Source organism: Streptacidiphilus jiangxiensis (assembly GCF_900109465.1).
GTDB classification, from domain to species: domain Bacteria; phylum Actinomycetota; class Actinomycetes; order Streptomycetales; family Streptomycetaceae; genus Streptacidiphilus; species Streptacidiphilus jiangxiensis.
In genome coordinates, this window is the sequence record NZ_FOAZ01000001.1 from 447,926 (window position 1) to 504,954 (window position 57,029).

Annotated in this window: 47 protein-coding genes, 2 tRNA genes and 2 pseudogenes; 30 read left to right on the forward strand and 21 right to left on the reverse strand. The window is 72.9% G+C overall.

Translation table 11 applies throughout. The features are described from left to right. The coding region (locus tag BMY61_RS02000; RefSeq protein ID WP_075003714.1) for a DEAD/DEAH box helicase at positions 1-1,794 on the reverse strand (1,794 nt) is incomplete at its 3' end. Between the two features lie 563 nt (positions 1,795-2,357). Here BMY61_RS02000 and BMY61_RS02010 point away from each other — a divergent pair. Continuing rightward, a complete protein-coding gene (locus BMY61_RS02010; protein ID WP_042442331.1) occupies positions 2,358-3,101 on the forward strand; it encodes a ferritin-like fold-containing protein in 744 nt (247 codons plus the stop codon). A gap of 32 nt (positions 3,102-3,133) precedes the next feature. On the opposite strand, the gene BMY61_RS44680 is transcribed toward BMY61_RS02010, so the two are convergent. The 4 genes from BMY61_RS44680 to BMY61_RS02030 all read right to left on the reverse strand — a co-directional run bounded on the left by BMY61_RS44680 (position 3,134) and on the right by BMY61_RS02030 (position 4,975). Beyond that, positions 3,134-3,406 carry a hypothetical protein gene (locus BMY61_RS44680; RefSeq protein ID WP_042442333.1) on the reverse strand — a complete coding sequence of 91 codons (273 nt, stop codon included), beginning with the start codon at positions 3,404-3,406 and terminating at the stop codon, positions 3,134-3,136. 216 nt (positions 3,407-3,622) lie between these two features. Continuing rightward, positions 3,623-3,847, reverse strand: coding sequence for a DUF3107 domain-containing protein (locus tag BMY61_RS02020; RefSeq protein WP_042442335.1), 225 nt, complete (start codon positions 3,845-3,847; stop codon positions 3,623-3,625). 125 nt (positions 3,848-3,972) lie between these two features. Further along, a complete protein-coding gene (locus BMY61_RS02025) occupies positions 3,973-4,614 on the reverse strand; it encodes a TetR/AcrR family transcriptional regulator (RefSeq protein WP_042442337.1) in 642 nt (213 codons plus the stop codon). Positions 4,615-4,759: 145 nt separating this feature from the next. Then, the gene (locus tag BMY61_RS02030) at positions 4,760-4,975 is read right to left on the reverse strand and encodes a hypothetical protein (protein WP_042442338.1); all 216 of its coding nucleotides are present in this window, start codon (positions 4,973-4,975) and stop codon (positions 4,760-4,762) included. Between the two features lie 99 nt (positions 4,976-5,074). Between BMY61_RS02030 and BMY61_RS02035 the strand changes: the two genes are divergently transcribed. The 6 genes and pseudogenes from BMY61_RS02035 (at position 5,075) to moeZ (ending at position 11,418) form a co-directional block, all read left to right on the forward strand. After that, on the forward strand, positions 5,075-6,019 hold the full coding sequence (locus BMY61_RS02035; RefSeq protein ID WP_042442340.1) for an alpha/beta fold hydrolase: 945 nt from the start codon (positions 5,075-5,077) through the stop codon (positions 6,017-6,019). A gap of 387 nt (positions 6,020-6,406) precedes the next feature. Continuing rightward, positions 6,407-7,900 (forward strand): DUF3492 domain-containing protein, encoded by a 1,494-nt coding sequence (locus BMY61_RS02040; RefSeq protein WP_042442342.1) that lies wholly within the window; start codon positions 6,407-6,409, stop codon positions 7,898-7,900. A gap of 161 nt (positions 7,901-8,061) precedes the next feature. Then, on the forward strand, positions 8,062-9,087 hold the full coding sequence (locus tag BMY61_RS02045; RefSeq protein WP_042442344.1) for a hypothetical protein: 1,026 nt from the start codon (positions 8,062-8,064) through the stop codon (positions 9,085-9,087). Between the two features lie 89 nt (positions 9,088-9,176). Continuing rightward, positions 9,177-9,998, forward strand: a pseudogene (locus tag BMY61_RS02050) (SDR family oxidoreductase); the annotation flags it as partial. After that, positions 9,978-10,088: pseudogene (locus BMY61_RS48715) on the forward strand (reductase); the annotation flags it as partial. The pseudogenes BMY61_RS02050 and BMY61_RS48715, both read left to right, overlap by 21 nt. Positions 10,089-10,239: 151 nt before the next feature. Further along, entirely contained in the window at positions 10,240-11,418 is a 1,179-nt protein-coding gene (gene moeZ, locus BMY61_RS02055) for an adenylyltransferase/sulfurtransferase MoeZ (protein ID WP_042442345.1), read from the forward strand. 1,035 nt (positions 11,419-12,453) lie between these two features. Here the strand turns inward: moeZ and BMY61_RS02060 are convergent. Continuing rightward, positions 12,454-15,399 carry a lysylphosphatidylglycerol synthase transmembrane domain-containing protein gene (locus tag BMY61_RS02060; protein ID WP_052438295.1) on the reverse strand — a complete coding sequence of 982 codons (2,946 nt, stop codon included), beginning with the start codon at positions 15,397-15,399 and terminating at the stop codon, positions 12,454-12,456. A gap of 291 nt (positions 15,400-15,690) precedes the next feature. Between BMY61_RS02060 and BMY61_RS02065 the strand changes: the two genes are divergently transcribed. The 5 genes from BMY61_RS02065 to BMY61_RS02090 all read left to right on the forward strand — a co-directional run bounded on the left by BMY61_RS02065 (position 15,691) and on the right by BMY61_RS02090 (position 25,628). Beyond that, positions 15,691-16,035: an MGMT family protein gene (locus BMY61_RS02065; protein ID WP_236655834.1), complete on the forward strand. Its 345-nt coding sequence runs from the start codon at positions 15,691-15,693 to the stop codon at positions 16,033-16,035. A gap of 207 nt (positions 16,036-16,242) precedes the next feature. Beyond that, a complete protein-coding gene (locus tag BMY61_RS02070) occupies positions 16,243-19,878 on the forward strand; it encodes an ATP-dependent helicase (RefSeq protein WP_042442349.1) in 3,636 nt (1,211 codons plus the stop codon). A 110-nt stretch (positions 19,879-19,988) separates the two neighbouring features. Next, positions 19,989-20,738 carry a hypothetical protein gene (locus BMY61_RS02075; RefSeq protein WP_143094121.1) on the forward strand — a complete coding sequence of 250 codons (750 nt, stop codon included), beginning with the start codon at positions 19,989-19,991 and terminating at the stop codon, positions 20,736-20,738. A gap of 25 nt (positions 20,739-20,763) precedes the next feature. Continuing rightward, entirely contained in the window at positions 20,764-24,213 is a 3,450-nt protein-coding gene (locus BMY61_RS47010; RefSeq protein ID WP_042442352.1) for an ATP-dependent helicase, read from the forward strand. Between the two features lie 248 nt (positions 24,214-24,461). Beyond that, positions 24,462-25,628: a PP2C family protein-serine/threonine phosphatase gene (locus BMY61_RS02090; RefSeq protein ID WP_052438296.1), complete on the forward strand. Its 1,167-nt coding sequence runs from the start codon at positions 24,462-24,464 to the stop codon at positions 25,626-25,628. 57 nt (positions 25,629-25,685) lie between these two features. On the opposite strand, the gene BMY61_RS02095 is transcribed toward BMY61_RS02090, so the two are convergent. After that, complete coding sequence (locus BMY61_RS02095; protein WP_075003716.1) at positions 25,686-26,714, reverse strand: endonuclease/exonuclease/phosphatase family protein; 1,029 nt, start codon at positions 26,712-26,714, stop codon at positions 25,686-25,688. 63 nt (positions 26,715-26,777) lie between these two features. Here BMY61_RS02095 and BMY61_RS02100 point away from each other — a divergent pair, with 63 nt between their 5' ends. The 3 genes from BMY61_RS02100 (at position 26,778) to nudC (ending at position 30,051) form a co-directional block, all read left to right on the forward strand. Next, positions 26,778-27,434, forward strand: coding sequence for a PadR family transcriptional regulator (locus tag BMY61_RS02100; RefSeq protein WP_042442355.1), 657 nt, complete (start codon positions 26,778-26,780; stop codon positions 27,432-27,434). A 200-nt stretch (positions 27,435-27,634) separates the two neighbouring features. After that, positions 27,635-29,089: a dipeptidase gene (locus BMY61_RS02105; protein WP_042442357.1), complete on the forward strand. Its 1,455-nt coding sequence runs from the start codon at positions 27,635-27,637 to the stop codon at positions 29,087-29,089. Positions 29,090-29,106: 17 nt separating this feature from the next. Continuing rightward, positions 29,107-30,051 carry an NAD(+) diphosphatase gene (gene nudC, locus BMY61_RS02110; protein WP_042442525.1) on the forward strand — a complete coding sequence of 315 codons (945 nt, stop codon included), beginning with the start codon at positions 29,107-29,109 and terminating at the stop codon, positions 30,049-30,051. 158 nt (positions 30,052-30,209) lie between these two features. Here the strand turns inward: nudC and BMY61_RS02115 are convergent, their stop codons facing one another. Beyond that, entirely contained in the window at positions 30,210-30,683 is a 474-nt protein-coding gene (locus tag BMY61_RS02115) for an ATP-binding protein (protein ID WP_042442359.1), read from the reverse strand. Positions 30,684-30,810: 127 nt separating this feature from the next. Here BMY61_RS02115 and BMY61_RS02120 point away from each other — a divergent pair, with 127 nt between their 5' ends. Continuing rightward, the gene (locus BMY61_RS02120) at positions 30,811-31,626 is read left to right on the forward strand and encodes a GntR family transcriptional regulator (RefSeq protein WP_075003717.1); all 816 of its coding nucleotides are present in this window, start codon (positions 30,811-30,813) and stop codon (positions 31,624-31,626) included. Between the two features lie 58 nt (positions 31,627-31,684). Here BMY61_RS02120 and BMY61_RS02125 read toward each other — a convergent pair whose 3' ends face one another. Further along, a complete protein-coding gene (locus BMY61_RS02125) occupies positions 31,685-31,936 on the reverse strand; it encodes a mycoredoxin (RefSeq protein ID WP_042442363.1) in 252 nt (83 codons plus the stop codon). 188 nt (positions 31,937-32,124) lie between these two features. Between BMY61_RS02125 and BMY61_RS02130 the strand changes: the two genes are divergently transcribed. The 4 genes from BMY61_RS02130 (at position 32,125) to BMY61_RS02145 (ending at position 35,901) form a co-directional block, all read left to right on the forward strand. After that, the gene (locus tag BMY61_RS02130; RefSeq protein ID WP_177240372.1) at positions 32,125-34,470 is read left to right on the forward strand and encodes an ATP-dependent DNA helicase UvrD2; all 2,346 of its coding nucleotides are present in this window, start codon (positions 32,125-32,127) and stop codon (positions 34,468-34,470) included. A 202-nt stretch (positions 34,471-34,672) separates the two neighbouring features. Further along, positions 34,673-35,095 (forward strand): hypothetical protein, encoded by a 423-nt coding sequence (locus BMY61_RS02135; protein ID WP_042442364.1) that lies wholly within the window; start codon positions 34,673-34,675, stop codon positions 35,093-35,095. Positions 35,096-35,233: 138 nt separating this feature from the next. After that, the gene (locus BMY61_RS02140; RefSeq protein ID WP_342342505.1) at positions 35,234-35,584 is read left to right on the forward strand and encodes a WhiB family transcriptional regulator; all 351 of its coding nucleotides are present in this window, start codon (positions 35,234-35,236) and stop codon (positions 35,582-35,584) included. Between the two features lie 89 nt (positions 35,585-35,673). Next, positions 35,674-35,901 carry a hypothetical protein gene (locus BMY61_RS02145; RefSeq protein WP_143094122.1) on the forward strand — a complete coding sequence of 76 codons (228 nt, stop codon included), beginning with the start codon at positions 35,674-35,676 and terminating at the stop codon, positions 35,899-35,901. A 145-nt stretch (positions 35,902-36,046) separates the two neighbouring features. Here the strand turns inward: BMY61_RS02145 and BMY61_RS02150 are convergent, their stop codons facing one another. Then, positions 36,047-37,390, reverse strand: a complete 1,344-nt coding sequence (locus BMY61_RS02150; protein WP_042442366.1) for an ABC1 kinase family protein — start codon at positions 37,388-37,390, stop codon at positions 36,047-36,049. 86 nt (positions 37,391-37,476) lie between these two features. Next, complete coding sequence (locus tag BMY61_RS02155) at positions 37,477-38,529, reverse strand: ThiF family adenylyltransferase (RefSeq protein ID WP_042442367.1); 1,053 nt, start codon at positions 38,527-38,529, stop codon at positions 37,477-37,479. Between the two features lie 249 nt (positions 38,530-38,778). Here BMY61_RS02155 and BMY61_RS02160 point away from each other — a divergent pair, with 249 nt between their 5' ends. After that, a complete protein-coding gene (locus BMY61_RS02160; protein ID WP_075003719.1) occupies positions 38,779-39,366 on the forward strand; it encodes a M48 metallopeptidase family protein in 588 nt (195 codons plus the stop codon). A 104-nt stretch (positions 39,367-39,470) separates the two neighbouring features. On the opposite strand, the gene BMY61_RS02165 is transcribed toward BMY61_RS02160, so the two are convergent. Continuing rightward, the gene (locus tag BMY61_RS02165; RefSeq protein ID WP_244904191.1) at positions 39,471-40,055 is read right to left on the reverse strand and encodes an NUDIX hydrolase; all 585 of its coding nucleotides are present in this window, start codon (positions 40,053-40,055) and stop codon (positions 39,471-39,473) included. Then, positions 40,052-41,668 (reverse strand): zinc-dependent metalloprotease, encoded by a 1,617-nt coding sequence (locus BMY61_RS02170; protein ID WP_042442369.1) that lies wholly within the window; start codon positions 41,666-41,668, stop codon positions 40,052-40,054. The genes BMY61_RS02165 and BMY61_RS02170 overlap by 4 nt, the downstream gene beginning before the upstream one ends. Positions 41,669-41,880: 212 nt before the next feature. Between BMY61_RS02170 and BMY61_RS02175 the strand changes: the two genes are divergently transcribed. The 4 genes from BMY61_RS02175 (at position 41,881) to BMY61_RS02190 (ending at position 44,993) form a co-directional block, all read left to right on the forward strand. After that, positions 41,881-42,960 (forward strand): NAD-dependent epimerase/dehydratase family protein, encoded by a 1,080-nt coding sequence (locus BMY61_RS02175; protein WP_425314658.1) that lies wholly within the window; start codon positions 41,881-41,883, stop codon positions 42,958-42,960. Between the two features lie 179 nt (positions 42,961-43,139). Continuing rightward, entirely contained in the window at positions 43,140-43,583 is a 444-nt protein-coding gene (locus BMY61_RS02180) for a molybdenum cofactor biosynthesis protein MoaE (RefSeq protein WP_236655836.1), read from the forward strand. Positions 43,584-43,691: 108 nt separating this feature from the next. After that, positions 43,692-43,859 (forward strand): hypothetical protein, encoded by a 168-nt coding sequence (locus BMY61_RS45820; RefSeq protein ID WP_169791830.1) that lies wholly within the window; start codon positions 43,692-43,694, stop codon positions 43,857-43,859. A 42-nt stretch (positions 43,860-43,901) separates the two neighbouring features. Further along, positions 43,902-44,993: a YlbL family protein gene (locus BMY61_RS02190; RefSeq protein ID WP_042442376.1), complete on the forward strand. Its 1,092-nt coding sequence runs from the start codon at positions 43,902-43,904 to the stop codon at positions 44,991-44,993. A gap of 154 nt (positions 44,994-45,147) precedes the next feature. On the opposite strand, the gene BMY61_RS02195 is transcribed toward BMY61_RS02190, so the two are convergent. Beyond that, positions 45,148-45,687, reverse strand: a complete 540-nt coding sequence (locus BMY61_RS02195) for a PPA1309 family protein (RefSeq protein ID WP_042442378.1) — start codon at positions 45,685-45,687, stop codon at positions 45,148-45,150. Positions 45,688-45,829: 142 nt separating this feature from the next. Here BMY61_RS02195 and BMY61_RS02200 point away from each other — a divergent pair, with 142 nt between their 5' ends. The 4 genes from BMY61_RS02200 (at position 45,830) to BMY61_RS02215 (ending at position 49,299) form a co-directional block, all read left to right on the forward strand. Continuing rightward, entirely contained in the window at positions 45,830-46,693 is an 864-nt protein-coding gene (locus BMY61_RS02200; RefSeq protein WP_152629224.1) for a UPF0182 family protein, read from the forward strand. A 40-nt stretch (positions 46,694-46,733) separates the two neighbouring features. Continuing rightward, positions 46,734-46,807: transfer RNA gene (locus BMY61_RS02205), tRNA-Met, on the forward strand. Between the two features lie 144 nt (positions 46,808-46,951). Next, positions 46,952-47,025, forward strand: a tRNA-Met gene (locus BMY61_RS02210). 366 nt (positions 47,026-47,391) lie between these two features. Then, positions 47,392-49,299 carry a tetratricopeptide repeat protein gene (locus BMY61_RS02215; protein WP_236655837.1) on the forward strand — a complete coding sequence of 636 codons (1,908 nt, stop codon included), beginning with the start codon at positions 47,392-47,394 and terminating at the stop codon, positions 49,297-49,299. Positions 49,300-49,323: 24 nt separating this feature from the next. Here BMY61_RS02215 and BMY61_RS02220 read toward each other — a convergent pair whose 3' ends face one another. From BMY61_RS02220 to hisN, 3 genes are all read right to left on the reverse strand, one after another. Continuing rightward, on the reverse strand, positions 49,324-49,740 hold the full coding sequence (locus BMY61_RS02220; protein ID WP_042442381.1) for a Fur family transcriptional regulator: 417 nt from the start codon (positions 49,738-49,740) through the stop codon (positions 49,324-49,326). A gap of 153 nt (positions 49,741-49,893) precedes the next feature. Then, positions 49,894-50,559, reverse strand: coding sequence for a DedA family protein (locus BMY61_RS02225; RefSeq protein ID WP_042442383.1), 666 nt, complete (start codon positions 50,557-50,559; stop codon positions 49,894-49,896). Between the two features lie 96 nt (positions 50,560-50,655). Then, entirely contained in the window at positions 50,656-51,450 is a 795-nt protein-coding gene (gene hisN / locus BMY61_RS02230) for a histidinol-phosphatase (protein WP_042442386.1), read from the reverse strand. Between the two features lie 190 nt (positions 51,451-51,640). Between hisN and BMY61_RS02235 the strand changes: the two genes are divergently transcribed. Beyond that, positions 51,641-53,197, forward strand: coding sequence for a right-handed parallel beta-helix repeat-containing protein (locus BMY61_RS02235; RefSeq protein WP_143094123.1), 1,557 nt, complete (start codon positions 51,641-51,643; stop codon positions 53,195-53,197). A 26-nt stretch (positions 53,198-53,223) separates the two neighbouring features. On the opposite strand, the gene BMY61_RS02240 is transcribed toward BMY61_RS02235, so the two are convergent. The 4 genes from BMY61_RS02240 to BMY61_RS02255 form a co-directional block, all read right to left on the reverse strand. Further along, positions 53,224-53,547, reverse strand: coding sequence for a DMT family transporter (locus tag BMY61_RS02240; protein ID WP_042442542.1), 324 nt, complete (start codon positions 53,545-53,547; stop codon positions 53,224-53,226). A gap of 94 nt (positions 53,548-53,641) precedes the next feature. Further along, complete coding sequence (gene rsgA, locus BMY61_RS02245) at positions 53,642-54,673, reverse strand: ribosome small subunit-dependent GTPase A (RefSeq protein ID WP_042442390.1); 1,032 nt, start codon at positions 54,671-54,673, stop codon at positions 53,642-53,644. 10 nt (positions 54,674-54,683) lie between these two features. Further along, the gene (gene aroA, locus BMY61_RS02250) at positions 54,684-56,039 is read right to left on the reverse strand and encodes a 3-phosphoshikimate 1-carboxyvinyltransferase (protein WP_042442394.1); all 1,356 of its coding nucleotides are present in this window, start codon (positions 56,037-56,039) and stop codon (positions 54,684-54,686) included. An 81-nt stretch (positions 56,040-56,120) separates the two neighbouring features. After that, positions 56,121-56,831, reverse strand: a complete 711-nt coding sequence (locus tag BMY61_RS02255) for a M50 family metallopeptidase (RefSeq protein WP_042442396.1) — start codon at positions 56,829-56,831, stop codon at positions 56,121-56,123. Positions 56,832-57,029 lie beyond the last annotated feature (198 nt).

Sequence of the window (57,029 nt, forward strand, 5' to 3'; positions counted from 1 at the left end):
GGCCGGGGCCGGGGTCTCGGTGACGGCCTTCTTGGTGGCGCGGGTGCGCTTGCGCGGGGCCGGCGCCTCCTCGGCGACCGGAGCCTCGATGACCGCGGCAACCTCGACGACCTCGGCCTCGACCGGGGCGGGGGCCTCGGCGACGGCCTTCTTGGTCGCGCGGGTGCGACGGCGCGGGGCCAAGGCCTCCTCGGCAACCGGTGCCTCGACCACCGGAGCGACCGGAGCCTCGGCCACCGGCGCGGCAGCCTCGACCACCGGGGTCTCGACGACCGCGGCGGCCTCGCTCGCGCCCAGCGCCTGCGCCTGCTCCCCGCCGCCGTTGCGCGAACGGCGACGGCGACGGCGGCCCGGGGCCTCCGACGAGTCGGTGGTGACCGCGGCCGTGGTGTCCTCAGACGGAGTCGCCGTGGTCGACTCGACCGTGACGCCCTCCGCGTCCTGCCCACTGCGCGTGCGACGACGCTTGCCGCGCTCGCGACGCGCCGCGGGACGCTCGCTGTCGTGCGCGCCGTCGCGGTCCCGGCCGCCGCGCTCCTCGCCGCGCCCGCCGCGGTCATCACCGCGACTGGCGGGCTTCGTGCCACGGCGACGGCCGCCGCCGGGCTCGCCCAGGTCCTCGATCTCCTCCGCGTCCAGACCGGCGCGGGTGCGCTCGGTACGCGGCAGGACACCCTTGGTCCCGGCCGGGATGTGCAGCTGCTCGTAAAGGTGCGCGGAGGACGAGTACGTCTCCTCCGGGTCGTTGAACTTCAGGTCCAGCGCCTTGTTGATCAGCTGCCAGCGCGGGATGTCGTCCCAGTCGACCAGGGTGACGGCGGTGCCCGACGCGCCCGCGCGGCCGGTCCGGCCGATGCGGTGCAGGTAGGTCTTCTCGTCCTCGGGGCACTGGTAGTTGATGACGTGGGTGACGCCCTCGACATCGATGCCGCGCGCGGCGACGTCGGTGCAGACGAGGATGTCGACCTTGCCGTTGCGGAACGCGCGCAGCGCCTGCTCGCGCGCGCCCTGGCCCAGGTCGCCGTGGACGGCGCCGGCCGCGAAGCCGCGCTTGGTCAGCTGCTCGGCGACATCGGCGGTGGTCCGCTTGGTCCGGCAGAAGATCATCGCCAGGTTGCGGCCCTCGGCCTGCAGGATCCGCGAGACCATCTCGACCTTGTCGAGCGAGTGCGCGCGGTAGATGTGCTGCGAGATGTTCGCGACCGTGGCGCCCTGGTCATCCGGCGCGGTGGCGCGGATGTGCGTCGGGCGGTTCATGTAGCGGCGGGCCAGGCTGATGACCGCGCCCGGCATGGTCGCCGAGAACAGCATGGTCTGGCGCTGCGCGGGCAGCAGGTCGATGATCCGCTCGACGTCGGGCAGGAAGCCCAGGTCGAGCATCTCGTCCGCCTCGTCGAGCACGAGCGTGCGCACGGCGGAGAGGTCGAGCTTCTTCTGGCGGGCCAGGTCCAGCAGGCGGCCGGGGGTGCCGACGATGACGTCGACGCCGCGCTCCAGCGCCTCGATCTGGGTCTCGTAGCCGCGACCGCCGTAGATCGAGAGGACCCGGACGTTGCGGACCTTGCCGGCGACCAGCAGGTCGTTGGTGACCTGGGTGCACAGCTCGCGCGTCGGGACGACGACCAGCGCCTGCGGCGCGGTCGGCAGCTCGGCGGCGGTGAGGCGGCCGGCGTCCACGTCGGCGGCGACGCGGACGGAGTCGATGATGGGGAGCCCGAAGCCCAGGGTCTTGCCAGTGCCTGTCTTGGCCTGGCCGATGACGTCGTGGCCGGTCATGGCGACCGGGAGGGTCATCTCCTGGATCGGGAACGGAGTGATGATGCCGACGGCCTCGAGGGCCTCTGCGGTCTCGGGAAGGATCCCGAGTTCACGGAACGTAGTCAGGGCGGTGCCTCTTCCGGATGTGGTGCGGCCGATCGCGGGGACGGCCGGGCACCCGCCGTGGGACGGGCGCACGGACCGCTACCGGTTGCCTCGCGGCGGCTCACGCGCCGGCGCGTCGTGGAAACGTCCGCGGACGTGTTCGTCCGGGACGCGTCCGCGGGGAGCGGACTCGACGGGGTGCGGTGAGCGGCACTGCATGGAGAGGCCCGGCGCGGGACCGCGATGGCGCGGTCTGCGGCGGCCCTCGCTCGGCCACTGCGGGGTCGGTCGGAGCCGATCGTGCAACCGACCGGGCATCCGCGTGCGTGAGGCGCGGTGCTCATTCACGTCCATCCAGGTCGTGAAACACATCGGGCCTCGCTACCAGCATACCGTCAAGTCGAAGATCGAACATGTGACGCGGACGACATCGGGCCCGTTCCCGACCACTTATCGGCGCCTGGCGTCCTCCGAAGGCCACTAAGGTGCGGCGTATGGAGACCCCTGAAGCACCGAAGCAGGACGAGACGGACACCGACGCGTACCCGTCGATCGGGGACTGGGCGCAGTGCTCGGCGGATCCGCAGTACCGCGCGGCCGTGGTCGACCTGCTCGGAGCCCTGGCCTACGGCGAGCTCAGCGCCTTCGAGCGACTGGCCGAGGACGCGAAGCTGGCCCCGACCCTCGACGACAAGGCGGCGCTCGCAGGCATGGCCGCGGCCGAGTTCGGTCACTACCGCGTGCTGAGCGACCGCCTCGCCGGGATCGGCGAGAACCCCGCCGAGGCCATGCAGCCCTTCGCCGAGGCCCTGGAGTCCTTCCACCGCATGACCGCCCCGGCGGACTGGGAGGAAGGCCTGGTCAAGGCGTACGTCGGCGACTCCATCGCGGCCGACTTCTACCGCGAGGTGGCGGTCCGGCTCGACGACGACACCCGCGAGCTGGTCCTCGGCGTCATGGCGGACACCGGCCACGCCGAGTTCGCCGTCGGCAAGGTCCGTGAGGCCATCGCCGCCGACCCGCGCATCGGTGGGCGGCTGGCGCTGTGGGGACGCCGGCTCATGGGTGAGGCGCTCAGTCAGGCCCAGCGGGTCGTCGCGGAGCGCGACGCCCTGTCCAACCTGCTGATCGGTGGCACCGAGGTGCGCGGGTTCGACCTGGTCGAGGTCGGCAAGATGTTCAACCGGATCACCGAGGCGCACACCCGCCGCATGGCGGCGCTGGGCCTGGCCTCCTGATCAGCGTCTGCGCAGCAGTCGCGGAGCGGCGGTCAGGCGTGCCGGGGACGGTGGCCTGACCGCTGGTCCGGGCGGGCCAGCAGCGACACCATCGCCGCGGAGCCGAGCAGGGCGCAGACGACCGTCTCGACCGGGTGGCCGCCGCCGAAGGCGGCGTGGGCGATCCCGCCGAGCAGCAACGCCGAACAGAGGCCGGTCAGCACGGTCACCAGGCGCGGGGCCGGGAACAGGTCGCTCAGCAGCAGCGACGCGCCCAGCCCGACGGCCAGGCCGACGATGGCGAAAGCGATCAGCTCGACGGTCATGGTCACGGCCTCCCCGGCGGTCGGTCTGTCCGTTTGCTGTGGATTGCGGTCGAGAGAGCCCTACCCACAAGCGGCACGGGACATACCGGAACACGCGGAACGCCCCGCATTCCCCCACGAGCGGGGGAAAACGGGGCGTTCCACGTTTCGGCTGTTGAGCTGGTGAGGCTCAGCAGCGTGCCTCGGAGCGCAGCTCGGAGCACACCTCAGCGCACCTCAGAGCGTGCCGAAGCCGACCTTGGCACGCGTCGGCTCGCCGATCTCCACATAGGCCAGGCGGTCGGCCGGGACCAGGATCTTGCGGCCGTGCTCGTCCGTCAGCTTCAGCAGCTTGCCGCCGTCCACCGCAGCGGCGACAGCGCTCTCGACCTCGTCGGCAGTCTGCGCGCTCTCGAGAACGATCTCCCGAGCCGCGTTCTGCACGCCGATCTTGACCTCCACGGCTTTCGTCCCTCCGGGCCCATCACAGGCATTCGTCGTTCACACGGGGCCGATGCGACCACATGCCGTACGGCCCCACCATACGGCTCAAGTGCCGCGAAGCGGGCCCGGTCCGGGCACCGTGATCAGTGCGCGGCGTCCCCGCCGTGCAGCGGGAACCCCTTCAGGCCACGCCAGGAAAGGCTGGAGACCATGCGGACCGCCTCGTCCTGCGGGATGGTCGCGCCCTGGGAGAGCCAGAAACGGGCGGTGATCTGGCACAGCCCGCAGACGCCGACCGCCAGCAGCATGGACTCCTCCTCGGGGAGGTCGGTGTCCTCGGCGATCACTCGGCTGACCAGGGTGGCCGTGTCCCGCGTGACGCGCTCGACGCGCTCGCGGACGGCCTCCTCGTTGGTCAGGTCCGACTCGAAGACCAGGCGGAAGGCGCCGGACTCCGAGGAGACGTACTCGAAGTAGGCCTCGGTGGTCGCCAGCACGCGGCTCTTGTTGTCGTTGGTCGACTCCAGCGCGGCGCTGATCGCGTCGACCAGGGCCTCGCAGTGCTTGTCCAGCAGCGCGAGATACAGCTCGAGCTTGCCCGGGAAGTGCTGGTAGAGCACCGGCTTGCTGACGCCGGCACGCTCGGCGATGTCGTCCATCGCGGCCGCGTGGTAGCCCTGCGCGACGAAGACCTCCTGGGCGGCGCCCAGCAGCTGGTTCCGGCGGGCACTGCGCGGCAGGCGAGTGCCCCGGGGGCGCTCCGCCGTGTCCTGGATTGCCGTCACGGTGCTCCTCACTCAGCGACTGGACCCACAGGGCGCCGTCCGGGCGACACCTGCGGCCCATCCTACTTTCGGGTAATGGCCGATGGCGCAGGTCCGGACCCGAAAGTTCTGACCTCGGCTTGTGAGGATTCCACAAGCACCCCCGTCACCGGTACTCGTCTTCGTCGATTCGGACCTCGACCTTCTGCTCCACGGTGTCCGCCTCCGGCGATTCCAGGGAGAGCTCCTCCTGGGTGAGGCTCTTCAACTCCTCGCCGCCTGCCGGGCCTGCGCCCTCGTCGACGTCCGGCTCGACCTCGGGGCGTTCGTCGGCTTCCGCGACGTCCAGGGAGTCGAGTGCGGCGTCGTTGACCTGGGACATGGTGGCCTCCCTGGAGTGGTGCGGGGTGAGGAAGCGGAGTGAGGAAGGGGTGCGAGCCTGGCGCTGCCGTCACGGCACCGCACTCTTAGCATCGTCCCCATGAGTGGACTGCGCGAGACATTCGAGGTCGAGACCACCACCGGCCCAGGCGGCCTGCGCGAGGTGCGGGTGCCGGGCAGCAGGCTGTTCGCGGAGGCGCAGCCACCGCGCCGCGCCGGCCTGCCGGCCGCGCTCTTCGTCCACGGCCTCGGCGGGTCCACCCGCAACTGGGAACTGCTGATGGCCGAGCTCGCCGACACGGTCGACGGCCAGGCCGTCGACCTCCCCGGTTTCGGGCAGTCCCCGCCGCCGGACGACGCGGACCTCTCCCTCGACGCGCACGTGCGCGCCGTCGTCGACCACCTCGACCGCGGCGGCCGCGGCCCGGTCCACCTCTTCGGGAACTCGCTCGGCGGCGCCGTCACCACCCGCATCGCGGCGCTCCGCCCCGACCTGGTCCGCAGCCTCACCCTGATCTCACCGGCCCTGCCCGAACTGCCCCCGCAGACCATGGCCTGGCCCACCGGCCTGCTCGCCCTCCCCGGTGCGGCCGGCGTGATCCGTCGCGCCTCCCGCGGTACCACGTTCGAGTCCCAGACCCAGTCGCTTCTCGAGCTCTGCTACGGCGATCCCGGGCGCATCCCGCCGGAGCGGCGGGCGGTCATGGTGGCGGAGTACCGTCGCCGCGCGGAGTTGCCGTACTCCCTCGACGTCCTGTCCCGCAGCGCCCGTGGCATCATCCGCGCCTACACGGAGCGCGGTGCCCACTCGCTGTGGCGCCAGGCGGAGCGCGTCACGGCCCCGACGCTCCTCGTGTACGGCCTGAAGGACCGTCTCGTGGGCTACCGCATGGCGCGCCGGGCGTCCCAGGCCTTCGCCGACTCCCGCCTGTTGGTCCTGCCGGAGGCGGGGCACGTGGCGATGATGGAGTTCCCGGAACTGGTCGCCGCGCGGGTCGAGGACTTCCTCGCGGAGGTGGCCGCCAAGGGCGCGGAGCCCTGCTGAGGTGCGGCCTCCCTCAGCCTTCGGCCGGGAGGTGCCCCTGCGCGGGTGCGACCGGCTCCTGAGGAGCGGATGGCTCTCGACGCGCGGGGCCGTCCACCCGGGGTGGGTTCCCCGCGCGGTCCTTCGTGCCCCTGAGGTGGTGCAACCGGAGCGAGTGCAACAGAAGGGGCTTCACTCCTTCGGGTGGTAGGGGGCCGGATGGCCGACTGGGTGTCGGTGGTGGGACGTAGTTTCGTGCCGTCGGCCGAACACGCGTCCCCGCGCAAGGGGTGACCGCGGTCGGCGTGTGCGTGGTGGGGGAGTCCGCGGCCGTGAGGCCGCTGCGCGGCCGTGCGTGCCCGTGTCGTCCTCCGCCTCATTCGTCGTCATCTTCCGGACGGAGGTCCCATGCGCATCGCACTGGTCACCGAGAGTGTTGCCTCCGTCGCGTGGAGCGACCGACTGGTCGCCTCCCTGCCCGAGCACGAGTTCGTGCGAGTCTCGCCCGGCGCCGCCGAGCGGCCGCGATCCGCGCCGCCCGTCGCGGCCCGTAGACGCCGTGCCCTCGCGGCCTACGGCGATCTGGTGCGGGCACTGGTCGACCCGCGCGCCGCGGCCGGTTTCGGGTCGGCGCTGAACGCCCTCACGGACGAGGCGCGCGGCGGAGGCCTGCCCGCCCTGCTCCGGTCCGGCGCCGCCGTCCGCGCGCTGGAGTCCGCCTGGTTCGGCTCCGCGGCGGCCGCCGTCGCCGCGGGGCCGGGGGATGCCGGTGTGCCCCTGGTGCAGGACGCGCTCGTCGCGACCGACCTGCTGGAACGCGCACTGCGACCGCTCTCCCTGCCCTGGTTCGGCTCGCGCGGGTCGCTCGCCGGGACGGACGTCTGCCATGTCGTCGACGGGCCGTCCGCCGTGCTCGCGGGCCTGGTCGCCAAGCGGCGCCTGGGCCTGCCGCTGCTGCTCACCGAGCACAACCTGCACCTGCGCGAGCGCTACCGCGGCTACCGCGCCTCCCGCTACCGCTGGCCGGTGCGGTCCCTGCTGCTGGCCTTCCACCGGCTGCTGGCCCAGGAGAGCTACGCCCAGGCAGGCGTGATCACCCCCGGCAGCGCCTTCGACCAGCGCTGGCAGGAGTACTGCGGGGCGCCGCGCGAGCGGATCCGGGTGGTCTACGAGGCCACCCCGCTGGCCGAGGAGCCGCCGGTCGGCGCGGAGCCGGACCGGCCGACGCTGGCCTGGATCGGGCCGATAGAGCCGGCCGGGGGCCTGGAGGCGATGCTCAGGGCCTTCGCCCTGGTGCGCGAGGAGCTGCCGGCCGCGGTGCTCCGGGTCCACGGCGAGGCCCCGGCCGGGGCGGCCGCGTACGAGGAGCACTGTCGTGCCCTCGCCCGGCGCCTCTTCGGCGAGCCGGCCGACGCGTACGCCGCCTCCGCGGACACGGCCTCCCCTGGCGCCGTCTCCTTCGACGGGCACCCACTCCGACTGCGCTCGGTCTACGAGCACGCCTCGGTGCTGGTCTTCTCCGGCACCGCCGGGGTCAGGCCGCAGCTGCTGGCCCAGGCCCAGCTCAGCGGCCGCCCCGTGGTCGCTGCCGACGCGGGCGCGGCCCGGGAGGTGCTGGGGCGGACGGGGCTGCTCGTCCCCGTCGGCGAGCCCGCACCGCTCGCCGCGGCCTGTGCGGCCCTGCTGCGCGACGAGGAGCGCCGCGAGCGCCTTGGGCACGCGGGTCGGCTTCGCGCCCAGGAGCTGTACGCCGTCGAGCCCGCCGTCGACGCCTTCCGCACGCTCTACCTGGAGCTGGCGGCCGAGCTTCCCGCGCCCGCGCCGGAACGCACGGATCAGCCCTTTGCCCGCCCGGCGGAGTACTGGGTCGGCGCCTTCCCGAAGGGGGTGCCGGCTCGATGACGCCTCGTCATGCCTCGCGCGGCGGTCCCGCCCCCCGCCACGGCGGTGGGTCCGGTTGGTCCGGTGGCGCGGGTTGGTCCGGCGGATCGGGGCAGCACGCTGCCGCCCGGTCCGTTCCCGGCCCCGGTCGGCACGCGGGCCCGTCCCGTCCGAGCCGTTCCGTGCCGCCCTCCCGTCCGCACGCCGCCGCCGATCCGGTGCAGGCCCTGCTGGAGCGCCACCAGGAGCTGTACGCCGACGCGGTCGACCCACTGGACATCGCCGCCGTGTTGGAGCGTTCGGGCATCGGCCCGGAGACGGCCGGCCGCTTCCGGCACGCCGACGTCTTCTCGCTGGCCGAGGAGCTCCACGCCCGGGTGCCACGTCGGGCGGCCGCGCCGCCGCCCGACGCGGGGGCCTGGCGGCGGCGGGCCCGGCCCGCCCTGGCGGCGGGAGCGGTGTTCGTCGCGGTCGGCCTGCTGCTCTGGAGCCTGCGCACGCTGGGGCTGCCGGTTCCGCCGGCGGCCCAGGTGGCGGCCTTCGCGGCGGCTGCCGCCGGCACGCTCGGGCGGGGGCTGCGGCTGTCGGAGCGGGCGTCGTTGGCGCTGGGCGTCGGCGCCCTGCTGGGCCTCGCCCAGGACGTCGGGCCGGCTCAGCTGGCGCTGGCAGCCGGCGTCGGTGTGGCCGAGTGGTCGGCCCGCTGGTTCCGCCATCTCGGCTGGGGGCACATCCGCGCCCGCTCGTACCGTGAGTTCCGCTCCCGGATGCGGCCCGTGCTGCCCTCGGTGGCGCTGGGGTACCTGACCGTCCTCGCGGGCCTCACGGCTGTGGCGCTCGCCCTGCAGCCCGGCGGTCGTGGTGGCCCCGGCGGCCAAGGCGGGGTGGCGCTGCTCTGGGCGAGCTCCGGGGTGGTCTGGGTCGTCCAGCTCAGTGCCGGCGCGGCTGTGCTGGTCGCGCTGTTGCTGCGGCACGGGGAGCGTGTCCCGTCCGCCCTCGCCGTCCTCGCCGCCTCGTGCGCCTGCGTCGCCCTGGCACGGACCGCGGCGGCCTCCGGCGCCGGTGGTTGGGGGGCGACCCACTCCGGCCTCGTGATCTGGGCCTGCGCCCTGACGGCCGGCGTGGGCCTGCCGTACGCCTGGGCCTCCTCGCTGAACCCCGCCACCCACCGCCCCCCGGCGGAGGCGGAGGAGGCGTCGCCGGGGCCGTGACCCGGAGCGGCGCCGCCATCACCCTCGGGCGTCCCGGCGCCACCACCCACCGAGCAACGAACCGCACTTACGTAGGGAAGGACCACCTGATGAGGGTGCTGCTGCTGGGCGCCGACGGTTTCATCGGCCGTCGCGTCGCCGATCGACTCTTCGCCGACCCGGAGCTCCAGGTCACCGTGCTCGGCCGGCGTGATTCGGCGGACATCCGCTTCGACCTCGCCGCCGGCAGCCCCGGGGCGCTGGCGCGCTTCCTCGACGCGGTGATGCCCCGGGTGGTGGTCAACTGCGCCGGTGCCACCTACGGCAGCCCGCGTGACCTGGTTCGGGCCAACACCCAGGCCGTCGCCACCGTCTGCGAGGCGATCCGGCGCAGCCACGACCCGGCCCGGCTGGTCCACGTCGGCTCGGCCGCCGAGTACGGGCCGGTGCCGATCGGCACGGCCACCGCCGAGACGGCGGAGCCGCGTCCGCTCGGGCCCTACGGGGTGACCAAGCTGGCGGGCACGGAGCTCGCGCTCTCGTCCGGGCTGGACGCCGTCGTGCTGCGTATCTTCGACGTGGTCGGCCCCGGCGTACCGGCGGGCTCGCTCTTCGGGCGCCTCTCGGAGGGCCTGCGGCGGGCGCTGGAACGGGGGGAGTCTCACGTCCGTACCGCTGATCTGTCCGCATTCCGAGACTTCGTCGACGTGCGGGACGTGGCGCGGGCCGTCCAGTCGGCCGCCGTCTCCGCGGCCACGGGCGTGATCAACATCGGTGGTGGTGCCGGGGTCCGGATGCGCGACGCCGCGGGGTTGCTGGTCCGGGCCTCCGGTTTCGAGGGTCGGCTGATGGAGGAGTCCCGCAGCCCGATCTCCGGTGCGGACGCGGCCGACCGGCCCATGGAGGTGCTGTGGCGGCAGGCGGACATCCGTACCGCCCGCGAGCGCCTCGGCTGGCGGCCCCGGGTGCCCCTGGAGGAGTCGCTGGCCGACATCTGGATGGAGACGGCCTGCCGCGTCTGAGTCCTGCCCGGGGCCGGCTGCGGGCAGGGCGGCCTGTCTCACCGTCGTCTCATCGGATGTCTCGCACATTGGACCAGGGGCTTCGGAATAGCCTCGCGCGTGGCACTGTTGGCCAGGGAAACACATCGCCTGACCACCACCGGAGTCCCCCGTGTCGCTGCCACCCCTGGTCGAGCCCGCTGCCGAGCTCACCGTGGACGAGGTCCGCAGGTACTCCCGCCACCTGATCATCCCGGATGTCGGGATGGACGGGCAGAAGCGGTTGAAGAACGCAAAGGTGCTCTGTGTGGGCGCCGGTGGCTTGGGCTCGCCCGCACTGATGTACCTGGCCGCGGCCGGTGTCGGCACCCTCGGCATCGTCGAGTTCGACACCGTCGACGAGTCGAACCTGCAGCGTCAGATCATCCACGGCCAGTCCGACATCGGTCGCTCCAAGGCCGAGTCCGCGCGCGACTCGGTCAAGGAGATCAACCCCTACGTCAACGTGATCCTGCACGAGACGCGCCTCGACGTCGACAACGTCAAGGAGATCTTCGCCCAGTACGACCTGATCGTCGACGGCACGGACAACTTCGCCACCCGCTACCTGGTCAACGACGCGGCCGTGCTGCTCGGCAAGCCGTACGTGTGGGGTTCGATCTACCGCTTCGACGGCCAGGCCTCGGTCTTCTGGGCCGAGCACGGCCCCTGCTACCGCTGCCTCTACCCGGAGGCCCCGCCGCCGGGCATGGTCCCCTCCTGCGCCGAGGGCGGCGTGCTGGGTGTGCTGTGCGCGTCCATCGGCTCGATCCAGGTCACCGAGGCGATCAAGCTGCTGGCCGGCGTCGGCGAGCCGCTGGTCGGCCGTCTGATGATCTACGACGCCCTGGAGATGCAGTACCGCCAGGTCAAGGTCCGCAAGGACCCGAACTGCGCGCTCTGCGGCGAGAACCCGACGGTCACCGACCTGATCGACTACGAGGCCTTCTGCGGCGTCGTCTCCGAGGAGGCCCAGGCGGCCGCCGCGGGTAACACGATCACGCCGAAGCAGCTCAAGGAGTGGCAGGACAACGACGAGGACATCTTCCTCATCGACGTCCGTGAGCCGGGCGAGTACGAGATCGTCAGCATCCCGGGTGCCACGCTGATCCCGAAGAACGAGTTCCTGCTCGGCAACGCGCTCGAGAAGATGCCGCAGGACAAGAAGATCGTCCTGCACTGCAAGACCGGTGTCCGCTCCGCCGAGGTTCTGGCGGTCCTGCACTCCGCCGGCTTCGCCGACGCGGTCCACGTCGGCGGCGGCGTCATCGGCTGGGTCAACCAGATCGAGCCGGAGAAGCCCGTCTACTAAACGGCCGGCCTCCCGGCCAGCGAGCGAATCGCCGACCACGTCCCTGACCTGCGGGGGAGTGGTCGGCGATTGTCATTGGTGTGTGCCTTTGATTTCCGTCGCACGGCCCCAAGACGGCCCGGTAGCCTGGCGTTGCCCTGCGTCGGTCGAGGACTGCGGCCCCACAGCCTCGGCCCGTTGTGGAGGGGGCCAGCCGGGTTCGAGCCGGGCCAGGATGGGGTGTCATGCCGTGTCAGGAGAGCACGGCTTCAGGAGGCTCCGTGTAGGTAACCTAGGCCGACCTGGGCTTCGGTGGCCTGCGCAAATCGCTGCCCTTTGACCGTGGCTCCCCCGTGTTCCCCGTGCGATCCCATCCGGTCTGGCGCGATTGTGGCGCGGCCCTCAAAGTCCTCTACCCCGTGATCCAGCAACCGATCAAACGGGCGTCCCTACCAGGGGAGTCCGCGCAGTCCTCCCGCCAGGCCAGTGATGAGCCAGATCATGAAAGCTGCCACGACCACGACGCACGTGGCCACCATGATGGTCCCAGTGACGGCATGACGTGACGGTCGATGCACGGGTGTCTCCTAGCGGCCAGTGACGCCGGGGCGAGATTCGGTGGGCGGGTTGGCCACGGCCACACCCTGCCGGGACTGACGCGGCATGCGCATGAGTACGCGTACTCAGTCCGCCTGGCCTCGCTCGTCGAGGACGATCGAGACAGTGTCGCCGCCGCCGCCAGCCGGCCACCGGCAGGTCGGGCCTGAGTGGGGTGGTCCCGTCCGCTCCAGCCTGGAAAGACCGCAGCTCGATCAGCTGATCGTGTTGCGATCCAGGGGCTGGAGCGGCTTTGCAGTCGGCTCGGCAACCTACATGTCACCACTCTTGACCTGCTACGAAGCCCGACGGAGGCACGCACCTGACCCACTCGGTCCGTAGCTGGTCCGGATCTTGCAGGGGCACCACTGCGCAGGGGTGAAACGCGCCCGCACGTTGGCGGCTGCACCCTGTTGCGTCAGGGGCAGCCGTCCTCGTTGGTGTCCGGCCGTCGCCCGGCTACAGCGCGCCGCGCCGCTGGAGGAAGCTGAAGCAGCCCCAGCCCGGCAGCACCGGCAGCCAGAAGGTCAGCAGGCGGAACATCAGCACCGCCGGGCCCGCGATCGCGCCCGGTACGCCCGCCGCCGAACTCAGCAGCAGGATCAGCGCCGCGTCGATCGTGCCGATGCCGCCCGGCACCGGCACCGCCGAGCCGGCCGCGTTGCCCGCCAGATAGACCACGGCGATCGCCGCGAACCCGGCCGAGCCGCCGAAGGCCAGCACACAGGTGTAGAGGCAGGCGATGAAGGCCAGCGACACCAGGATGATCCCGCCGAAACCCGTGGCCAGCTTGGACGGAGTGCGCAGCAGGTCCAGCATCCGCGGGATGACGCCGATGAAGAGCGTCCGCAGCTGCTGGAAGACCCAGCGCCGCAGCGGCGGGATCGCCGTCACGATCAGCACCACGACCGCCGCGACCAGCAGCACGGTGATCACCGTGCGCGCCGACGGCACGTCCGAGCTGTTGGCCGTCCCGGCGATGAAGCCGAAGCCGAGCAGCAGCAGGATGTGCATCGCCAGGCCGACCAGTTGCGAGGCACCCACGCTGGCGACGGCCTGGCCGGGCCGGACCCCGCAGCGCTGCAGGAACCGGGCGTTCAGGGCGACGCCACCGACCGCGGCCGGGGCGACCAGCTTCACGAAGGAGCCGGCCACCTGTGCGGCGAAGGTCCGCCAGAAGGGCAGCTGCTCGGGCACGAAGCCCGCCAGGCTCATCGCCGCGCCCACGTAACTGGCCACGGAGGCACCCACGGCGATCATGATCCAGCCCCACTGCGCGTGGGCGAGCTTGGTCAGCGGGTTGTTGGTGAGCTGGCCTACGAGCAGGTACGCCGCGAACGCGCCCGCGACGAGGCTGATCAGGGTCTTCGGCTTGAGCCGCTCCAGCTTGGCGGGCTCGACCGGGGCCTGCGGCACCAGCTCCAGGATCTGTTCGCGGATCAGCGAGAGCAGGTCCGTCGGGTCGGGGTGGGCCTCCAGGGCCTCCTCGACCTTCACCCCGGTGGCGATCTTCGCGTCGCGCTCCGCCTGCACCTCCGCCTTGGCCGCCCGGTGGTAGGCCTTCAGGTCCTGGCGCGTCGACCGGCTCAGACCCACCGGCTGCAGCATCGGCAGCGAGGCCGCGGTGCGCGAGGTGCCCAGCACCTTCGTCGCGGAGGCCACCGCGCGTTCCGGGCCGACCCGCAGCGCGAGGGTGGTGAGCAGCTGGGCGACGTCCATGCGCAGCGCCAGGTCGCCCGCGGCGATGTCGCCGCCCGCGAGGTTGACCAGGCAGGTGTCACCGTCCTCGGTGACCAGCAGGGCGCTGGAGGTGAGCTGCCGGTGTGCGATGCGACGGTCGTGCAGGACACGGACGGAGGTCCAGGCGTCGATGAGGACCTTGTCGCCCCACTTCTCGTCGGCCAGCTCCTCGTCCGCCAGGTCCGCGAAGCCGCGTCCCTCGATCCGCTCGTAGACGAGGATCACCGCGTCGGGGCCGAGCTCGGAGGTGGCGATCAGGAGCGGGGAGCGGGCACCGGCGGCGTTCGCGGCGTAGGCGATCAGCGCCTCCTGCTCCAGCGCCTGGCGCAGGGACTGCGGGCTGGAACGGGTGGCCACGGCGCGCAGCCGCAGCCGTCGCCAGAGCCGGTAGAAGAAGCCGGAGGCCTGGTGCTCCCGGTCGATCACGTGGACGTCCAGCGGCGGACCGACCTGCTGCACGACGAGGTAGCGGCGGGTGCCCTCGGGGCCGTCCGGCGAGCGGTGCGCGGTGATCGGGTCGAAGCCGACCTTCCGCAGCCCGGCGAGCAGGTGCTCACCGGTCGGGCGCACGTTGGGGCTGCCGACGGCGTAGAGGGTGCCGTAGGCGACGGTGAGGCCCAGCAGGATCGTGATCGCGATCGAGAGCGGTGTCGTGTTGCCGCCGACCAGCTCGGAGAGGCTGTCCAGCAGCACGACCACCCACAGGGCGATGCGCCAGCGTGGGCGGCTCGCCATCCCGACGGCGGTCATGTAGGCGATGACCGGCGTGAGATAGCCGTGCACGGGGTCCGACGCCGTGCCGTTGTGGGTGACCACCAGCGCACCGTAGACGGGCGCCGGGGCGGCCTTGAGCACCCACAGGTCCACGCCGAGCGAGATGCCGTGGGCCAGCACCGCGGCAAGCACGCCGTCGGCCACCCGCAGTCCGTCGCGTTTGATCAGGCGTTCGACCGCGAAGGCGACCGGCACGATCAGGACCGCGGCGGTGGAGAAGAAGCTGGTCAGCGTGACCAGGAAGCTCGGCAGCCGGTTGGCGCCGGAGTTGATGTCGGTGGTCAGCCCGTTCGTCGTCGACTGCGCGATGCCGGCGAGCACCAGGACGGCGGCGATGCCGAGCAGGCCGAGCAGGAAGCGCAGCAGGTCCGAGGGACGGTGGGCGCGGGCGGGCAGCAGCGGCTCGTTGACCGCGACGCTCTGCTGGTCCGGGCCCGGTCCGTCGAACCCCTCGCCCTGGTGTCCGAGGTCGGCGGTGGTGGTCCGGGTGTCGCCGTTGGCGTCCGTCGCGGCGTCGTGGGTGACCGACTCCTCCTGCGGTGCCGCGAGCGGCCCGGTCGGGCCGTCGCCTGCGTCCGTGGTGGCTTCCTGGGCCGTTCCCTCAGCCTGCTCCTGGGCCTGCTTCGTGGCCTGCTCCTCGGCCGGTTCGGAGCGGGTCGCGGCGGTGGCCGGTACGGAGGTGGCGCCGATCGGAGCGGGGGAGGTGCCGTCCACGGCGGTTGAGGTGCCGCCGTCCACGGCGGAGGAGGAACGCTTCACCAGGTCGACCGGCCGACGGGAGTTCGCCGTGGGCGTCCCCGCCTCGGCCTCGGTCCCGGCCTCGGTCCCGGGCGCCGCGCTCGGCGGCTGCTCGGCGGGCTCCGGGGCCGCGCTCGGCCCGGAAACGGGCATGCTCCGGGGCGCGTCGGCAGAGTCCGCCGCGCTCGTGGCCCTCGGTCCGGTCATCGCTCCCCGTGTGCCTTCTGTCCGTCCGCCCGCCGTCGTCCCCTCATCAGGGCCCCTTCAGGTCATTCAAGGGTGGCATGGTCGGATCGTGCGCGCGGCGGTGAGGTGTCCCCGTGCCGACCCTCGGCGGATGCTACATTCCCCCGGCTGGGTGAGCGAGGAGGTTGCTCGGCACGGTCCCCCCTGGGAGTGGCGCTTCCGCACGCGTTGTCGTAGGCGTGCGACAGAATGCCGGATGTGAACGAAGGGGCGGCTGAGTCGGAGCTCCCGCCGTACGCCGAGCGTGTTCTCGACGTCGCGGAGGGCATTCCGGCTGGACGGGTGATGACCTACGGCGATGTCGCCGAGTACCTGGGTGAGGGCGGCCCGCGTCAGGTCGGGCGGGTGATGGCCCTGTACGGCGGCGCCGTGCCCTGGTGGCGGGTGATCCGCGCGGACGGGCGGCTGCTGCCGGGCCACGAGCTGCGCGCACTGGAGCAGTACCGGGTCGAGGGAACGCCGCTGCGTGACGTGACCGGGCAGCACATGCCCCGGGTCGACCTGCGCCGCGCCCGCTGGGACGGCCGCCCGCACGGATCGTGAGGCGATCCTGCGGTGATCGCGAGGCGATCGTGAGGCGGACGGTGAAGTGAATGAGGCGGACGGTGAGGCGTGGCGAATCCCACGGATCCGCTGATTCGGGAGACAGAGGCGGGGCTGTCGGGGCAGGATCGTAGGCTCGCTATCGGACGGAGTGCGTGAGACGCACCCCGTCCCCGTGTGCCGCCTGCTTCGTTCTTGGATCCGCCGATGACCACCTCCCTGCCCGCCGGCGCCTACCGCCTGGTGCGTGAGCCGGTCGCGCCTGCGGTTCCGCCTGCGCTGGACAGCCATCAGCAGGCGGTGGTGGACCACCGCGGCGGTCCGCTGCTGGTCCTGGCCGGGCCCGGCACGGGCAAGACCACGACGCTGGTGGAGGCGGTCGCCGCGCGGATCGCCGAGGGCGTGCCGCCGGAGGAGATCCTCGTTCTCACCTTCAGCCGCAAGGCCGCCGTGGAGCTACGGGACCGGATCACGGCCAGGGTCGGCGCCTTCGGCGGGCTGGGCGGGCCAGGCGCGGGCACGGCTGCCGCACCGCAGGCGACGACGTTCCACTCCTTCTGTTACGCGCTGCTGCGCGCCCACCAGGAGCCCGACCTCTACGCGGAGCCGCTGCGCCTGCTCTCGGGCCCGGAGCAGGACGTTCTCGTGCGCGAGCTGCTGACCGGTGGCGCGGAGGACGCCCGCGCGGGTCTCGCGGCCGGCCCGGGCTGGCCCGCCGAGCTGCGGGCGGCGCTCACCACCCGCGGCTTCGCCGACGAGGTCCGCGCGGTGCTCGCCCGCGCCCGTGAGCTCGGCCTCGGGGAGATGCAGCTGGCCCGCTTCGCCGAGCGGGTCGGCCGCCCGGACTGGGCGGCGGCGGCCCACTTCCTGGCCGAGTACCTCGACGTCCTCGACGGCCAGGACCTGCTCGACTACGCCGAGCTGGTGCACCGCGCGGTGCTGCTGGCCGAGCGGCCGGAGGTCGGCGAGCAGCTGCGTCGCACCTTCACCGTCGTCTTCGTCGACGAGTACCAGGACACCGACCCGTCCCAGACCCGCCTGCTGCGCGCGCTGGCCGGCAGCGGCCGCGAGCTCGTCGCCGTCGGCGACCCGGACCAGTCGATCTACGCCTTCCGGGGCGCGGACGTCAACGGCATCCTCGACTTCCCTCACGACTTCCCGCAGGCGGACGGCCGTCCGGCCCCGATCCGGGTGCTCCGCGTCTCGCGCCGGGCCGGGCGTCGACTGCTGGCCTCCAGCCGCGTCCTCGCCGGACGCCTCCCGGCCGGCCGTCTGCCGGCGGCGGCGCTGGCGGCCCACCGCGACCTGGTTCCCGCGCGCGAGGGCGGCTCCGTCGAGGTGCTGACCTTCCCGACGCCCGGCGCGGAGCTGGACAACATCGCGGACCTGCTCCGCCGTGCGCACCTTGAGCAGCAGGTCCCCTGGTCCGAGATGGCCGTCCTGGTCCGCGCCGGCGCCCGCTCCCTCCCGGGCCTGCGCCGCGTCCTCACCTCGGCGGGCGTTCCGGTCGAGATCGACGGCGACGACCTGCCGCTCCATGCCGAACCAGCGGTCGCCCCGCTCCTGGTGGCTCTCCGCCTCTGCGCCCTCTCCGCCACCCGCGCCCGCCGCCTCTCCGCGGGCGCGGCCGATGCCATTCCGTCCCAGCCCGGCCCGGGGGACGACGCGGCGGCCGTGTCCGGCGCGGAGACGGACACGGCGCCCGCCGTCTCGTGGGGCGACCAGGTGGACGATGTCGAGGCGCCTGCGGCCGGGGCCCCGGGCACGGTCGAGGGCCCCGACGACGCCGCCCGGCCCGTGAGCGCCGTGGCGAGTGGCGCGGTGGGCGACATCGTGGGCGACGTGGCGAGCGCCGAGCACGTCGGTGACCTGCGGTTCCGGTCCGCCGTGCTCGATCCGGAGGACCCGTTGACCGTCGAGGTGGCGGAGCAGCTGCTGACCGGCCCGCTGGCCGCGCTGGACGGCGCGGACCTGCGGCAGCTCGGGCGGGCCCTGCGGGAGGGGGAGCGAAGCGCGCTGCGGGAGGTGCCGGCGGAGGAGCGGCGCGCCGTGCGGCCCGCCGGGGAGCTGATCCGGGAGGCCCTCGCCGAGCCCGAGCGGCTCGTGCTGCTCGCCGGGCCCGCGGCCCGCCGCGCCCGGGAGCTGGGCCTGCTGCTGCGCAAGGTGCGGGACCTGCTGCTCGGAGGCGCCACCGCGGAGGATGCGCTGTGGGCGCTGTGGGAGTCGAGCAGCCCGTGGCGCGAGCGCCTGGAGCGTGCCGCCCTGCGCGGCGGCGCCGCCGGCCGGAACGCCGACCGGGACCTGGACGCGCTCTGCGCGCTCTTCGAGGCCGCCGCCCGCGCCGAACTGCGGGCCGGCGGTCCCCGAGGTGCGCTGAACTTCCTCGCCGAACTGGAGCAGCAGGACATCGCCGCCGACACCCTCTCCGGACGCGCCGTCCGGACGGACGCCGTCCGTCTGATGACGGCGCACCGCTCCAAGGGGTTGGAATGGCGGCTGGTCGTGGTCGCCGGGGTGCAGGAGGGTCTCTGGCCCGACCTGCGGCGTCGTGGCTCCCTGCTGGAGGCCGACCGGATCGGCCGCGAGGGCCTCGCCGAGCCGATGCCGCAGAGCGCGCTGCTCGCGGAGGAGCGGCGCCTTTTCTACGTCGCCTGCACCCGGGCGAAGGAGCGCCTCGTGGTCACCGCGGTGCAGGCCGCGGCCGAGGACGGCGACGAGCCGTCCCGCTTCCTGCGCGAGCTCTACCGCGAGCGCCCGGACGGGACGCGCGAGCCCGAGGTCCGCGTGGAGGACGTGACGCACCGACCGCGCCGTGCGCTGTCCGTCGCCGCGCTGGTCGCGGAGCTGCGGGCGACCAGCGTCGACCCCGCCGCCTCGCCGCAGCTGCGCGAGGCGGCGGCCGAGCGGTTGGCCCGCCTGGCCGAGCTGACGGACGAGGACGGCCTGCCGCTGGTCCCGGCGGCCGACCCGCACCGCTGGTGGGGGATGGCCGATCTGACGGAGAACGAGGTGCCGGTGCGTGACCCGGCCGGTCCGGTCGAGCTGTCGGGCAGCGCGCTGGAGTCCGTGAACGCCTGCTCGCTGCAGTGGTTCCTGGGGCGGGAGGTGCGCGCCCAGGAGGTGTCGAGCGGGGCGCAGGGTTTCGGCAACGTGGTCCACGTGCTGGCCGAGGAGGTCGGTTCCGGGCGCACCCCGGCCGATCTGGACGTGCTGATGGCCCGGCTGGACCGGGTGTGGGACGCGGTGGCCTTCGACGCGCCGTGGAAGTCGGAGCAGGAGAAGGGAGAGGCGCGGGCTGCTCTGGAACGCTTCCTGACCTGGCACTCCGCCGAGCGCGGGCGCGTGCCCGTCGCCGTCGAGCAGCCCTTCGACGTCGAGCTCAAGGCCGGCCCCTACGCGGTGCGGATCCGCGGCACCATGGACCGCGTCGAGCGCGAGAACGCCACCGGCGCGGCCTACGTCGTGGACTTCAAGACTGGCCGGAACACTCCCACCAGGGCCCAGGTCGAGGAGCATCCGCAGCTCGGCGTCTACCAGCTCGCCGTCCGCGAGGGCGCAGTGGACGAGGCCTTCGACGGGGTGCACCCGGAGCCGGGCGGCGCGGAGCTGGTGCAGCTGCGGCAGCCGGCCTCGCGGACGGCGGACGAGGTGCCCAAGGTGCAGCACCAGGCCGGTCTGGAGGAGCACCCGTCGGGCGGGGAGTGGATCGAGGGCCTGCTCGCGGAGGCGGCGGACCGGGTGCTGCGGGAGCGCTTCCTACCGACCACGGGCGACCAGTGCGGTCACTGCTCCTTCCACGGCAGCTGCTCGGCGCGTCCGGAGGGACGTCAGGTGGTGGAGTAGCGAGCGCGGGGCGGTGGGCGTGGAGCAGTGAGCACGGCGAGCGTTGCGTGTGCCAACATGTGCGCTTTCTCATTGCTCGCCCACAGCTCGATCCAAGGGAATTCCCGCAGATGAACAGATGTCAGCGCATATCGGGCGCTCTCGTGCTCGCCGCGGCGTTCGCGCTCTCCGCCACCGCCTGCTCGCCCTTCGGCGGCTCGTCCTCGCCGAGCTCCGCCGGGACGCCCAGCACCTCTCCGAGCCCGACGGCCCTCAGCGCGGACGCACTTGCCAACCAGGCCGTGGCGGACCTGGGACAGGCGTCGGCCTACCGGATGAAGGGCCGGATCGACCAGGCCGGCAAGATCATCGGCGTCGACCTCTCCGTGGTGACGGGCAAGGGCTGCGTGGGATCCATCAGCCAGGCCGGAAAGGGGACGATCCGGCTGGTCCTGCTCGGCCAGAAGCTGTGGATCAGGCCGAACGTGTCCTTCTGGGAGTCCGTCGGCGCCCCCTCGAGCACGGCCCGGGCGTTGGCGGCCAAGTACGTCGCCACCAGCGCCACCAGCGCGAAGTTCGGCGCCTTCGGCAAGCTCTGCGACGCGCAGGCGCTCACCAAGGGCTTCGGCACCGCCACCGGCCTGGCCCGCGGCGCGACGACGACCGTCGACGGCGTCTCCGCGGTGACCCTCAAGGAGGCCGACGGCGTGCTGGACTACGTCACCGAGTCCGGCCGACCGGAGCTGGTCCGCCTGCTCAAGCCGGCCAAGGGCAGCGCCAAGGTCGCCAGCCAGATCGACTTCCTCGACTTCGGCAAGCCGGCCACGATCACCGCGCCGCCTGCGTCGCAGACCATCCCGGGGGCGAAGCTCGGGGCCTGACAGACCCCCGCGCTAGCGTTGGGGTATGCCCGGCCGTCTGACCAGTCCCGAGGAGCTCAGGGAGCTCCTCGGGATCCCGTTCACCGCGGAGCAGCTGCGCGCGATCACCGCGCCGCTCGCCCCCGCGGTCATCGTCGCGGGCGCGGGCTCGGGCAAGACCACGGTGATGGCCGCGCGCGTGGTCTGGCTCGTCGGCACCGGCCAGGTCCGGCCGGAGCAGGTGCTCGGGCTGACGTTCACCAACAAGGCCGCCGCCGAGCTCGCCGAACGCGTGCGCAAGGCGCTGCTGCACGCCGGCGTCGTCGAGACCGAGCGTGTCGAGCCGTCCGCGCAGGCGGGGGGTGACGAGTTCGGCGAGCCGGAGATCTCCACCTACCACGCCTTCGCGGGTCGGCTGCTGACCGACCACGGCCTGCGCATCGGCCTGGAGCCCGACGTCCGGCTGCTCGCCGACGCCACCCGCTTCCAGCTCGCCGCACGGGTGCTGCGCCAGGCGCCGGGCCCCTACCCGGGGCTCAAGGACGGCGTGTCCTCGCTCATCGCCAAGCTGGTCAAGCTGGACGGCGAGCTGGCCGAGCACCTGGTTCCGCCGGAGCGCCTGATCACGCACGACACCGAACTGTTGGCCTCGCTGGCAGGCGTCAAGCTCGGCAACGAGTCATTGCGGGCGGTCCCTGTGGCGGCCGAGGCACGCCGGGAGCTGGCCGAGCTCGTCGTCCGCTACCGCGCCCGCAAGCGCGAGGCCCAGCTGATGGACTTCGGCGACCAGATCGCGGCGTGCGCGCGCCTCGCGCTGACCCGCCCCGAGGTCGGCGGGCTGCTGCGCGAGCAGTTCGCCGTCGTGCTGCTGGACGAGTACCAGGACACCTCCGTCGCCCAGCGCCTGATGCTCGCGAGCCTCTTCGGCGACGGCACCGGCCACCCGGTCACCGCCGTCGGCGACCCCTGCCAGGCCATCTACGGCTGGCGGGGCGCCTCCGTCGCCAACCTGGACGAGTTCCCGCACCACTTCCGCGAAGCGGACAGTGATCGCAGTCGCGAAGCGGATCGTGATCGCAGCCGCGAGGCGGACAGAGATCGCAGCCGCGAGGCGGATCCGACGTACCGCCGCGAAGCGGACGCCGCGCGCAGCCTCGGCGCGGAGCCGCCGGTCGCCGCCCACGACGTCGGGGTCGCCGACGCAGACGCCCGCGCCGACGACGCCGCGCCGCGCGGTGTGCAGGGCGCTCCTGCCGCGCGGTACTCGCTCAGCGAGAACCGCCGGTCCGGCGGGCGGCTGCTCGCCTTCGCCAACGACCTCGCCGCGCCGCTGCGCGCCATGCACGAGGGCGTCGCCGCGTTGCGGCCCGCGCCGGGGGAGGAGCAGGCGGGCGGGTTGCGCTGCGCGTTGCTGGAGACGCACGAGGCCGAGGTGGCCTGGGTCGCGGACAGCATCGCCCACCTGGTCCGCACGGGCACCGCGCCCGGCCGGATCGCCGTGCTCTGCCGTGCCGGCCGCGAGCTCTTCCCGGACGTGCACGCCGCGCTGGTCGCGCGGGACGTGCCGGTCGAGGTGGTCGGCCTGTCGGGGCTGCTTCACCTGCCGGAGATCGCGGATCTCGTCGCCACCTGCGAGGTGCTGCAGGATCCGACGGCCAACGCCGCCCTGGTCCGGCTGCTGAGCGGCCCGCGCTGGCGGATCGGGCCGCGCGACCTCGCCCTGCTCGGCCGCCGGGCCCGGGACCTGGTCCGCGTCGCCGGGGACGACGGACGCCAGGACAAGCTGGAGCAGGCCGTTGCCGAGGCCGATCCGACGGAGATCGTGTCGCTGGCGGACGCCCTGGAGTCCTTCCTCTATCCCGGGCAGGCCGGCGAGCCGGAGCTGCCGTTCTCTGCGGATGCCGCCGCCCGCTTCCAGCGGCTGGCCGTCGAGATACGCGAGCTGCGCCGTGCCCTCGCCGAGCCGCTGATGGACGTGCTGCACCGGGTGCTCACGGTCACGGGCCTGGAGGTGGAGCTCGCCGCCTCGCCGCACGCCCTCGCCGCGCGCCGTCGGGAGACCCTGTCGGCCTTCCTCGACGTTGCCGCAGGCTTTGCGGACCTGGACGGCGATCCGTCGCTGGGGGCGTTCCTGGCGTTCCTGCGTACGGCCCAGGAGTACGACCGCGGGCTCGACAACAACCTGCCCAGCGGCGAGGACACGGTGAAGGTGCTCACCGCGCACAAGTCCAAGGGCCTGGAGTGGGACGTCGTCTTCGTCCCGGGCCTGGTCAAGGGCGCCTTCCCCAGCGGAACAGGGCGTGAGCGGTGGACCTCGCGCCCCGAGGTGCTTCCGCACACCCTGCGCGGAGACGCGGCCTCGCTGCCCGCCGATCCGGCGTGGACCTCGGCGGGCCTCAAGGAGTTCGAGGCCGAGATGAAGACACACGCCGCCACCGAGGAGCTGCGCCTCGGCTACGTGGCCTTCACCCGTCCCCGCGCCCTGCTCTACGCCTCCGGCCACTGGTGGGGGCCGTCGCAGAAGCGCCCGCGCGGGCCGTCCCCGTTCCTGGACGCGCTGCGGATCTTCGGCGAGGAGCAGCCCGGCAGCGGTGTGGAGATCGAGCACTGGGCCGAGCCACCGGCCGAGGACGCGCAGAACCCGGCGCTGGATCAGACCGTCGAGCACGCCTGGCCGCTGCCCTTGGACGCGGCCGCCCAGGCCGCGCGCCGCGCCGCCGGCACGCGCGTGCTGGCCGGTTCCCGCGGCGAGGCCTCCCCGGAGCCGGAGCCGGAGGCGGCGGAGGAGCGCAGGCTGGTCGCCTCCTGGGACCGTGACCTGGAGCTCCTCTCCGCCGAGCTGCGCCGCTCCCGCTCCCGGGTGCGGGAGGTGGCGTTGCCGGCGTCGCTCTCCGCCTCGCAGCTGCTGCGCGTCGCGGCGGATCCGGACGGTTTCGCGCGCGAGCTGGCCCGGCCGGTGCCGCGTCCGCCGCAGCCCGCCGCCCGCCGCGGCACCCGGTTCCACGCGTGGGTCGAGTCCCGGCTCGCGGTCGAGCCGCTGCTGTTGCTCGGCGAGGAGGAGCTGCCGGGCCTCGACGACTCGGGCATCGAGGACGAACGGGACCTGGCCCGGCTCAAGGAGGCATTCCTCCGAACGGAGTACGCCGCGCGCACCCCGTACCGGATCGAGGAGCCGTTCCAACTGGTCCTCGGCGGCCGCGTGGTCCGTGGCCGGATCGACGCGGTCTACCGCACGCCGCAGGGCTTCGAGGTGGTCGACTGGAAGACCAACCATCGGGAGACGGCCGACCCGCTGCAGCTCGCCGTCTACCGTCTGGCCTGGGCGGAACGCGAGGGTCTGGATCCGGCCCTGGTGTCCGCCGCGTTTCTGTATGTTCGTAGCGGAACGGTCGTGAGACCGCAGGCGCTGCCGGGCCGGGAGGGGCTGGAGGCGCTGCTCGACGCGGTTGCTCCGAACGGGGAACGCATCGGTGAAGCAGCCACGGAGGCTTTGTGAAAGGACTGTGCAGCCTGTCCAATTCGCGCCTAATGTGGGGACGCTAACCAGTCAACTTCGATCCGACGTCGAACGAAAGACGTTGGACCAAAACCGGCCGCGGTCGGGGCCGCAGTTGGGACGCGCCCGCTCGCACACACCGCCCACGTTCATGCACCCTCGTTGCACCTCGATGCACAGTGCCCGCAGGAGAGACGACGTTGACTGCCGCCGGAAGGTTCCGCCAGCTCAGCCACAGGGGCAGGGGGGTGCTCCTGCTGCCCTTCCTCGGCGTGGCCCTGGTCTTCGTACTCGACCGGGCCAGCAACAACCCCGACGTCACCTTCGAACCGGCGCTCTCGGCCGGGCCCGCGCTCGCCGCCGTCGTCAGCAACAGCCTGTGGTTCCCGCTCCTGGTCGGCGGGGTCACCATCGGTGAGGCCTTCGGCATCGCCGCCGAGGACCGGACCATGTCCGCCTCGGTGCACACCGCCAGCGTCCTCGCCATCGTGCTGATCACGGCGATCGGTGCGGCCAGTGTCATCCTGCGCAACCGGCAGGAGCGCGCCCTGGCCGACGCCCGCCTGGTCTCCGAGGTCGCCCAGCGCATCCTGCTGCGTTCCATCCCGGAGCGCATCGGTCCGGTCCGCGCCGCCGTCCACTACGCGGCCGCCGCCGCCCACGCCCGCATCGGGGGCGACCTCTACGAGGTGGTGCAGACCCGTTACGGGGTCCGCGCCGTCATCGGGGACGTACGCGGCAAGGGCCTCGCGGCGGTGGAGACGGCCGCCGCGATCCTCGGCGCGTTCCGGGAGGCCGCGCACCAGGAGCAGTCCCTGGACAAGGTCGCCACCTGGCTCGCCGACAGCCTCGGCCGCGCCCTGCACGAGAACGACGGCGAGCACGAGGGCAGCGACGAGGAGTTCGTGACGCTGGTGCTGGTGGGCGTCGGCCCCGACGCCGTGGTCGAGATCGTCAACTGCGGCCACCCTGCTCCGCTGCTGCTGCGGCGCGGCACCCCGGTCCGCTTCCTGGACCCGCCGTCCAACGTCCCGCCGCTCGGGGTCCTGGAGCCGGAGGACGTCCGTCCCCCGATCCTGCGCCTGCCGCTCCAGGAGGACGACCGCCTGCTGCTGTACACCGACGGCGTGATCGAGGCTCGCAACAGCTGGGGTGTCTTCTACCCCCTGGCCGAGCGGGTGCCGGACTGCGCGACGGCCGAGACGCCTGCCCTCGTGCTGGACCGCCTCCACGAGGACGTCCGGCGCCACGTCGGACACCAGCTGGGCGACGACGCGGCGATGCTGCTCCTGCAGTACGCCCCGCTCCCCGCGAGCGCGGCGCCGGCCCCGCACCGCTCCGTCGTCCACCCCCGCGTCTCGACCACCCAGGCCGACCAGCTGCCCCTGCTCGATCGCGGCGACCCGCGCGAGTAGCGGCGCCGCACCGCGCCGCACTGCACCGCGCTACCCAGCGTGGTGCCGCGCCGCGCGTCAGCGTGGGAGGGCGATCTCGACGAGGAGCGGTCGGTGGTCGGAGACGCCCGACGTCGGCGTCTCGACCCGCTGGACGGCGGTGCGGGGCACGCCGACCGCGAGCACGTGGTCGAACTGCACGGTAGGGCGGTGCGCCGGGTAGGTGGGGGTGCGGGCCAGGTCGTGCCAGCCCTGGAGGCGTCCGCGCGGCGACGCGGCGCGCCGAGGGCGGCGTGCCCGCGGTCGCAGCGGGAGCCGGCCGCTGTCCATGACGGAGGCGCCGCCGAGCACCGTGCGCGGCACGGGGCCGATCAGGTTGAAGTCGCCCAGCAGCAGGTAGGGCATCGGCAGGTCGGCGATCCACCGACGCATGCCGGCGAGCTGGCCCATGTTCCAGCCCGGCACGAACGACAGATGGGCTGCGACAACGGTGAACGGACCGGCAGGCCCGTCCAGCACCGCCGCCAGCGCAGCCCGCGGTTCGTCCGGGACGGGTGTGAGGCCGCGGCGACCGGCCACCCGCAGCGGCAGCCCGAAGGGCGCCGCCGGGAACCGTCGGGCCCGCCAGTGCAGCACCGGGAGCCGGGTCAGCAGCGCTGTCCCGTAGGCGGGCTGGTCGGCGTCGCGGCCGGCGTCGTCGGGGCCGTAGACGCGCAGCGCGGTGGCGTCCGGTGCGTGAACCCAGCCCGCGACGGGGGCCGGTCGCCCGACGACGGCCGCAGCGAAGCGGTAGTCCCGGGCGCCGAGGGCCTTGGCTCCGACGGCGGCCTGGTCGACGAGGCCTGAGCGCTCCTGGAAGCGGTCGACCTCCTGGAGGGCGAGGACGTCCGCGTCCAGCGCGGCGATCGCGTCGGCGAGCGGTCCTGTCGCGTCCGCTGCGGGACGGGGACCGCCTTCGCCGGGGCGGCCTTCCTCTGGGCGGCCTTCCTCCGGGTGGCCCTCCTCGGGGTGGCGTTCGTCGGGGCGGGTGATCGGCATCGGACGGCCGGCGCGGTCCATCGGCTGGCCGTGCAGGAGGTTGAAGGTCGCGACGCGCAGCTGGCTCACGGTGTCGAACCTACGCCAGCGGACCCTTGCCGCAAGCATGCATACCCGGTATACATACCGAGTATGTCGATCCGCCACGGCCTGCTCGCCCTCCTCGACGAGGGCCCGCGCTACGGCTACCAACTGCGTGTCGAGTTCGAGGCCCGCACCGGTGCCACCTGGCCGCTCAACGTCGGGCAGGTGTACACGACGCTCGGTCGCCTGGAGCGGGACGGTCTGGTCGAGCCCTCCGGCGAGGACGCCGAGGGTCACGTCTTCTACGCGATCACCGACGACGGGCGGGGGGAGCTGCGCTCCTGGTTCGACACGCCCGTACGCCGGGACAACCCGCCCCGTGACGAGCTGGCGATCAAGCTCGCCATGGCGGTGACCGTCCCCGGCGTGGACGTCGCCTCGATGGTGCAGGCCCAGCGAGGCCACACGATGCGCGCGCTCCAGGACTACACGCGGCTCAAGGCACGGGCGCTCGGCGCGGTGACAGACGCGGAAGGGAACGAGCAGGCGCACGGGCGGGACCTCGCCTGGCTGCTGGTGCTCGACCAGCTGATCTTCCAGGCCGAGGCCGAGGTGCGCTGGCTGGACCACTGCGAGACACGCCTGTTGCGCGCCGCCTCCCAGCGACCCGCCGCCGGTTCGGTGGACGTCGGAGCCGGCGGAGTTGCTGTTGACCGAGTGTCCACGGGCAAGGGCGAGAGGTGTGTTCACAACGGGGGCGGGTGACGCGGCGGTCCTGCGACTGCGCGCCGTGTCACGCGTTCACGCTCAGGGCGCGATCGACGTCCATGCGCTGCGTGAGGTCGGCCTGATCCCCTGACCGGAGGCCCCCGGGAGGATCGACCCGGCCGGACGGGGTGTTCAGCGGGTGCGATGTGATCAAACGCGGTTGCCGGGCAGGCGCGGCTTCGAACTAGAGTCGTGCCATGAGCTCCGAAGCCCCGGACAGCGTCGTCCGTGCCTACATCGACCAGCACCGCTCCGCCTTCCTCGACGATCTCGCCGAATGGCTGCGCATCCCGTCCGTCTCCGCCGATCCGGCCCGCGCCGGCGAGGTGCGCCGCTCCGCGGAGTGGCTGGCCGCAAAGCTCCGCGAGACGGGCTTCCCGGTGGCGGAGGTGTGGGAGACCGAGAACGGCGGCCTCCCTGCCGTCTTCGCGGAGTGGCCCTCGGGAGACGCGGCCGCGCCGACGGTCCTCGTCTACGGCCACCACGACGTGCAGCCGGCGGCCCGCGAGGACGGCTGGGCGACCGAGCCCTTCGAGCCGACGGTCGTCGACGGTCGCCTCTTTGCACGGGGCGCGGCCGACGACAAGGGCCAGGTCTTCTTCCACACCCTCGGCGTGCGCGCCCACCTCGCCGCGACCGGCCGTACTGCCCCCGCCGTCAACCTCAAGCTGCTGATCGAGGGCGAGGAGGAGTCGGGGTCGGCGAACTTCGTCGATCTGGTGCGCCGCCAGGAGCAGCGGCTCGCCGCCGACATCGTGATCGTCTCCGACACCGGCATGTGGGCCGAGACCACGCCGACCGTCTGCACGGGCATGCGCGGCGTCGCGGACGCCGAGATCAACTTCTACGGCCCGGACACCGACATCCACTCCGGCTCCTTCGGCGGCGCCGTGCCGAACCCGGCCGACGAGGCGGCACGCCTCATCGCGGCCCTGCACGACGCCGACCGGCGGGTGGCGATCCCCGGCTTCTACGACGGGGTGCTGGAGCTGACCGAGCGGGAGCGGGAGCTGTTCGCCGCGTTGCCCTTCGACGAGGAGGCGTGGCTCAAGGTCGCCAAGTCCCGGGGCACCCAGGGCGAGGCGGGCTTCACCACCCTGGAGCGGGTCTGGGCCCGTCCCACGGCGGAGGTCAACGGCATCTGGGGCGGTTACACCGGCCCCGGCGGCAAGACCATCGTGCCCGCCTCGGCGCACGTGAAGCTCTCCTTCCGGCTGGTGGCCGGCCAGGACGCGGACAAGGTGCAGCAGTCGCTGGCCGACTGGGTCGCCCAGCAGGTGACCCCGGGCATCCGGTACGAGGTCGAGTTCCGCGGTGCGACGCGGCCGTGCCTGACGCCGCTCGACCACCCGGCGCTGCAGTCGCTGGTCCGGTCGATGGGCCGGGCGTTCGAGCAGCGGATCCTCTTCACCCGCGAAGGCGGCTCCGGTCCTGCTGCGGACCTGCAGGACGTGCTCGGTGCGCCGGTGCTCTTCCTGGGCATCTCGGTGCCCTCGGACGGCTGGCACTCCATCAACGAGAAGGTCGAGCTCGACCTGCTGGTGAAGGGCGTGGAGACCGCGGCCTACCTGTGGTCCGACCTCGCCGCCACCTGGGCCGGAGGGCCGGTCAGGCCCGCCGCCGGGTCCGCTGCCGCGGCAGCGGACAACTGATCAAGGGGGAGGGAACCGTGACGGTTCAGGAGCACTTCGACCGTACGTTGCCGCTTGCGCGCGCCGGTGTCGACCGCGCCGCGGAGCGCCGCTTGGACGAGCCGTGGCTCGCCGCGGCCTGGAGCCACCCGAGCACCAGGGTGCTGGCGGTCGCCGAGGGCAAGGCCTTCGTGGCGGACACCGAGGCCGGCACCGAGCTGGTGCTGCTCAGCGCCTTCGATGCGCCCGCGGAGGGCGAACGGATCTTCCTCGGCTGCGACGAGGACGCCACGGCGTACTTCGCGGTCCTCTGTGCCCAGCTGCCGGGCCGCCTGGACGGCCCGGAGCGCCCGGCCGGCCTGCGGGAGGTCGGCGGCCTGCTCGGAGCCCGCGACGCCGGCCTGCTGGTGCACGCCACGGCCCTGGAGAACTGGCACAGCGCGAACCGCTTCTGCCCCGGCTGCGGCCACGAGACGGCCGTCGCTGCGGCCGGCCACGTGCGCCGCTGCACCTCCTGTGCCCGGGAGCACTACCCCCGCACCGACGGCGCCGTGATCATGCTCGTCACCGACGAGCAGGACCGGGCGCTCCTCGGCCGCCAGGCGCTGTGGCCGGAGGGCCGCTATTCGACCCTGGCCGGCTTCGTCGAGCCGGGGGAGTCGCTGGAGCAGGCGGTGGCCCGAGAGGTCTCCGAGGAGACGGGCGTCCGCGTCGACCTGGACTCGGTCCGCTACGTGGCCTCGCAGCCCTGGCCCTTCCCGGCCAGCCTGATGCTCGGCTTCACGGCCAGGATCGATTCTCGTCCGGGCGCGGCCGACATCCGTGTGGACGGCGAGGAGCTGGACGAGGCCCGCTGGTTCAGCCGCGAGGACCTCGCCGCGGGTATGGCGGCGGGAACCACCCTGCCGCCGTCGGGCATCTCCATCGCCCGCCGCCTGATCGAGCTCTGGTACGGGCAGCCGCTGCCCGAGGTGAGCTGGTAGCCGGCGCGTCCGCCCAGCGGGGCGGACGCGCCGTTCCGGGGCTCCGAAGCCGTGCGGCTCAGCCGCGCCGACGGAGCCCCTTGCCATGGGCGGCGCGCCAGGTCGGCTACGCGCCCCCGAGTCGGTGTGCGGCGCTCATCGTGCGCCCGGAGCCGCCCTCACGCGCCCGCTTCGCCCGAAAGCGTGACGGCGGTGAGGCCGGTGAGATCCGCCGCGGTCCCCGGCGCGGCGTCGTCCGCCCGCTTGGGGTCCAGGGCGAGGACGCAGGTCACCGTCTTACCGGTGAGCCGGACCACGACGTCCCAGCTCTCGGCGAGGAGTCGGACGATCTGCAGGCCGCGTCCGCCGAGCGCGTCCGCCCCTGCCTCCCTGGCCGTGGGCAGCGTCGTGCCCTCGTCGGTCACGGAGACCCGCAGGCCCGTCTCGCTGAGGGCGAGGGTGAGGTCGACCGGGCCGCTCCCGTACCGCATCGCGTTGGTGACCAGCTCGGAGACGACCATCTCGGCACTGTCGACGAGCTCGGTGGCACCCCACGCGGCGAGCGCGGTCCTGGTGATCCGGCGGGCGTGCCGGACATTGCGCGGGTGGGGCGGGAAGGAGGCGACAGCCGCCCAGGCTCTCCGGTCGTTCATCGTTCATGCCTCCAGGGCAGGATCGTGAGGGCGCGCAAGTAGTTGGGATAATCCGGATTGAGCCAGCCTTGACCGATGTTGGCTCGTTTCCCTGAGGCCGCGCAAGCGCAATGGCTACATTCTCCGGGTGAACATTTCCCGAGGGGCGGGCCAGGCCCCGAAATATCAGCGGCTGGCCGCGGATCTGCGGCGCCGGATCATGGACGGGGAGTGGCAGGGCGGCGTGCCGCTGCCGGTGGAAGGCGAGTTGGAAAGTCAGTACGGCGTTGCTCGTAATACTGTCCGACTTGCTGTTGATGTTCTCGTCAATGAAGGGCTTCTGGTCCGCATCCAGGGAAAAGGGACCTATCTGAAGGACCACAGCGTCGTCGATCACCACGTCTATCGTGCACCGAACGGCGCCGCTCCAGGAACCCCTCTGGGTGCGGCCACATCCGTATATGTGGAAGAGGCGCAGGCAGCGGGGCGGAAATTGACGTCGGACTTCCAGATGCTGATCGTAAGAGCGACCACTGACATCACCGAACGCCTCCGGCTCGCCCCCGGGGAGGCGGTCGTGCTGCGGAGGGTGCTGCGCTATCTCGACGGCGAACCCTGGTCGGTCGAGGAGAGCCACTACCCGGTCCGGCTGGCCGCCGCCACGGCGCTGATGGACCCGGACCCGGTACCCGGCGGGGACGAGGCGGCGCTCGCGGAGGCGGGGCACGTCGAGACGGCGTGCGTCGACGAACTGTGCGCCAGGATGCCGAACCCGGAGGAGGCCCGCTGGTTCCAGGCCGGTCCCGGCGTCCCGCTGCTGGTCCAACTGCGCACGGGGGTGGCCCAGGCGGGCCCGGTCCGGGTCACCGAGACCCGCTACTGCGCGGACCGCAACCGGCTCGTCTACTCGCTCGGGGGCCTGGAGTCCACCGCGTCCGTGGGGCGGGTCCCGGCACAACGATGACCGGCCCCGGGCGGGGTGCCCGGGGCCGGTCGGCTGCCGCGAGGTCGGCGGCGCGAGATCAGGCGATGGCGGCCTTGACCTGCGCCAGCGACGGGTTGGTCATCACCGTCTCGGCGCCGGCGGAGGAGACCGCGATCACCGTCGGGACCGTCTGGTTGCCGTTGTTGACCTTCTCGACGAAGGCGGCCGACTCCGGGTCCTGCTCGATGTTGATCTCGGTGTACTCGATGCCCTCGCGGGTCAGCTGCGACTTCAGCCGCTGGCAGTACCCGCACCAGGTCGTGCTGTACATCGTGACTTTGGCGGACATCGGTATCGCTCCTCTTGGGTCTGTCCCGGCTGGTCTGTCCCGGCGCTCTCGTCGCCGGTAGACGCAACGCGGCCGCCTTGGGCGGCATTCCCCGGGCCGATCGGGCCGGGTCGGTCCGTCGTATCAGCTGACCGGCCCTGTGGACAACGTGACCCGGGTTGTCGCTGCGGCTTGAGAGGATGGGCGGCATGCAGGTAGAGCTCCCAGGCACGCTGTCGTCCTTTCCCGGTCCCCACGCGAGCGGCCCCGGCGGCCACCGCGACGCCGACGCCGTGCTTGCCGGGCTCGACCCGGAGCAGCGCGCGGTCGCCACGGCGCTGCACGGCCCCGTCTGCGTCCTCGCGGGCGCCGGGACGGGCAAGACCCGCGCCATCACCCACCGGATCGCCTACGGGGTCCGCAGCGGCGTGATGCAGCCCCAGCGGGTCCTCGCGGTCACGTTCACCGCCCGCGCGGCCGGGGAGATGCGCGGCCGCCTGCGCCAGCTCGGCGTCGAGGGCGTCCAGGCCCGCACCTTCCACGCCGCCGCCCTGCGCCAGCTCCAGTACTTCTGGCCCCGGGTGGTCGGCGGCGAGGTGCCGCGTCTGCTCGAACGCAAGGTGCAGCTGGTGGCCGAGGCCGCGGGACGCTGCCGGATCCGTCTGGAGCGCACCGAGCTGCGCGACCTGACGGCCGAGATCGAGTGGGCCAAGGTCACCCAGACCGTTCCCGAGGACTACCCCGCGGCCGCCGTGAAGGCGGGTCGGGAGACGCCGCGTGATCCCGCCGAGATCCGCCAGGTCTACAAGGTCTACGAGGAGCTCAAGCGCGACCGCGGCGTGATCGACTTCGAGGACGTGCTGCTCCTCGCCGTCGGCGTGCTGGACGAGAGGCCGGAGGTCGCCGAACAGGTCCGCGCCCAGTACCAGCACTTCGTCGTCGACGAGTACCAGGACGTCTCCCCGCTGCAGCAGCGTCTGCTGGACCTGTGGCTCGGCCCCCGTTCCAGCCTCTGCGTGGTCGGCGACGCCAGCCAGACGATCTACTCCTTCACCGGCGCCACGCCCGCGTACCTGCTGGGCTTCCGGACTCGTCACCCCGACGCGGCGGTGATCAAGCTGGTCCGCGACTACCGCTCCTCCCCGCAGGTCGTCCACCTCGCCAACGGCCTGCTCGCCCAGGCGCGCGGCCAGGCCGCGCAGCACCGCCTGGAGCTGGTCTCCCAGCGCGACGCCGGCCCCGAGCCGGTCTACCTGGAGTACCCGGACGAGCCCGCCGAGGCCGAGGGCACGGCCAAGCGCATCCGCGCCCTGCTGGACTCGGGCGTCCGGGCCAGCGAGATCGCGGTGCTGTTCCGGGTCAACGCCCAGTCCGAGGTCTACGAGCAGGCCCTCGCGGACCAGGGCATCCCGTACCAGCTGCGCGGCGCGGAGCGCTTCTTCGAGCGTCCCGAGGTGCGCGAGGCCGGCCTGTTGCTGCGCGGTGCCGCGCGCGCCGGCGGCGGCGCGGTCGACCCGCTGCTGGAGGACGCGCCCGAGCGGCTCGCCGACCAGGTCCGCGCGGTGCTGTCGACGCGAGGCTTCACCACCCAGCCCCCGGCCGGATCGGGTGCGGTGCGTGAGCGCTGGGAGTCGCTCGCGGCGCTGGTCCGCCTCGCCGAGGACTTCGAGACGGCGCAGCAAGCCGCGCAGCAGCCGGCCAACCTCGCGGCCTACGTGGCCGAGCTCGACGCGCGCGCCGCCGCACAGCACGCACCGGCCGTCGAGGGCGTCACCCTCGCCTCGCTGCACTCGGCCAAGGGCCTGGAGTGGGACGCGGTGTTCCTGGTGGGCCTGACCGAGGGCATGATGCCGATCACCTACGCCAAGACGGACGAGCAGGTCGAGGAGGAACGACGACTGCTCTATGTCGGCGTCACCCGCGCGCGGGAGCACCTGGGCCTGTCCTGGGCGCTGGCCCGGTCCCCGGGCGGACGCGCCTCCCGCAGCCCGTCCCGGTTCCTGGACGGCCTGCGCCCCGGCTCCGCCCAGCGAGGCGGGGCGGGTCGCAGCGGTGCGGCCTCGGCCGCTTCCCGCGACGGCGGCCGGGCCGCCCGCAGCCGGTCGCCGATCAAGTGCCGGGTGTGCGGTCGGGTGCTGACCGAGGCGGTGGAGCGCAAGCTGCGCCGCTGCGAGGACTGCCCCTCCACGCTGGACGAGGGCCTGTACGAGCGCCTGCGCGACTGGCGGGGACGCACGGCCCGCGAGCAGAGCCTGCCGGGCTACTGCGTTTTCACGGACGCCACGCTGATCGCGATCGCCGAGCAGCAGCCGGGGGATCTGCCGGAGCTCGGCCAGATTTCCGGCGTCGGCCGGGCCAAGTTGGAGAAGTACGGCGAGGCCGTGCTCTCGCTGGTGTCCGGCGCCGATCCGTCCGGCGTCGACTCGCAGCTCGAGTTGAACCCGTCCCCGGGCGCGGATCCCGCGTCCGAGCAGGGCGAACAGGCGGACATCTCGGACCAGTGGGGCGAGCCGGCACCCTCGGCGGACGAGTCTGAAGACTCGCCGGAAAAATAGTTTGCGCCCGCAGTGCGGACCCTACTAGCGTGCCGAGCACGGTCGAGGAAACGAGACCGAGCCCACTCAGGCACCCCCTGCAGCGGGCGTTACTGCTGCGTGCTGTACAGCTCCCGAGCTGTCCTGCAAGCTTGAAGGAAGTGACCACCTACGGGTCCGCCGAACCAGCGGACCCCGAGCGCGCCGAAGGGAGGCGGACATTGTGATCAGCATGACGAAACTGGCTGGCCGGACGGTGACCGTCGCGGACTTCGGCATGCGTGGCTTCGGCATGCGTGGCTTCGGCCTGCCCTGTGGCAAGGCCAGTGGTCTGTCCTTCGCAGGCACCGGTGTCGAGGCCACCCGTGTGCGCGTCGCCGCCGAAGCGACCGTCGCGAGTGACGCCTTTGCCGCCCTGGCTGGTAACGGCCTCGGCGCCTGGGATGCCCGTCGTCTCGAGCGACCGCTGTCGGCGTCCGTAGTGAAGCTGTCCGCCCTGGCCGGCGGTTATGGCGACGCGACGGGTGCCGGAACCCAGACGAAGCAGCAGCCCCAGCAGCACCAGCTCCACATGCAGAAGATCGCCGCAGCGGCGATGACGATTCAGGCCCTCCGCGGACCTGACCCCTGGATAGATCGAACCTGAGCCTGCATCAGGTCGGCACCTTCCAGGGCCGCGGAACCCGAATCGGGATCCGCGGCCCTTCTGTTTGCCCACAGGCGCACAACAGAACCCAATCGAGAACACCGACTCACGAAGGAAGACGACGCGACCGTGTCACCCGTGACCACCTCACTCGCCCCGTCAGCCGCAAACGCCGACCACTTCGACGACTCCCACCCCCCGGAGGTATCCCTGATGCAGCTCACCGCGTTCGAGGAGGCCGAGACGCTCGGCGCCCCGATCCCCTGCCGCGCCCTCGACCCCGAGGTCTTCTTCGCCGAGTCCCCGGCGGACGTGGAGTACGCCAAGTCCCTCTGCGGCACCTGCCCGGTGAAGGACGCCTGCCTGACCGGTGCCCTCGAGCGCCGCGAGCCGTGGGGCGTCTGGGGTGGCGAGCTCTTCGTCCAGGGTGTCGTCGTGGCCCGCAAGCGGCCGCGTGGCCGCCCGCGCAAGACCGAGGTCATGGCGTGACCCCCGCAGGCGCACTGCGTACTTCCATCCGTGAGATCGCCGATCCGGTGATCGATTCGAACCCCCTCGACGACAAGCAGGTCCCTCCGATGAACCGTCCCGCCAACGCCCGCCCCCGCTCCGCGTTCCACACCGAGACCTCCCAGAACAGGACCCTCACGATGCAACTCATGCCCGAAGCCCTGGCCCGTGTCCACATGCAAGAGCGTCTGCAGGAGGCCGAGCGCGAACGATTGCTGCGTGCGCTCCAGCTGAGGCGCCGTGCCGAGCGCGCCTCGCTGCGCGCCCGGCGCGCGCTCGCCGCCGTCGTCCTCTGATCCGACTCCGGAGCGACTCCGGAGCGACGCTGATCCGACGACAGGTCGGCACAGCAGAACCGAAAAGACACTGATCGGGCCCGCCTCCCTTCGGGGAGGCGGGCCCGAGGGCTTTCCGGGGCGGCCACGCGACCCCGGAACTGCCTCAGGCGAGAGCCTCCTCGTCCGCGAAGCCCGGCAGCCAGGCGAGCAGCTCGTCGCGGAACGGAGCGGTGGCGTCGAGCTGGCACAGCACACCGATGGTGCTGAGCGTCACCCGGTGGATCAGCAGGTAGGAGGGCGGCAGGTTCAACTGGCGCCCCAGCGCGTAGGCGGGGGAGCGGGGATCGCCGACCCGGGCGGCCTGGGCCCGCATCCAGCTCCGGGTGAACCGGAACTCGTCGACGGCGGCCGGCTCGATGATCGGGAGCACGTAGTCCAGCACCGCGTCAGGATCGAGGGCGATGGTGGGTTTGACGAAGCCCTCCTGCCGGAGCATCTCCAGCACCCCGGCTGCGTCCCCCTGGAGCGCCAGCCGCAAGGCGGTCCCTATCGGCACCGGCAGCCCCTCGGGCAGACGGTCGACCGTGCCGAAGTCGAGGACGCCCAGCTGCCAGCCCTCCGCCGGGCCCTCGTCGACCAGCAGCCGGAAGTTGCCCGGGTGTGGATCCGCGTGCAGCAGCCCGGTGCGGGCGGGACCGGCGAAGAGGAACCGGGCCAGCAGCCGGCCCGCCCGGTCCCGCTGCTCCTGCGTGCCCGACGCGATGATCTCGGAGAGCGGCACTCCTTCCAGCCACTCCGTGACCAGGACCTGGTCGGCGTAGTGCACCACGGCGGGGACCCGGATCTCCGGGTCGCCGGCGAACTCCTCGGCGTGGACGGCCTGGGACTCGGCCTCCAGGGCGTAGTCGAGCTCCTCGGTGACGCGGTTGCGCAGCTCCGCGATCAGCGGCTTCACGTCCAGGCCCGGGATCAGTGGCCCGATGAGTCTGGCCACCCGGCTCAGCTGGGTGAGGTCCGAGAGGAGGGCGTCACCGGCGCCCGGGTACTGGACCTTGACCGCGACCTCGCGGCCGTCGTGCCAGACGGCCCGGTGCACCTGACCGATGGAGGCCGCCGCGGACGGCTTGTCCTCGAAGGAGCTGAACAGATCCCGCCAGTCCGGCCCGAGCCGTTCCGCCAGGGCGCTGTGGACGGAGGCGGCGGGCATCGGCGGCGCGGCCTCCTGGAGCTTGGTGAGCGCCGCCCGGTAGGGGCCGGCCACCTCCTCCGGGAGGGCGGCCTCGAAGACGGACAGCGCCTGGCCGAACTTCATCGCGCCCCCCTTCAGCTCGCCGAGGACCTTGAACAACTGGTCCGCGGTGCGCTGCTGGAGCTCCGCCGCGACCTCCTCCGCAGGACGACCACCGATGCGCTTGCCCAGCCCGAGGGTGGCGCGTCCGGCTATCCCCAACGGCAGGGCAGCGAGTTTCGCCGTGCGGGTCACTGCCTTGCGTGGAAGATCGCTCACGGATGCCTCCCTGCTGGTCGGGCCCGCCCCGGGCGGTCGGGCCCGGACGGTTGCTCGGCCAGTACGTGGTGTGCGTGCGGCTGAGGTCATTCTGCCCCTGGCTGCCAGCAGCAGCCGCAGTCGGGGTGCGGATCGAGCGGGCGGCGGCGCATCGAGCCGTCGACCATCGAGATGTCGACCCACCCGCCAAGGCTAGGCGGTGTCCCGCCGTCCAGGTAGATCAGCGCGTGCAGGGCCGCCGTGGCCGCGACCGTGGCGGCGAGGGTGGCGTCGCAGGCGCCGGGAGCGGACCGGCCACTGCAGTGCTGGGCCAGCAGCAGCGGCCAGCTCGGGTCGGCGTCGGCGCGGTGGCAGGAGAGGCAGCGCCCACAGGGGCTGGTGCCCGGCAGCACCAGCGGCCCCACCGAGCCGGTCGTCTCCACCACACCCGCGTACAGGTGGGGGAGCCCGGCCTGCACCAGCGCCTGCCCGAGCTCCGGATCGGGCAGGCCGCGCGGGGCCACCACCACGAGATCGGGCAGACCCTGTGCGGCCGCTGTCTCGTCCGGCAGCCCTGGTGCGGCGCGGCGGACGGCTGCCCGGGCCGCGTCGGTGCGCAACCGACCGGCGTCGTCCGGGCGAAGCCCGGCGGGCGAGGCGTCCTCCGGCGCGACCCGGCCGGCGTCCCGGACCCGGACCCGGCCGACCCCGGCCGCGGCGAGCAGTGAGGCGACCGCAGCCCCTACCCGGCCCGCCCCGCGCACCTCGACCCGTGCCTCGCGGCGGGCGAGCAGGGCGGCGGGAGCCGCGCCCGGACCGGGCCGGGCGAGCGAGAGTGCGGCGAGATCCGGTGCCAGCCGGGCCCGCTCCTCGGGCGGCAGGGCCAGCAACGGGCGATGGGCGACGCTGTCGTCGAGGGCGCCGCAGGCGAGCAGCTCCTCCAGCAGCTCGCCGGCGCGCTCGGGGCCGATACCGAGCCGGGCGGCCTCGCCCGGCAGCGCGGACAGCTCCCTGGTGCCGTCCAGCAGGTCGAGGAAGCGGGCCTCGGCCGGCGCTGCTGTCACCACTCCTCCGTGCCCGGGGCCGAGGCCGAGGCCGAACTGCAGCGTCTCCCGGTCGCGCCAGGCGGGGCGAAGGGCGGGCTTGAGACAGGGGCGCATCGACGTCTCCGTTCCGAGCGGTGGGTCCTGCCGGATCTGACGGCGTCAGCATGCACCCGGGGCGAAAAACGTGCGCAAAGTTATCCACAGGGCTGTGGATACAGTCTGATGATCGCTCATATGGCCTGCGGGTTGGTCCGGTTTTGCTGTGGATTAGCGCTATTCCCGCTGTGGCGATGACCACCCGAAGGGAGAAATTCAGCCATCAGGTCGGGACTTTTGTCGGTGTCGGAAGGTAGCGTCTGCGCCGTGGCTGCCGGACCGGAGCACCGTCCTGCTGCGCCGCGCAGGCCTGTTCTGGCAGCAGCCCAGAGCCGGTCCTCGGCGCAGGATGTCGAGGTGCGCCGAAGCGCCCGACGCAGCCGCACGGTGTCCGCCTATCGCGAGGACGGACGCACGATCGTGCTCATCCCCGCCCGCATGTCCGCGGCCGAGGAGAAGCGCTGGGTGGCACGGATGCTGGATCGGCTCGAAGCCCGGGAGAGCCGACAGATCCTCGGTGCCGACGAACTCGTGGCGCGGGCCCGTGAGCTGTCCAGGAAGTACCTGGGTGGCCGGGCCGAGCCCCGCAGTGTCCGTTGGGTCACCAACCAGAACACCCGCTGGGGCTCCTGCACCCCGTCGGAGGGCACCATACGGCTCTCCCACCGGCTGCAGGGCATGCCCGAATACGTGGTCGACTACGTGTTGCTGCACGAGCTCGCCCACCTCCTGGAGCCGGACCACGGGAGCCGGTTCTGGGCCCTGCTGGAGTCCTACCCGCGAACCGAGCGGGCGCGGGGCTACCTCGAGGGCGTGGTGGCCGCGCGGCTGCCCGCCCAGCGCGAGAGCCACTGAGGCCGCGCATCCGAGGCGGCATCGCCGCGAACGGGCGCACACCACGACGAACGCACGACCGTGCGGGTACCCATGGAACCGACCCCCGGTATTCCGGCGATCCGTCAGCGCTGCAGGGCTGCCCTGGCCATGTCGGCCAGCCGCCGCACCGAGACGTCGGTGTCGGCGGGCAGGGCGTCCCACGGGAACCAGCGCAGGTCCAAGGACTCCTCGCTGATCGTGGCCACCGCGTCGGCGGGTGCCACGACCAGGTACTGGACGTCCAGATGGGTGTTCTCCGGCTGGTCCTTGCCGGCACAGCGCACCGCGTGGCGGTCCAGCTTGACGGGCCCCTCACCGAAGAGGGTCAGGCCTTCGGCGATACCGGACTCTTCCCGGGCCTCGCGCAGCGCAGCCCCGGCCAGGGTCGTGTCCTCGGGCTCGCAGTGACCGCCCAACTGCAGCCACAGGCCCACCTTGGGGTGAAGGGTGAGCAGCACCCGACCGGCCTCCGCGTCCACAACCAGGGCGCTGGCGGTGATGTGGGCCGGCCGGCAGCTGCGCCAGACCCCATCGCCGCGGGCGTCGAGGTGGTCGAGGTAGTCGAGGCGCAGCCGGTCCTGCTCGTCGTCGGGTGCCTGCCAGTCGCGCAGCACCCGGACGGCGTCGGTGTGCAGGACCGAGTCGGTCGTCACGGCGGAGGAGATCACTGGTCGCCACCCGGCTTCCGCTCGTCCCCGTCCTCGGGCTTGCCGTGCTCCGGCTCGCCGTCCTTGGTCTGCGCAGCGTCCGGGGTGTCCGAAGCCCCGTCGGCGGGGGCGCCGTCACCCTTCTTGTCGCTGCCGGGGGCGCCGGGGCGTCGCTCGGCGGCCTCGTTGAGCAGCTCGTCCAGCTTGGAGAAGTCGATCCCGCCCTCGGCGAGCTCCGCCAGGTCCGGGGTGCCGGAGCCGTGCACGAAGCCGTCCGGGTCGTCCAGATCGGCCGCCGTCGGCAGCATGTCCGGGTGGCCCCAGAGGGCGTCCCGGCCGTCGGTGCCGCGGGCGTCGGCCAGCGAGGCCCACAGACGCGAGGCGTCGCGCAGCCGACGCGGGCGCAGCTCCAGGCCGACCAGGGTGGCGAAGGTCTGCTCGGCCGGGCCACCGGAGGCCCGACGGCGCCGCAGCGTCTCCCGCAGGGCGGCGGCGTGCGGCAGGTGCGGGGAGGCGGCGGCGTGAACGACCGCGTCCACCCAGCCCTCGACGAGGGCGAGTGCCGTCTCCAGACGGGCCAGGGCGGCCTTCTGCTCCGGGGTGTCCTCGGGCTGGAAGAGGCCACCGCTCATGGCCTCCTGGAGCGACTCGGGGTTCATCGGGTCGACCTGGCCGACCAGGTCCTCCAGGCGGGCGGTGTCGACCTTGATGCCGCGCGCGTAGGCCTCGACGGCGCCGAAGAGGTGCTGGCGAAGCCACGGCACGTGGGCGAAGAGACGCTGGTGTGCCGCCTCGCGCAGGGCGAGGTAGAGGCGGACCTCGTCGGCGGGGACGGAGAGCCCCTCGCCGAACAGCTCGATGTTCTGCGGCAGCAGGGCGGCCTTTCCGGCCGGGCCCAGCGGCAGGCCGACGTCGGTGGAGCCGAGCACCTCGGCCGCCAGGGCGCCGAGAGCCTGGCCGATCTGGGTGCCGAACATGGCACCGCCCATGCTGCGCATGACGCCGAGCAGCGGGCCGGCCATGGCCTGCATCTCCTCGGGCACCACGCTGCCCATGGCCGCGCCGACACGCTCGGCCACCGGGTCCACGAGCTGCTGCCAGGTCGGCAGGGTGGCCTCGATCCACTCGGCGCGGCTCCAGGCGACCGCCCCGGCGGCGCCTGCGGGCAGCGCCGTGGCGGAGTCCAGCCACAGCTCGGCGAGCCGCATCGCCTCGGAGACGGCGGAGCGCTCCGAGTCGGCGACCGAGCGGTCCTTGGACCCCTCCTCGCCGGTGCCCTGCACGACGGCCTGGCGCGCGATGTTTTTGGCGAGCTCCCAGTTGACCGGGCCGCCGTCGAAGGAGAGCATCTGGCCGAGCTGCTGGAAGGCCGCGCCGATGTCGTTGGGGTTCATGCCGCCGAAGATGGCGGCGAAGGGGTTGTCACCGGCGTTGCCGGAGCCGCCCGGGCCACCGGGCAGACCAGGGAAGCCGGGGAAGCCGAAACCGAACGGGTTGTTGCCCTGGTTCCCGGAGCCGCCCTGGCCACTGCTGCCGCCACTGCCGCCCTGGTCTCCGGAGCCGCCCTGCTTCCCCTCCTTGCCCTCCTCGGGCTCCTCGGGGGGAAGGCCGAAGCCGAAGGGGATGTCGCTCACGAGTCGCCTCGATCTGATAGGCCGGCGCCGGAACACGGCGGGTGCCGGGTGCACCGCCATGCCCTGGCCTCGGGCAGGATGGACCGGTACGTGACACTTACGTACGCATCAAAACTAACCGTGGAGGATAGCCGGTGAGTTCCCCGCCTTCGGACGTTCGCTCTGGGCTGACCGGTGACCACGTGGAGCCGGCGGGTGACGAGGAGGCCGAGGTGGACCGTCCCGAGTACTCCGGTCCGCCGCTGGTCGTGGCCGTCACCGGTGCCGCGTCGGGCATGGGCGAGCGTCTGGTCCGGCGTCTCGCCGAAGCCCAGGGTGTGCGCCGGGTGCTCGCGATCGACGAGCGCCGCGGTGAGGCCAAGGGCGTCCAGTGGCGTGTCCTCGACGTCCGGGACCCGGCGGTGGCGGAGCGGCTGGCCGGTGTGGACGTGGTGGTCCACCTGGCTCTCGACCTCGGCATGGAGTCGGACCCGAAGGCGCGGTCGGCCTACAACGTGCGGGGCACCCAGACGGTCATCACGGCCGCGGCCGCGGCCGGGGTGCACCGGGTCGTGCTGTGCACCTCCGCGATGGTCTACGGCGCACTGCCGGACAACGAGGTCCCCCTGGCGGAGGACGCGCCGTTGCGGGCGACCGAGGAGGCCACCCTGGTGGGTGACCTGCTGGAGATCGAGCGCCTCGCCCGGCGGGCGCCCCATGTCCACCCCGGGCTCTCCGTGACGGTGCTGCGTCCGGCCGTGCTCGTGGGGCCGGGCGTGGACACCGTGCTGACCCGGCACTTCGAGGCGCCCCGGCTGCTGGTCGTGGCGGGCTCCCGGCCGTGCTGGCAGTTCTGCCACGTCGACGACCTGACGACCGCGCTCGAGTACGCGGCGCTGGGCATCGTCGAGGGAGAGGTCACCGTCGGTTGCGACGGTTGGCTGGAGCAGGAGGAGGTCGAACAGATCACCGGCATCCGCCGGATGGAGCTGCCCGCCTCGCTGGCCCTGGGTACGGCCGCGCGCCTGCACCGGCTCGGGCTGACGCCTGCGCCGGCGGGCGATCTGGCCTACACGATGTACCCGTGGGTGGTCTCCGGCAGTCGGCTGCACGAGGCGGGCTGGCGCCCCCGGTACAGCAACGAGGACGTGCTGGCGGAGTTGCTGGCGCAGGTCTCGGGGAACCACGCGGTGGCCGGCCGACGCCTGAGCGGCAAGGACGCCGCGACCAGCCTCGGTGCGGCGGGTGCGACGGTGGCCCTGGTCGGTACGGCGGCGCTGGTGCGCAGGGCGCGCAAGCGCCGGCGCCTCTGATCGGTGCGCAGCAGTCCAGTGCCCGCAGCGTTGCGCGGTACGGACCGGCTGCGGAGCCGTCCACGGCGCGCAGCGGTTCGGTGCCCGTAGCGGCACAGGGTACAGGCAGTATGGAAATCGGATGTCACGATGCGGAATCGGCTCTTGAGTCACGTGCCCGATCCGTCATCATGGATGCCATGAGCTCCATCACGACGGCCGACGACCCGATCCGCCTGCTCGCGCTCCGCGACACCGCGCTGTCGCTCGAGGAGGTCTACGCCGCGGTCCAGCACGACGCCGCCGGCGGGACCGACGTCTTCATCGGGACCGTACGCGATCACGACGGAGGCAAGGGCGTCACCGCTCTGGAGTACAGCGCGCACCCGACGGCGGAGGCGGAACTGCGCCGTGTGGCCGAGAAGGTCTGCGCGGACTACCCCGTCCTCGCGCTGGCGGCCGTGCACCGGGTCGGACTGTTGGAGATCAACGACGTCGCCGTGATCGTGGCGGTGTCCTGCGCCCACCGTGGGGAGGCCTTCGAGGCCTGCCGCCGTCTGATCGACACCCTCAAGCACGAGGTTCCGGTGTGGAAGCACCAGCGCTTCGCCGACGGCACCGACGAGTGGGTCGCCGCCTGCTGACGCTCCCAGTGGTGCGGCGCGGAACTGATGCGTGACCGGCACGCCCCGGTGATCGTTGTCCGTATCAGCGACTAGTCTGCTGATATCACGATGAGCTGGGAGAACGAGATGACTGTGCTCGCCTGGTGGATCATTCCGGTGGCGGGCGGTGTGCTCGCCGCGCTCTGGGTGGCCTTTTCCTCCCGAACCCGTTCCACCGGCGACCGGGACTCGGTGCAGGGATACGAGCGGTTCCGTGCCGCGATGGAGCGCAAGCCCGAGCGCCCGGAAGCGTAGTCCGCCGGGCGGGACTGCGAGCGCGTCCCGTACTGTCGTGCCATGCCACGCCGCTCCGCGACGATGCTCGCTGCCACCCTGATGCTGATAGCGCTGTTCTGCGCCGCCCTCGTGGTGCCCGCGCCCTATGCCGAGATGAGCCCCGGGCCGACCTACAACACGCTGGGCGACCAGAACGGCAAGCCCGTGATCGTGATCACCGGGCACCACACCTACCCGACCACCGGGAACCTCAACATGACCACGGTCGAGGTCAGCAGCGCGGACTACCGGCCGAACCTGGTGTCCGCGTTGATCGGTTGGATCAACAGCGACATGGCGATCGTGCCCCACAGCACGCTCTACCCGGACAACCAGACGGAGCAGCAGGCACAGCAGCAGAACGCCGAGGAGTTCTCCGCCTCGCAGGACAGCGCGAAGGCGGCCGCGCTCAGCACCCTCGGCTTCCCCGTGAAGGCCGAGGTGATCGTCGCTGCCGTCGTCGAGAACAGTCCCTCGGTCGGCAAGCTGCACGCGGGTGACGTGATCGTCGCCGTGGACGGCACGCCCGTGACCGACCCGCAGCAGGTCTCCACCCTGGTCACCAAGCACCAGCCCGGCCAGGACGTGGTCTTCACGGTGGTGCCCAAGGACAAGACCACGGACATCACCCGGACGCCGGCGCAGCAGGCCGCCGTCGAGCAGAAGGTCACCATCACCACGGCGAAGAACCCGGACACCGGAAAGGCCATGGTCGGCATCCAGCCGGACGTCGAGCACACCTTCCCGTTCGACGTGCAGATCAACCTGGGTGACGTCGGCGGGCCCAGCGCGGGTCTGATGTTCTCGCTCGGCATCGTGGACAAGCTCAACGGCACCAACCTGACGGGCGGGAAGTTCATCGCCGGCACCGGGACGATCGACGCCGACGGGAACGTCGGGCCGATCGGCGGCATCACCATGAAGCTGATCGCCGCGCGCAACGCCGGGGCGCAGTACTTCTTCACCCCCGCCGACAACTGCGCCGAGGCCGCCTCCGCCACGCCCTCCGGGCTGACGCTGGTGAAGGAGACGAGCCTGAAGGGGGCGCTCGACGCACTGAGCGACATCCGGTCGGGCAACACGGCCGCGCTGCCGTCCTGCAGCACGAAGTAGGTCGGGCCAGGGGTCGGCCCCACGGGGTCGGCCCGCTCGGCTCGGCCGACCGCTCGGCCCGACCGCTCGGACCGACCGGGGCCGGTCGGACTGTGCCGGGTCGCGACAGGCCGCGTCGGCCCGGCGCGCCCGGGTGACCGAACCGGAGAGACCGTCAGCTGAAGGTGGTCAGCAGCGCGTCGGCGAGGCCGGGGACCAGGTCGGGGCCGGTGAGGACCTCACGTGAGGAGTCCTTCTCGCGCAGGCGCAGGGCCGTCTCGCGGCTGCCGTCGCGCAGCACCGCCACCGTCATCCGGACCTCCTGGCGGTTCGGGTGCTTGGCCACGAAGGCGGCCAGCTCGCGCTCGCCCTTGCCCTTCGGCAGGTCCGACTCGGCCGAGGGCGGCAGGATCAGGCGCTCCACGACCAGGGCGCAGCCGGCGACGGCGTCCGGCCAGGCGATGGTGCCGAGGAACTCGTCGAGCTGGGCGCCGCGCGGCAGCTCCTCCTGCTCGATCGGGGTGAGCTCGCCCGCGGCGCCCGGCTCGAGGCCCAGCTGGCGCGCAAGCGCCGGCTCGTTGGCCAACAGGGCGCCCGTGTCCACCAGGGCGAAGAGGCGGGCGGGCTGGTCCCAGCCGAGGCCGGCGATGTACTCGTCGATCTCGAGTGCGGCGCGGGTCAGCGGACGGGCGGCAGGGGGCGTGGCGTCGGACATGGTTCCTATCCTCACATGTCGCCGGGAACTCAAATAATCGTCGTCGGAGTTGGACTAAACGGCCCCTCGGCCCCGGTCGGGGTCGGGCCGACCAGCGCCGCCCTGCTCTGCCGACCGCAGACGACGAGCCCGAGGACCCGCCTTGGTTTTCCAGATGCCGACGCCCGGCCCGACGCGGCGCCGTCCGCGCGTGCTGCCGTTGGCATCGGCGATCTCGGCCGGCCTGGTGCTGGGCGCGCTGACGGTGCTGGTCGCGCCGACATGGGCGGAGCTGACGCTCTTCGCGGTGTTCGGCTCGGTGATGGCGCTGCTGGTCGGTGGCAACTGCTGGCTCGCGCACCGGCTGCGTCAGCCGCTCAGTGTCATGTCGCCCGAACAGGTGAGTCTGGATCCGTGCCGTCAGCTGGTCGCGGGGCGCAAGCCACTGCTGCTGGCGACCGTGGCGGGCGTGCCCGGGGTGCTGGCCGGGGTGGCTGCGGCGACCCATGCGGACCTGTGGCAGGAGACGGTGCACGGGGCGCGGTGGGGTGTGCGCGATCCGATCCTGCACCGGCCCTCCGGCTTCTACCTGACGACCGTCCCCTGGTACCGGTTCCTGGTCGACTTCGGCTTCGCTGCGCTGGTGGCCTCGCTGGCGGCGGCCGGGGCGGTGCACTACCTCTATGGCGGTCTGCAGCTGCAGGACCGGCGAAGACGCAGCACAGCCGCCGCGCGGGCGCAGCTCTCGGTGCTGTGCGCGGCGCTGCTGGCGCTCAAGGCGGCGGCGTACTGGCTGGACCGGTTCGAGATCGTCGGCCGCGCCGAGGAGTTGGGCCCGCGCGAGCTGAGCGCGTGGCTCCAGGCGAAGTCGCTGATGTGCTGGGTCGCGCTGATCTGCGCGGTGCTCTTCCTGACCGTTCCGCTGCGTCACCGCTGGCTGCCGGCCCTGACCGGCCTGGTGCTGCTGCTGCTCTGCTCGGGCCTGGTCGGCGAGGTCTACCCGGTGCTGGTGGCGTATCTCGGTTGATGGCCTGGTTCGCCTCCGTGCTATGGTTGGGACACAACGACGCGGGGTGGAGCAGCTCGGTAGCTCGCTGGGCTCATAACCCAGAGGTCGCAGGTTCAAATCCTGTCCCCGCTACTGAAACGAAGGGCCCGGTGCAGACGCACCGGGCCCTTCGTCTGTCGTATGCGTGCGTGCGTCGTCCGTCGTGCGTGCGTCGGGGCCCCGGTTATATCGATTTGCTCTGATCGGTGGAGACGTCGTAGACTGAGGACACAACGACGCGGGGTGGAGCAGCTCGGTAGCTCGCTGGGCTCATAACCCAGAGGTCGCAGGTTCAAATCCTGTCCCCGCTACTGAAGACAGGCCCGGTGCACAAGCACCGGGCCTGTCGCATTGTCTGGGAACGATCCGCCAGGGGTGGTCTGTCCGCGGTCGACGCCGCGCCGACGGCCGGGGGTCCTCTGCCGAATGGGTACGGAATCTGACGGACGGTCTTATGACGTTTCGGCAGGGGAAGATGGGGCTTGCGGGAGGTCAGCGGCAAGCACTCGCACAGGTGTTGCACGGTAGATGTGTCGCGATATCGACAAAGCGCTGAAGTACCCTCACAAGCTGCGGTATACCAGGTGTACGCGGGTTGCGGATGGTGCGACGATGAGCTCGACGGGGGAGATTGCGTACCAGGGGCACCCGCAGCCCCGGCGGACGCGGGAGTCGACATGTCGGTAATGGCTGGAGGCCCGGCAGGGGCCGAGCAGGCGGGGCGGCTGCCGTTGCAGCGCGTCCAGGACGCCCAGCTGAACGTCGCGCTGCCCACCCGGACGACCGGCGACGCGGATCTCACCCGGGACCTCGACGGAGACCTCGGCGAGGACCTCGCCCCGGTCGTTGCCGCGGAGGTGCCGACGGGCCTGGAGAGCGCAACCGGCGTGGAGAGCTTCGAGGCCGTGCTCGAGGCCCGCGAGCGCGACGCCCTGGAGCACCGCTACCGTGAGGCCGCCGAGTGCGGAGACGCCGCCGCCGCGAGCCTGCTCGGTGCGCTGCTCCTGCGCCGCGGCGATCTCGACACGGCCGAGCCCTACCTGCGCCGTGCCGCCGCGGCCGGGCTGCGGGCCGGTGCCAACAACCTCGGTGTCCTGCTCCACCAACGCGGACACCGGGACGAGGCCGCGCAGTGGTGGCGTGAGGCGGCCGTGGCCGGCAGCGCGCCCGCGGCGCACGCCCTGGGCCTGCACCTGCGGGACCACGGGGACGAGGGCGGCTCGGAGTACTGGCTGTTGCAGGCGGCCGAGCAGGGCCACACCGGAGGTGCCTACGCCTTGGCCGACCTGCTGGAGCACCGCAGGGACACGGTCCGCGCCGAGCGGTGGTTCCGCGTGGCCGCGGAGGTGGGGCACCGCGAGGCGGCGTTCCGGCTCGGCCGACTGCGCGAGGGCGCCAAGGACCCCGCCGGTGCGGAGCCCTGGTACCGGCAGGCGGCGGCCCGCAGCCATGCCGCGGCCTCACTGCGCCTCGGTCATCTGCTGGAGGCGCGGGGCGACCGGGAGGAGGCCGCCCGCTGGTACCGGCAGGCGGCTCAGGCCGGCGAGACGCGCGCGGCCTGCGCGCTGGGTTTCCTGCTGCGTGACGAGGGGGACGCGCTCGGTGCGGCCGACTGGTGGCGCGAGGCGGCCGAGGCCGGGGACGGTACCGCCGCCAACGCGCTCGGTGCGCTCCACGACGAGTGGGGCGAGACCGAGATGGCCCAGCAGTGGTACCGCACCGCGCTGGACGCGGGCGATCACAACGGCGCCTTCAACCTCGGGTTGATGGCCGCGGCCCGCGGCCAGGAGGCGATGGCGGAGCAGTGGTACCGGCGCGCGGCCTACGCGGGGCACCGGGAGGCGAGCAACGCGCTGGCGGTGATGCTGCTGCAGCGCGGTGACACCCCTGGCGCGGAGCCGTGGTTCTGCAAGGCGGCCGAGGCCGGTTCGGTCGACGCCGCCTACAACCTGGGCATCCTGCACGCGGACCGGGGCGAGCAGCACCATGCCCAGGAGTGGTACGCGCGAGCGGCGGCCGAGGGGCATGCGGACGCGGCGTTGCAGCTGGGCGTGGCCAAGGAGCGGCGCGGTGATCTGGCCACGGCTGTGGCGCGCTACCGGCAGGCGGCGGACGGTGGCTCGGTCGAGGGCGCGTTCCGCCTGGCGGTGCTGCTGGAGCGCTGCGAGGACGAGAGCGGCGGCCGCGGGGAGGACCCGGAGCGGTGGTACCGCAAGGCGGCCGAGGCGGGGCACGGACGCGCCCAGGTGCGGATCGGTGTGCGGGCCGCGGAGCGCGGCGAGACGCGCGAGGCGGAGCGGTGGTACCGCGCGGCGGCGGAGGGTGGCAGCCGCAGCGGCGCGTTCAACCTCGGTCTGCTGCTGGCCCGTGAGGGCGGCGAGTCGGAGGCGCTGCGCTGGTACGCGGCCGCAGCGGAGGCCGGGCACGGACGCGCGGCGCTGCGGCTGGCGCTGATCGCCGCACGGCGTGGTGAGCTGCGTGAGGCGCGCGGGTGGTGCATCCGCGCGGCGGAGCTGGGGCCTGCCGGGGTGACCGAGCGTGCCGAGCGCCTGCTGGAGGCGCTGAGCGCCGAGCTGTCCGCCTGACGCTCGCGCGCGGCCGCTTCTTCGCTACGCCTTGGCGCAGTCGGGGCAGAGGCCGCGATAGGTGACCTCGACACCGGAGATGGTGAAGCCGAAGCGCTCCGCGGCCGGGAGGGCGTTCAGGGGGTCGCCCGCGGGGTGGACGTCGCGGATCGTGCCGCAGGCCTCGCAGATGAGGTGCTGGTGGGCGTGGTGTGCGTTCGGGTCGTACCGCTTGGCGCGCCCGTCCGTGGAGACCTCCAGGATCTCGCCGAGGGAGACGAGTTCGCCGAGGGTGTTGTAGACGGTCGCACGGCTGATCTCCGGCAGCACCTCCACGGCGCGCGCGTGGATCTCGTCGGCGGTGAAGTGGACGTGGTCGCCGTCCAGGACCTGGGCGACGACGCGCCGCTGCGCGGTGAGGCGCCAGCCGCGATTTCGAAGCCGTTCCAGCAGGTCACTCATGCGGGGAAGGGTAGCAGGGGGCCGGCGAGAGCCCGGAATGCCGTGCTCCGGACGCCCGGCGCCTTCGCCGGAGGCTCGCCGAGCGCCGTGATCCCGAACGCCGTGACCGCGAGCGCCATGCGCCCGAGCGCCATGACCCCGGACGTCGGTGCCTCAGACGCTGGTGCTCTCGGTCGAGGCGGTCGCCTCGGACTCCTCCAACCAGGCCTCGGCCTTCTTCTCCGCGCGGCGCTTGAGGAGCACCAGGCCGACCACGCCGACGGCGGCCACGCCGACGGCGATCCAGCTGGCGACGGAGGCGTAGTGCTCGACCTGGTGCCAGCCGGCGCCGGCGAAGTAGCCGAGGAGGACGAAGACCGTCGCCCAGACGGCCCCGCCGAGGAGGTTCCATCGGGCGAAGGTGCGGTAGGGCATCTCGGAGACGCCGCACAGGCCGGGGACGAGGGCGCGCAGCGCGGCGGCGAAGCGGCCGGCGAAGACGGCCTTGCCGCCGAGGCGGCGGATGAGCTCCTTGCTCTGACGCACGCTGGCGGGCTTGATCAGCCGCTCGGGCAGGCGGGAGAGCAGGGTGTCGCCCCAGCGCTTGCCGACGGCGTAGCCGATGCCGTCACCGATCACCGCGCCGAGGATCGCCACCAGCAGCACGGCCCACAGCTGGGTGTGGCCGTTGAAGGCGGTGACGCCGCCGATGACCACGGCCGTCTCGCCCGGGATGAGGAAGCCCAGGAAGACCGAGGACTCCAGGGCAGGCAGCAGGAAGACGGCGACCAGCACCAGCGTGCCGTTGAGCGCGAGCAGGTGGTCGCTGATCCAGGACACGGGCAGTCCTCGCGGCAGAAGGGGACAGGACGGGACGAACACACGGTACCGTCCGGCTGCGTAAGCGCGTGGTCAGCAGTCCGGTTTCACCGGGGCTCAGCCCAGGCGCCGCAGGGCCTCACCGTGGAGGAGGCCGTTGCTGGCGACGGCGTTGCCGCTGCGGACGCCGGGGATGCAGTCCAGCCCGGTGAACCGGCCGCCCGCCTCCTCGACGATGACGCAGTTGGCAGCCATGTCCCACAGGCTCAGCTCGGGCTCGGCGGCGATGTCGACGGCGCCCTCGGCGACCATCATGTAGGACCAGAAGTCGCCGTAGGCGCGGGTGCGCCAGCAGGCGCGGGTGAGGTCGAGGAAGGAGTCGAGCTTGCCGCGCTCCTCCCAGCCGCCGAGCGAGGAGTAGGAGAACGAGGCGTCCTCCAGGCGGGAGACCTCCGAGACCTTGATCCGCGAGGCGCGGGTCAGACTGCGGCCGGTGAACGCCCCGGTACCGCGGGCGGCCCACCAGCGGCGGCCCAGCGCCGGAGCGGAGACGAGGCCGACGACGGGCTGCTCACCGCCGGGGCCGACCTCCATCAGGGAGATCAGCGTGGCCCAGACGGGGACGCCGCGGATGAAGTTCTTGGTGCCGTCGATCGGGTCGATGACCCAGCGGCGCGAGCTCAGGCCGGTGGTGGTGCCGTACTCCTCACCGAGGACGGTGTCGCGGGGCCGGGCCCGGGCGAGGTCTCCGCGGATCAGGTCCTCGACCGCCTTGTCCGCGTCGCTGACCGGGGTGAGGTCCGGCTTGGTCTCGACGGCGAGGTCGAGCGCGCGGAAGCGGTCGAGCGTGACCGAGTCGGCGTGGTCCGCGAGGACGTGGGCAAGGCGCAGATCGTCGGAGTAGTCGGCCATGCCCCGAACAGTAACGATCTCGACGGGCGTGGGCCAGCGCTGTCCACGCCGCGCCGTGCACCTCCGGAGTGAGCCGGGCGCCGGGGGATTGACTTCACCGGGGGGCGCCCCGACGCTGGGCAAGCTGACGTGACGTCAGCTCATGTTTGCTGGGGGAGGAATGCTCGTGAGACCTGTGAGGATCGCGTCCGTGGCGCGGAGGGGCCGCAGGCTCCTGTTCACCCTGATCGGGGTGGCCGGCCTGGCCATGGGCGGGCTGGTGCCCGTCGGGGCGAGCGCGGCGTCCGCGCACGACCGGGACGACGCGCGGGCGCTGCTGGTGTGCAACGGCAGCACCACGCCCTGTCCGCGCACGGGTGACCGCACCCACGTGTACCGGACCGTCCAGGCCGCCGTCGACGCCGCGCACCGCGGCGACTGGGTGCTGATCTGGCCCGGCGTCTACCACGAGAAGGCCACCGCCGACGCGGGCGTGCTGATCACCACACCCGGCATCCACCTGCGGGGGCTGGACCGGAACCGGGTGGTCGTCGACGGCAGCAACGGCACAGCCGCCCATCCGTGCCCGTCCGAGCCGGCGCTCCAGGACCGGACCGGGCGCAGCGGGATCGTCGTGTCGAAGGCCGACGACGTGTCCATCGAGAACCTGACCGTCTGCAACTACCTCTCGGCCGACGGCTACGGCGGCGGCAACGAGATCTGGTGGAACGGTGGTGACGGCAGTGGCGCCATCGGCCTGCACCGCTACCACGGCGCCTATCTGACCGCGACGTCCGGTTACGGCTCGGCCGACGCGAGCGCACCGATGGCGCAGTACGGGATCTTCGCCTCCAACGCCACCGGTCCGGCGGTCATCGCGCACACCTATGCGTCGAACATGGGCGACTCGGACTACTACGTCGGCGCCTGCCGCGACATCTGCGGCGTGACGCTGACCGACGCGCACGGCCAGAACTCCGCGCTGGGCTTCTCCGGTACGAACTCCGGCGGCTACACGATCCGCAACTCCGAGTTCGACCACAACCGCACCGGCATCGCGCCGAACTCGCTGAACAACGACGACGCGCCGCCCCCGCAGGACGGCAGCTGCGTCAACGCTCCGCAGAGCTCCTGCACCTTCATCGAGCACAACTTCATCCACGACAACAACAACCCGAACGCGCCCGTCTCCGGGCTGGCGCCGGTGATCGGGGTCGGTGTCGAGATCTCGGGCGGGCACAGTGACACCGTCCGGGACAACCGTATCGAGCGGCAGGGCAGCTGGGGTGTGGTCGTGCACGACTTCCCCGACAGTGAGACGCCGCCCTCCACCAGCCACTGCCAGGGCGGTGTGCAGCAGCCCGGCGTCTGCGTCTTCCTCGCCTACGGGAACGTCGTCACCGGCAACGCCTTCAGTCACGTCGGGTTCTTCGGCAACCCGACCAACGCGGACGTGGCGAACGAGTCGCAGACGGCGCCGCACAACTGCTTCACGGGGAACCGCGTCATCGGCGGCGGGGTGCTGACCAGCGACCCGGCGCGGATCCAGAACACGGCGGTGGACGGCACGCCGTGCGGGGCGGGTGCGGGCGTCGGCGACAGCGGGTTGCTCTTCGGCGAGCTGGTCTGCGCGGCCGGCTTCGGGCAGTGCCCCGTGCCGGGCGCCACCTATCCGCAGCGGACCGGGCTCGACCTGGCGCCGATCCTGCCCCAGGCGACCATGCCGCACCCCTGCGCGGGCCTGCCGGAGAACCGCTTCTGCCGGTGAGTGCCGGCTCGCCCCGGCGCCGGGCGTCAGTGCCCGGCGCCGCTGAGCTGGAGGCCGATGACGCCGATCAGGACGAGGGAGATCGACACCAGCTTGAGCACGGAGACGGACTCTCCGAGCCAGATCATTCCCACGATCGCGGTCCCGGCGGCGCCGATCCCCGTCCAGACCGCGTAGGCCGGGCCGACCTCCAGGGTCTTCAGTGAGAGGGTCAGCAGACCGAAGCTGCCGAGGGCGAACGAGGCGAAGCCGACGGTGGGCCAGATCTTGGAGAAACCGTCGCTGAGCTTGAGGCAGACCGCGAAGCCCGTCTCCAGGATTCCCGCGATGATCACCAGCAGCCAGGCCACAGCACCCTCCGCGAAGCCGACAGTCAGTCCCACCATGATCGATGCGGGGACTGCCATCGGCATCTCGGGAGGAGCCGGGCCCGGGCGGCCCGGCTCAGTCGCCCTCGCGGGCCTCGCGGGTGGAGAGCAGGCGCCGCAGCGAGTAGAGGCGGGCCTGGTCGGCGTGGCCGGCCTCGACCCAGGCGTCGAGGGCGCAGTCGGGTTCGTCGTGGGAGCAGGCGCGTGGACAGTTCGCCGTGCCCGGTTCGAGATCCGGGAAGGCATGGATCACCCGGGAGGGCTCGATGTGGGAGAGGCCGAAGCTGCGGAAGCCCGGGGTGTCGATGACCCAGCCGGACTCCTGGCCCTTCGCGGCCGGCAGGCGCAGCGCCAGCGCGGAGGTGGTGGTGTGGCGGCCGCGGCCGGTGACCGCGTTGACCTGCCCGGTCTGCCGCTGCCGGTCCGGGACGAGGGCGTTCACCAGGGTGGTCTTGCCGACGCCGCTGTGGCCGATGAACACGGTGGACAGGCCGCGCAGCAGCTCACGCACGGCTTCCGCGTCCTCGGTCGCCAGGGTGTCGCGGCTGGTGACGACGGAGCGCACGCCCAGCGGCGCGTAGGTCTCCAGCAGCGACTCGGGCCCGGCGAGGTCGGACTTGGTGAGCACCAGCAGCGGTTCCATGCCGGCGTCGTACGCGGCGACCAGACAGCGGTCGATCAGGCGCGGGCGCGGCTCGGGGTCGGCCAGGGCGGTGACGATGGCGAGCTGGTCCGCGTTGGCGACGACGATGCGCTCGTAGGGGTCGTCGTCGTCCGCCGTGCGACGCAGCACCGAGTCGCGTTCCTCGACGCGGACGATGCGGGCCAGCGAGCCGTCCTCGCCGGAGAGATCGCCGACCAGGGCGACCCGGTCGCCGACGACGACGCCCTTGCGCCCCAGCTCGCGGGCCTTCATCGCGGCGATCTCGCGCTCGCGCCGGGAGCCCTCCTCGACCAGGCAGGTGAACCTGCCCCGGTCCACGGTCAGGACCATGCCCTCGGCCGCGTCCTCGTGGGCGGGCCGGATCCGCGTGCGCGGTCGGGACCCGCGCCGGGAGGGGCGGTTGCGGATGTCGTCCTCGTCGGCGTCCTTGCCGTAGCGGCGCATGGCGGTGCCCCTAGCCCTTCCCGCTCGTGGGGGCGGCGGTGGGCGGCCCTTCCTTCGCACCCAGCAGTTCCGCCCACAGGTCGGGGAAGTCGGGCAGGGTCTTGGCGGTGGTCGCGATGTTCTCCACCTCGACGCCCGGGACGACCAGGCCGATGACGGCGGCGGCCGTGGCCAGGCGGTGGTCCTCGTAGGTGTGGAAGACGCCGCCGTGCAGCGGACGCGGCGTGATCCGCAGGCCGTCCTCGGTCTCGCTGACGTCGCCGCCGAGCGCGTTGAACTCGCGGGCGAGCGCGGCGAGGCGGTCAGTCTCGTGCATCCGCAGGTGGGCGATGCCGCTCAGGATGGACGGCGAGTCGGCGAGCAGGGCGACGGCGGCGACGACCGGGGTCAGCTCGCCGACGGCGTGCAGGTCGGCGTCGATGCCGTGGACCTTGCCGGTGCCGGTGAAGCGCAGGCCGTCCGCTGTGAACTCGGCCGAGCCGCCCATCCGTGTGAACAGGTCGCGCAGCTCGTCACCCGGCTGGCTGGTGCGCTCGGGCCAGTCCCGGACGGTCACGGTGCCGCCGGTGAGCAGGGCGGCCGCCAGGAACGGCGCAGCGTTGGACAGGTCCGGCTCGACGACGACGTCCCGGCCGAGCAGCGCGCCGGGGGCGACCCGCCACACGTCCGGCTCGCCGCCGTCCTCCGGCGCGTCGACCTGGGCGCCGGCGGCGCGCAGCATCTCGACGGTCATCCGGATGTGCGGGAGCGAGGGGACCGGCGCGCCGACGTGGCGTACCTCGACCCCGTGCTGGAAGCGCGCGCCGGAGAGCAGCAACGCGCTGACGAACTGCGAGGAGCTGGAGGCGTCGACGGTGACGGTGCCGCCGACCAGGCCGCCGGTGCCGTGGACGGTCATCGGCAGGGCACCGCGGCCGCCGTCCTCGATGCGGGCGCCGAGGGCACGCAGCGCCTCGATGACACCGCCGAGCGGGCGCTCGTGCGAGCGCGGGTCGCCGTCGAAGTGGACCGGACCGTCGGCCAGAGCGGCCACGGGCGGCAGGAACCGCATCACCGTGCCGGCGTTGCCGACGTCGATCCCGGCCGGGCCGCCGAGCGGGGCCGGCAGCACCCGCCAGGCCTCGCCGCCGCCGGCGACGCCGCTGCTGGAGTTGAGGGTGTCCTCGACGCCGATACCGAGCGCGCGCAGGCCCTCGGCCATCAGCAGGCTGTCGCGGCTGCGCAGTGGGCGCCGCACGTAGCCCGGCTGGGAGGCCAGGGCGGCCAGCACCAGCGCGCGGTTGGTCGCGGACTTGGAACCGGGCACGGTGACCACCGCGTCCACGGGGTCGGTCGCGGTCGGGGCGGGCCAGTGCAGCTCGGTCATGAGCACAAAGCTTAGGCCCCGAACGGGTCGGTGTTCGGAACGGCGCCGGGCGGGCGGGGGTCACCGCGCCGGTCAGAGGGGCTAGGGAAGCAGCCAGCGGGCGCCGAGGGCGAGGGAGCCGAGGGAGACCGCGAGGAAGAGGACGATCCAGAGCAGGCCGGGCAGCCGGGTGAGCCGGGCCAGCTGGTCCGCGTCGGAGTCGCGGGCCTGGCCGCGGGCGCGCTTGGTCTGCAGCTCGACGACCGGCCGGACGCCGCCGAGGAGCAGGAAGAAGACGCTGAGGTAGGCGAAGGCGCCCTGCAGTTCCGCGCCGCCGAACCAGGAGACGGCGAAACAGAGCGCGCCGGTTGTGAGCACGGTCAACACACCGAAGGCGTTGCGCACCTCGATCAGCACGCCGAGCAGCAGCGCGACCACCGCCCACAGCAGCGCGGTGGTGTGTCCGGCCGAGAGCAGCCAGGCGCCGCCGAGACCGAGCAGGGAGGGGGCCGTGTAGCCGGCGGCGGCCGTGAACACCATGCCGGGGCCGTAGGGCTTGCCGGAGGAGACGGTCAGGCCGCTGGTGTCGGAGTGGAGCCGGATGCCGTGCAGGCGTCGCCGCATCAGCAGGGCGACCAGCGCGTGCCCGCCCTCGTGCGCGATGGTCACCACGTTCCGGCTCAGGTGCCACACCGCGCGCCAGCCGACGGCGACGAGCGCGACCGCGGCCATGGCCCAGACCACGGTGGAGCCCGGCGCGGCCTGGGTGCCGGTGACCTGGTCCCAGACCTGGCTGATGCTGTGCGGCTGCATGGGCCTCTTCCCGGACGGCGGGGTGCGGACGAGGCGTGCAGCCTCGCACACGTGGACGCCGCGGAGCCAGGCCGTGGTTCTGGCAGTGGTTCCGGCAGCGTTCCCGGCCGTGGTCCCGCCCGCAGTCCTGGCCGTGGTCCGGCCAGGACTGCGGGCGATGGCCTCGGCCCGAGGGGTTCCGGCGCCGGGCCTGGCGGG

Excerpts from the sequence above, each read along its gene's own strand:
- BMY61_RS02105 (WP_042442357.1), top strand. The coding sequence starts at position 27,635 with ATGAGCTCCGAAGCCCCGGACAGCGTCGTCCGTGCCTACATCGACCAG.
- BMY61_RS02190 (WP_042442376.1), top strand. The coding sequence starts at position 43,902 with ATGCCACGCCGCTCCGCGACGATGCTCGCTGCCACCCTGATGCTGATA.
- BMY61_RS02075 (WP_143094121.1), top strand. The coding sequence starts at position 19,989 with ATGAACAGATGTCAGCGCATATCGGGCGCTCTCGTGCTCGCCGCGGCG.
- BMY61_RS02130 (WP_177240372.1), top strand. The coding sequence starts at position 32,125 with ATGCAGGTAGAGCTCCCAGGCACGCTGTCGTCCTTTCCCGGTCCCCAC.
- BMY61_RS02215 (WP_236655837.1), top strand. The coding sequence starts at position 47,392 with ATGTCGGTAATGGCTGGAGGCCCGGCAGGGGCCGAGCAGGCGGGGCGG.
- BMY61_RS02070 (WP_042442349.1), top strand. The coding sequence starts at position 16,243 with ATGACCACCTCCCTGCCCGCCGGCGCCTACCGCCTGGTGCGTGAGCCG.
- BMY61_RS02145 (WP_143094122.1), top strand. The coding sequence starts at position 35,674 with ATGAACCGTCCCGCCAACGCCCGCCCCCGCTCCGCGTTCCACACCGAG.
- BMY61_RS02030 (WP_042442338.1), bottom strand. The coding sequence starts at position 4,975 with ATGTCCCAGGTCAACGACGCCGCACTCGACTCCCTGGACGTCGCGGAA.
- BMY61_RS02255 (WP_042442396.1), bottom strand. The coding sequence starts at position 56,831 with ATGCAGCCGCACAGCATCAGCCAGGTCTGGGACCAGGTCACCGGCACC.
- BMY61_RS45820 (WP_169791830.1), top strand. The coding sequence starts at position 43,692 with ATGACTGTGCTCGCCTGGTGGATCATTCCGGTGGCGGGCGGTGTGCTC.
- hisN (WP_042442386.1), bottom strand. The coding sequence starts at position 51,450 with ATGGCCGACTACTCCGACGATCTGCGCCTTGCCCACGTCCTCGCGGAC.
- BMY61_RS02040 (WP_042442342.1), top strand. The coding sequence starts at position 6,407 with ATGCGCATCGCACTGGTCACCGAGAGTGTTGCCTCCGTCGCGTGGAGC.
- aroA (WP_042442394.1), bottom strand. The coding sequence starts at position 56,039 with ATGACCGAGCTGCACTGGCCCGCCCCGACCGCGACCGACCCCGTGGAC.
- BMY61_RS44680 (WP_042442333.1), bottom strand. The coding sequence starts at position 3,406 with ATGACCGTCGAGCTGATCGCTTTCGCCATCGTCGGCCTGGCCGTCGGG.
- rsgA (WP_042442390.1), bottom strand. The coding sequence starts at position 54,673 with ATGCGCCGCTACGGCAAGGACGCCGACGAGGACGACATCCGCAACCGC.
- BMY61_RS02155 (WP_042442367.1), bottom strand. The coding sequence starts at position 38,529 with ATGCGCCCCTGTCTCAAGCCCGCCCTTCGCCCCGCCTGGCGCGACCGG.
- BMY61_RS02220 (WP_042442381.1), bottom strand. The coding sequence starts at position 49,740 with ATGAGTGACCTGCTGGAACGGCTTCGAAATCGCGGCTGGCGCCTCACC.
- BMY61_RS02195 (WP_042442378.1), bottom strand. The coding sequence starts at position 45,687 with ATGTCCGACGCCACGCCCCCTGCCGCCCGTCCGCTGACCCGCGCCGCA.
- BMY61_RS02010 (WP_042442331.1), top strand. The coding sequence starts at position 2,358 with ATGGAGACCCCTGAAGCACCGAAGCAGGACGAGACGGACACCGACGCG.
- BMY61_RS02035 (WP_042442340.1), top strand. The coding sequence starts at position 5,075 with ATGAGTGGACTGCGCGAGACATTCGAGGTCGAGACCACCACCGGCCCA.
- BMY61_RS02125 (WP_042442363.1), bottom strand. The coding sequence starts at position 31,936 with ATGTCCGCCAAAGTCACGATGTACAGCACGACCTGGTGCGGGTACTGC.
- BMY61_RS02100 (WP_042442355.1), top strand. The coding sequence starts at position 26,778 with ATGTCGATCCGCCACGGCCTGCTCGCCCTCCTCGACGAGGGCCCGCGC.
- BMY61_RS02060 (WP_052438295.1), bottom strand. The coding sequence starts at position 15,399 with ATGCCCGTTTCCGGGCCGAGCGCGGCCCCGGAGCCCGCCGAGCAGCCG.
- BMY61_RS02115 (WP_042442359.1), bottom strand. The coding sequence starts at position 30,683 with ATGAACGACCGGAGAGCCTGGGCGGCTGTCGCCTCCTTCCCGCCCCAC.
- BMY61_RS02180 (WP_236655836.1), top strand. The coding sequence starts at position 43,140 with ATGAGCTCCATCACGACGGCCGACGACCCGATCCGCCTGCTCGCGCTC.
- BMY61_RS47010 (WP_042442352.1), top strand. The coding sequence starts at position 20,764 with ATGCCCGGCCGTCTGACCAGTCCCGAGGAGCTCAGGGAGCTCCTCGGG.